The sequence below is a fragment of the Angustibacter peucedani genome (genome assembly GCF_054779595.1).
Genome location: NZ_BAAGXY010000084.1, coordinates 1 through 41114, shown reverse-complemented (window position 1 = coordinate 41114; position 41114 = coordinate 1). Strand labels below are relative to the sequence as shown.

Genomic DNA, 41114 nt, shown 5'->3' with positions numbered 1-41114 from the left:
GTCGGCGGGGTGCGCGTGGGCCACGAGGGGGTGCTGAAGGGGCCGGCGTCGTTGCACCGCAAGGTCGGCGGCGAGCTGGCCGACGCACGCACCGCGCTGGCCGACCGCTCCCCGGCCCGGGTGGCCGGCCGGGTCAACGACACCGTGCGGTACACGGTGGTGCTGGACGACGAGGCGTACGTGCGCGGCACGGTGCGCACGGTGCAGGCGCTGCGGGACGAGGGCTTCGAGCTGGCGGCCGCCAAGAGCACCTGGGGTGGACCGCGGTACCAGGGCGTGAACCTCACCCTGCGCGACCCCGCGACGGGCCGGCTGCTCGAGGTGCAGGTGCACACCCCCGGCAGCTGGCACGCGACCGTGCGCACGCACCACGACTACGAGCTGTACCGCGACGCCGGGATCCACCCTGCGCTCAAGGCACACCTCGAGCGGGTGATCGGCGCGGAGTACGACCGGGTGCCGCGGCCGGCCGGCGTGCAGGCCCTGCGCGACGCCCTCGACGCCGTCGGCACCGACGTCCGGCCGGTCTCGTCGGCCGGCACGCTGCCGCACGACGCCTGGGCGCTCGCGCGGCACGGCGTCCCGCACGCGGCGCTGGTCGCGGCCGGGGCACGGGGCGACGGGCAGCAGGTCGGAGGGCAGCAGGGCGGAGAGCAGCAGGCTGCGCGACGGTGAGACGATCACGGCGGCGCGGGCCCCGCCCGCCTGACCGGGTGCGTCCCGGTCGCACGGTCCCGAGCGAGAGGAACGGTCGATGGGTGCACTGGACGGTCGCGTGGCGCTGGTCACGGGTGGAGCGCGCGGCATCGGAGCCGCGACGGCCCGCCGGCTGGCTGCTGACGGCGCCACGGTCGCCCTGCTCGACCTCGACGAGGCCAGCGCCGCGGCCACGGCGGCCGCGATCTCGCCGGACGCGATCGGCGTGGGCGCCGACGTCACCGACGCCGCCGCGGTCGAGCAGGCCGTGGGCCGGGTGGTCGAGCAGCTCGGCGGGCTGCACGTCCTAGTCAACAACGCCGGCGTGACGCGCGACAACCTGCTGTTCAAGCTGACCGAGGACGACTGGGACACCGTGATGGCGGTGCACCTCAAGGGTGCGTTCAACGCGAGCAAGGCGGCGCAGGCGCACTTCGTGCCGCAGAAGTACGGCCGGATCATCAACCTCTCGAGCGTCTCGGCGCTCGGCAACCGCGGCCAGGCCAACTACAGCGCCGCGAAGATGGGTCTGCAGGGCTTCACGCGCACCCTCGCCATCGAGCTCGGGCCGTACGGCGTCACCGTGAACGCGGTGGCCCCCGGCTTCGTCGTGACGGAGATGACCGACGCCACGGCGCAGCGGTTGGGCATCACGCCCGAGCAGCTGCAGGCGGCCAGCGCGGAGGCCACGCCGGTGCGACGGGTCGGCCAGCCCGACGACATCGCCAACGCCATCGCGTTCTTCGCGAGCGAGGCGTCGGGCTTCGTCACCGGGCAGACGCTGTACGTCGACGGCGGCGCCAAGCTCTAGCCGGCTGCCGGCCAGTCACGGCCTCGGGGGTCAGGGGCGCAGCGTGCCGTCGTCCGTCATGCCCCGGCGACGCAGCTCGGCCACCAGCTCGGTGCCGTTCGGCGCGCGCAGCCAGGGGACGTCGGAGCCGGCGCGGTCCGGGCCGCGCTCCTCGGCCCGCTGGCCGGGCAGCGGGGTCGGCGTGCCGTGCGTCAGCACCTGCTCGGTCAGTCCCAGCTGCCGGATCGCGACGAGCCGCACCCGGTCGGGCCGGGCCCAGACGAGCTCGTCGTACAGCGCGGGGTCGTGCTGGCCGTCGTCCCCGACCAAGACCCAGCTCAGCTGCGGCAGCTCGTCCATCAACCGGCGCAGGGTGCGGCGCTTGTGGTCCTGGCCCGAGCGGAACCAGCCCTCGGGAGTGGGACCCCAGTCGGTGAGCAGCAGGGGGCCGTCGGGGAAGCCGCGCCGGCGCAGAAACCGTTGCAGCGCGGGGGCCAGGTTCCAGGCGCCGGTCGAGACGTAGACGACGAACGCGTCCGGCGCCGAGCGGGTCAGCGTGCGGTAGAGCTCGGCCATGCCGGGCACCGGGCGCCGCGACTCCTCGTGCCGCACGAAGGTGTTCCAGAAGGCCAGGAACGGTCGTGGCAGCGCGGTGACGAGCACGGTGTCGTCGACGTCCGACACGACGCCGAGCCGCTCGTCCGCGCCGACGACGCGCAGCGGTGCCTCGGCCACGGCCGAGCCGCTGATCCGCATCTCGGCCGTGTGCCAGCCGGGCGTGAGGTCGGCCGGCACGAGCAGGTCGACGTAGCCGCCGCGCCCGCACTCCACGACGTGCCGCTGACCGCCGACGTCGACGGTCACCGGCACGCCACCGAGCTTGGCGCTGACGAAGTGCCGCCAACCGCGCACGGCGACGTCGGCGCGCTCACCCGTGCCGGGCGGCGAGAGCAGGACCCGGCCGAGGACGCGGACCCAGCCGTCGGTGCCGTACCCGGTGTACGGGATCACCCGAGGACGCCAGCCGCGGCGGTGCAGCAGCCGGGACAGCGCGCGGTTGAGCGCGTCCTCCGTGCGGGCCGCGCGGTGCATGACGTCGTGCGCGCCGCTCCGCTCGGTGGTCACGACGCCACCCTACGGGCGGACCGGGGGTCAGGCCGCCTGCAGGCGGTCCAGCTCCGCGTCGTACTCGCGGGCGAGGCGGGCGACCAGGTCGAGGTCGTCGACCTCGACGGCCTGGTTCACGCGCTCGATGTAGATGATCTCGAGGGCGGTGCGTGCAGTGCTCATGGTGAGAGCCCTTCTGGGTGGGGACCCCGACGACTGCTCGGACGTCGTCGTCTCACCGGCGCGCAGGTTCGCGCTCGTGCACAGCCACTGGTGGCCCACCACCAGTGTAGGCGGGGCGCGGGGACGAGCTGATCATGACAACGCTGTCGGCCGCGTGAGGGCCGTCACGCCGCGCGACGGGGTCAGATCCCCTGCCAGCCGGGCTTCCCGCGCCAGACCTGCTCGTAGTAGTCGCGGTGGCGCAGGCCGCTCGCGGCAGCCGGGTCGAGCAGCACGGTGACGTGCGGGTGCAGCTGCAGCACCGACGCCGGGCAGCTGGCGCTGACCGGTCCCTCCACCGCGTCGGCGACCGCCTGCGCCTTGCCCTCGCCGGTGGCGAGCAGGACCAGGTGGCGCGCCTCCCCGATCGTGCCCAGCCCCTGGGTGATGACGTGGTGCGGGACGTCGTCCGGCGCGTCGAAGAACCGGGCGTTGTCGGAGCGGGTGCGCGCGGTGAGGGTCTTGACCCGGGTGCGCGACGCCAGCGACGAGCCGGGCTCGTTGAACGCCAGGTGCCCGTCGCTGCCGATGCCGAGCAGCTGGAGGTCGACGCCGCCCGCGTCGGCGATGGCGCGCTCGTAAGCCGCGCACGCCCGCGGGACGTCGGACGCCGCGCCGTCGGGTGCCTGCACCTGGCCCGGGTCGAGGTCGACGCGGCTCACGAGCTCGCGGTGGATGACCTCGCGGTAGGACTGCGGGTGCCCCGGCGGCAGCCCCACGTACTCGTCGAGGGTGAAGGCGCGAGCCGCGGCGAGCGACAGCGTTCCCGCGGCGCAGCGGTCGGCGAGCTCGTCGTAGACCGGCAGCGGGCTCGAGCCCGTGGCCAGGCCGAGCACCGTGGACCCGTTGCGCTGCAGCAGGTCCGCGATCGCGTCGGCGACCAGCGCGGCCCGGTGATGCTCGTCCGGGAGGACGACGACCTCCATGTCCTGCCTCTCCTCAGCCGTCCAGCTCGACGCCGTCGCGCAGCACCCGGACGACGTCGAGGGCGTCGTCCAGGACGACGACGTCCGCCGGGTCGCCGGGTCGCAGCCGGCCGAGACCGGCCGCGGCGGCACCCAGCAGTCTGGCCGGTCGCGTCGTGGCGGCGGCCACCGCGTCCGCCACGGCCGCCCCGCAGCGCACGGCCTCGCGGACGCCGCCGGCCATCGAGCCGACGCTGCCGGCGATGGTGCCGTCGGGGTCGCGGGCCACGCCGTCCCGGACGACGACGCTGCTGTCGCCGAGGGCGTACCGGCCGTCGCCACGACCGGCGGCCGCCATGGCGTCGGTGACCAGCACCCAGCGGTCGCCGGCGGCGGCGAGCGCGAGCCGCACGGTGTCGTCGGCGAGGTGCACGCCGTCGCAGATCAGCTGCACGTGCACCTCGGGCCGGGTCAGCGCCACGGCGGCGAGACCCGGCGACCGGGCGCTGAGCGGCGTCATGGCGTTGAACAGGTGCGTGGCGGTGCGGGCTCCGGCGTCCACCGCCGCGTGAGCCTCGACGGCACGAGAGGCGCTGTGCCCCAACGAGACCAGCAGCCCGCGCTCGACGGCCCACGAGACGAGGTCCAGCGCGCCGGGCAGCTCGGGCGCCAGGGTCAGGCCGACCACCGGACCGCCGGCGACCAGCTCGGCCAGCCCGTCGACGTCCGGCAGACGGAGGTGCTCGGGCGCGTGCACTCCGGCCCGCTCCGGGGAGAGGTACGGCCCCTCGAGCGCGGCCCCGAGCAGCCGCGCCGCCCCGGGGGCCGGCGCGGTGCGCGCCTGCTCGGCGACCTCCAGCGCGCGCAGGGTCGTCTTGGCGGGCGAGGTCACGAGGTTGGCGACGTACGCGGCGACGCCGGCCCGGGCGAGCGCGCGCCCGGCCTCCAGCCAGCCGTCGAGGTCGGCGTCGAGGAGGTCGACTCCCCCGTAGCCGTTGACCTGCAGGTCGACGAAGCCGGGGACGGCGAGCCCGCCGCGTCCCGGCGGGAGCCCGACCTCGACCACCCGGCCGTCGGCCACGCGGACGTCGCCGGGCACGTGGACGTCGTCGACGAGCGCCGCGGCGACGCCGAGGGTTCGCGAGCCGGACCCGGTCACGAAGCGGCCGAACCAGCAGCGTCGCGGGACTCCTGGGCGTCGCGCGCCAGCAGCGCGGCCCCCACGGCCGCCACCGGCGAACCGGGTGGAAGCAGCTCGACCCGGTGCGGCAGGTCGAGCGCCGCGAGGAACCGCGAGCCCTGCTGCGCGGACTGCAGCTCGCGGTGGACGGCCGAGAGCAGCGGTTGTCCGACCTCGGTGACGCCACCGGCCAGCACGACGGTCTCGACGTCCCAGGTCAGCACGAGCAGCCGGACGGCGTCCGCGACGCCGCGCGCGAAGTCGGCGACCACCTCGGCCGCCTTCTCGTCGCCGTCCGCGGCGGCCTGCCACGCAGTCGGCGTGCCGTCGACCAGCGGCCACGCCGCGGCCAGGGCGGCGCCGGACGCGAGGGTCTCGAGGCAGCCGCGCTGCCCGCACGGGCACCAGGCACCGGCCGGGTCGACGGGGACGTGACCGATCTCGCCGGCCGCCCCGCGCGCCCCCCGGTGCAGGTGGCCGCCGACGACGAGGCCGGCCGCGAGCCCGGTGCCGATGCTGAGCAGCGCGAGGTCGCCCGGGGTGCCGCGCAGCCGCCACGCGCCGAGGGCCGCGGCGTTGACGTCGTTCTCGACCACCGCGGGGGCACCCAGCGCGGCAGCCAGGTGCGCGGCCAGGTCGACCGGGTCGGCCCCCAGCTCGAGGTTCACGGCGTGCGACACCGCACCGCTGCCGGGCTGCACCAGGCCGGGCACCCCGACACCGGTGGCCACCAGGTCCGACGGCGTCGCCCCGGCCTTCGCCAGCGCCTGCCGCACCGCGTCGGTCGCCGACCCCACCACGCCCTCGGGACCGCGCCGGGTGCGCACCCGGGCCCGCCCCAGGACGCTGCGGTCGCCGTCCAGCACGACCGCGAGCACCTTGGAGCCGCCGATGTCGACGCCCGCGACGAGGTCACGGGTCACCGGGGGTCCCCCTCGCCGGCGAGCAGGTCGTCCAGCGCACGGCCCGAGACCGCCGAGGCCCCCCAGGTGCGCACCGTCACGACGTCGCTGCCCTCGCTGCCGTCGCTGCTGTCGCTGCCGTCGCTGGGGCCGGGCCAGCCGAGGTCGACGACCACGGCGTCCGGACGGCGGGCTCGCAGCTGCCGCACCGCGTCGCGCACCCACGCGTGGCGGTGGACGTCGCGCGCCAGCACCACGAGCGGCGCGTCGTCGAGGTCGTCCCACGGCCGGTCGCCGTCGTGCACGTCGACCGCACGTCGTCCGGCGAGCACCCGCCCGTCCGGCGGCAGGCCCCACGGCGCACGGCCGACGGCCTCGTTGCTGGCCGTGACGAGCCGGAGCACCTGGGCGCCGCCGGGGACCGGCAGACTGCCGGACCCCGCGATGAGGTCGAGGGCACGTGCCGCAGCGGTCGCGCTCGCGGCGGCATCGCTCGCGGCGTCGCCGAGCCCCCCGGAGCCGGCCGTGGACGCCGCCTCGCGCAGGCGGGAGAGCTGCGCGCCCGTGCGGTCGACGCGGTCAGCGGCCTCGGCCAACCGGTCCAGGGCCAGCGACCCGTCGGCCACGGCTCGCTCGACGGCGTCGACGACGTCCAGCACGCCCTGCTCGGTGAACTGCGAGCCCAGGCAGAGCAGGTCGACCCCGGCGTCGAGGGCCAGCACCGCAGCGGCGGGGATGCCACGGCCCTCGCTGGCGCCGCGCATGTCGAGGGCGTCGCTGACGAGCAGCCCCTCGAACCCGACGTCCTCGCGCAGCAACCGGGTCGCGGCGCGGCTGAGCGTCGCGGGTCGTGCCGGGTCGAGCGCGCGGACGACGACGTGCGAGGTCATCACCGCCACCGCAGCGGCGCGGACGCCGGCCACGAAGGGCACCAGCTCGCGCTCGCGCAGCACCTCGAGCGGCGGGTTCACGGTCGGCAGGGCCAGGTGCGAGTCGACCGTGGTGTCGCCGTGCCCCGGGAAGTGCTTCAGGCAGGCACCGGCACCGGCCTCCTGCACGCCGCGCACCCAGGCGTCGACGTGCCGGGCGACCTGCTGCGGCTCGGCGCCGAAGCTGCGCACGCCGATCACCGGGTTGTCGGGCGTGGTGTTGACGTCGGCCACTGGGCCGAGGTCGAGGTCGACGCCGTGCGCGATCAGCTGGCGGCCCACGTCGCGGGCCACGGCGCGCGTGAGCTCGAGGTCGTCGGCCCGGCCGAGCACGGCGTGGCCGGCGTGAGGGCTGCCAGTGCGGTAGTGGAGGCGGGTGACGTCGCCGCCCTCCTCGTCCAGCGAGGTGATGGCGGCCGGCCGCGCGGCGTGGACGGCGGCGTTGAGCGCGGCGATCTGCTCGAGCTCGAGCACGTTGCTGCCGTAGAGGCAGATCCCGCCGAGGCCGTCGTCGAGCAGCCCGGCCGCCCACGCGGGCAGCTCCGGGCCCCCGAACGAGGCCAGCAGCACGCGCAGCGCGAGCTCGCGGACGTCGGCCATGTCAGCCCTTCACCGCACCGGAGACCAGGCCGGACGACATCCGGCCCTGGACGAACACGAAGAAGACGATGACGGGGATGGTCATCAGCGTCGACCCGGCCATGATGGCGCCCCAGTCGGTGCCGCTGTTGACCTGGCGGAACGAGCGCAGCCACACCGGCAGGGTGAGGTGGTCGGGACGGTTCATCAGCACCAGCGCCATGACGAACTCGTTCCAGGCCTGGATGAAGGCGAAGACGCCGGTGGCCACCAGGCCCGGCCCGATCAGCGGCAGCGTCACCGAGCGGAACGACCGCAGCCGGCTGCAGCCGTCGATCATCGCGGCCTCCTCCAGCTCGACGGGGATGCCGGCGACGAACCCGCGCAGCGTCCAGATCGTGAAGGGCAGGACGGACGCGACGTACACCGCGGTCAGGCCCAGCACGGTGTTGGTGAGGTGCCAGCCGTCGAGCAGCCGGAACATCGAGATGATCAGCGCCTCGCCGGGGAGCATCTGCACCACGAGGATCACGAGCACGAACGCACGCCGGCCGACGAAGGTGAAGCGCGTGACGGCCAGGGCGGCGAGCAGCGCGACGAGCAGGGCGACCACGACCGTCGCGACCGTGACGACGAGGCTGACCCGCAGCGCGTCGACGAACGGGAACTGGCTGTCGCCCTGCAGCACCGTGCGGTAGTTGCCGACCGTCGGGTGCACGGGCGCGAACGTCGGGTCGACGTTGCGGATCAGGTCGTTGGGCAGGAACGAGGTGCTGACCATCCAGTAGACGGGGAACACCGACGCGACGATCACGACCAGCCCGGCAGCCGTGAGGGCCAGCCGCTGCAGCCGGCCGGGCTTGCGGCGTCCGGCCCGACGGCGGGTGCGGGCGACCGGGACCGCGGCGGGAGCCGGGACGGCGGCCGCCCCGGGCACGGCGGTGGAGGCGGTCACAGCGCGTCCTGCCGCACGACCTGGCGCACGTAGACGAACGACGTGGCGAGCATGATGACGACGAGGATCACGGCGATGGCGCTCCCGGTGTCGAAGCGGCCCTGCGCCACGCCGACCTGGTAGATGTACACCCCGATCGTGCTCGTCTTCGAGGTGATCCCGCCGGCGTCCTGCAGGGCGAAGATCTGGGTGAAGACGCGCAGGTCCCAGATCACCTGCAGGACGGTGAGGATCAGGACGACGGGGCGCAGCAGCGGGTAGGTGATGCGCCGGAACCGTTGCGCCGCAGAGGCTCCGTCGAGCTGGGCGGCCTCCATCAGCTCCTCCGGCACCTGGGTCAGCGCGGCGTACAGGGTGAAGGCCACGAACGGCACCGACTGCCACGTGATGACGACGGTGGCGACCGCGAAGAACGACAGCGGCTGGATCAGCCACGAGTGGCCGGTCATGTCCATGCCGGCGGCGCTGAGCAGCCAGTTCACGACGCCGTACTGGGTGTCGAACATCCACCCCCAGATGACGATCGCGGTGAGCGCCGGCATGGCCCAGGCGAGCAGCAGCGCCACGGTGACACCGAAGCGCATGACCCGTCCGAGCCGGGTCAGCAGCAGCGCCACCAGCATGCCGAGCACCATGGTGAGGGCGACGTTGACGCCGCAGAACGCGGCGCTGCGGGCCAGGACGACCCAGAACTGCCGGTCGGTCAGGACTCGCGTGTAGTTGTCGAGGCCGACGAACTCCGGCGGGGCGCCGAAGACCTGCGCCCGGCCGTACTTCTGGGTCGACATCACCAGCAGCCGCCACAGCGGGTAGCCGGTGAGCACCACCAGCACCGCGACCGCGGGGACCAGCAGCAGGTGGGGCAGGGACGGACGACGTCGGCGCAGCGTGACGGCGATCCCGCTCATCCCTTGCTCCCTCCTGCGGTGGATGGTCGTTCCTCGGTCGGGTGCTGGTGGTGCTTCGTGCGGACCGGCGTCAGCGGTTGAGCGCGGCGGTGATCTTGGTGTCAGCCGCGGTGGCCAGCTGCTGCACGTCGCCGCCCTTGGCGATCTGGACGAACAGGTCCTCCAGGATCTTGTCGGACTCGACGTTGGCCCAGCCCGGTGCGGCCGGCGTCAGCTTGGTGTTGCTGGCCGCCTGCGAGATGGCCTTGGCCACGTCGTCGTTGCCCAGCGAGCTGAACAGCGACGTCTTGGCCGGGATGAGGCCGGCCGCGGCCATCTTGGTCTGGTACCCGTCGCTCAGGATCACCTTGAGCAGGTTGTAGGCCAGGTCGGGGTGCTTGGACTTCGCGGCGATCGCGATGTTGGACCCACCGAGGAAGACCGGGGCGGTCTGGCCGGCCGTGGTGCCCGGCAGCGCGAACACGCCGAGGTCCTTCTCCGCCTTGGGGCAGCCGCCCTTGTCCTTGGGGGCAAGGATCGAGCCCTTGACCCAACCCGGCGCGCTGAGCATGCCGATCTGGTTGGCGCAGTATGGAACCTGCGGGTCGGTCTCGTTGCCGTCCTTGGCCGCGCCGGACGCGTTCTGCATGACCTGCTGCACCATCTTCAGGCCGGCCACGGACTCGGGCGTGCTCAGCGAGCCCTGCCACTTGCCGTCCTTCTCGACGGCGAGGTCGCCGCCCGAGGCCCAGATGTAGGGCAGCGCGTTGCGCCAGTCCTGGCCGGGGAAGTAGATGCCGCTGAAGCGGCCGTTCCCGTTGGCCTGGCGCAGCTTGGCGCCGTCCGAGACGTACTCCGCGAGCGTGGTCGGCGGCTTCAGGCCGGCCTTGGCGAGCAGGTCCTTGCGGTAGAAGACCAGGCGGGAGCCGGCGTAGTACGGCGCGGCGTACAGCTTGCCGTCGTAGGTGCCGGCGTCGACGAAGCCCTTGAGCAGGTCGTCCCCGCCGAGCTCGGCCTTCTTGTCGCTGATGTCCTTGAACGCGCCCGCCGAGGTGAAGGCCACGGCCTGCGTGTTGCCGACCTCGACGACGTCCGGGCTGTCGTTGCCCGAGAGCGAGGTGGTGAGCTTGTCGACGAGCCCGTCCCAGACCTGCTCCTCGATGACGAGCTCGGCCTTCGGGTTCTCCTTCTCGAACTGCGCCTTGGCGTAGTCGCGGACCTCCTGGGGGGTGTCCGTGCCGACGAGCCACAGCCGGATCTTCGTCTTCGCGCCCGCGTTCGCGTTCGTGTCGGACGACGACCCCGAGTTGCCGCCGCAGGCGGTCAGGGCCACAGCGGCAGCCAGAACGACTGCCGCAGAACGGATGTGCTTCACGTGGATCCTCCTGCGATGGTCGAGGCGCTCGACGGACGACGGGCGCCTTTCACTGCTGACGAACCTCGGGCTCGGGTCAGGACACCCCGAGCTGGCCGGACAGGACGAGGACCGCGGCACCGGTGAGGACGACGTCCTCGCCGAGCGCGGGCAGACGGAGGTCGACGTCCTCGCCGACCACGGGCATGCACCGCCGACGCAGGACGTCGAGGGCGGTGTCGAGCAGGGGGCCGCCGAGCAGGTCGGCCGGTCCGGAGAGCACGACCTCGCGGAGGTCGAGCGCGCTGATGATGGGGGCGATGGCGGTGCCGAGGTGGCGTCCGGCCTTGGCCAGCGCCCGCCGGGTGGCGGCGGGGTCGAGGCCGTCGACGCGGTGGCGCAGCGCCGCCGCCGACAGCACGGTCTCGAGGCAACCGGTGCGACCGCAGGCGCAGTCGTCGCCGCGCTCGTCGACGGTGAGGTGTCCGATCTCGCCGGCGGCCAGGTGCTGGCCCTGCAGCAGCGCGCCCTCGAGGAGCAGGCCCGCGCCGACGCCCTTGCCGACGCGCACCAACATCAGCCCGTGCTCGCCGGCGTCGCCGAACGTGTACTCCCCCATGGCCGCTGTGTTCGCGTCGTTGGCGACGTGCACCGGCAGACCGAGGCGCTCGCCGAGCACCAGGGCCAGCGGGACCGCCGTCCAGCCGAGGTTCGGCGCCTGCAGGACCACGCCGTCGGCGTCGACCAGGCCGGGCGTCGCGATCCCGACGCCGAGGACCTTGCGGTCGGTGAGCGCGATCAGCTGCTCGCACAGCTCGCCGACGAGGTCGACGGCGGCGGCACCGGTGCGGCCCTCGAGCGCGACGTCGAGCCGCTGCAGGATGCTGCCCTGCAGGTCGAGCACCGCGCCGTGCAGGCGGCTCTCGTCGGAGAGGTCGACGGCCACGACGTGGTGCGCCTCGTGCCGGACGCCGACCAGGGTAGCGGGCTTGCCCACCCGGGTGCCGGGACGGGCCCCGCGCTCGGCCAGCAGGCCGTCGTCGATGAGCTCGCCCACCAGGTCGCTGATCGTGACCCGGGTCAGACCGGTCTCACGGGCGAGGTCGGCGCGCGAGGACGGGCCGGACCGGAAGAGCTGCTGCAGCACCAGCGAACGGTTGTGCCGCCGGGCGTGCTCGGGCAGGACCTTGCCCGTGGGGCGCAGGCTCCGCCGCAGCCCGGAGGGTGCGCTGGGGATCGTCACGCGGGTTAGTAAAGAGTTCTCACAAACGTTGTGTCAAGGGTTCTAACAAATTCGTCGCCTGCAGGTGCGTCGGCGTGTCCGGCGGCGTCGCGTCGGTCTCGCGGTCACATGCGGACGAGACCCTCGAAGCGGACGACGGCCGCGCCCTGCTCGTCGGAGGCGGCCAGGTCGACCTCGGCCAGCAGGCCCCAGTCGTGGTCGCCGGCCGGGTCGTCCAGCACCTGCCGCACCTGCCAGGTGCCGCTCCCCTGCGTGATCTGGAGCAGCCGAGGACCCCGCGCATCGGGGCCGGTGCCGACGTCCGCGTGCTCGGCGAAGTACGCGTCTCCCGCCTCGGCCCATCGCTCGGCGTCCCACCCGGCGTCGGCGTCGAGCTCGGCCAGGTCGTGCCAGCGTCGCAGCGCGAGCAGCTCCACGCGCCGGAACATGGCGTTGCGCACCAGCACCGTGAACGCCCGCACGTTGCGGGTGAGCGGCGGCGGCGCGGCGTCGACCTGCTGCTCGGCCTGCGGCTGCTGCGGGTCCACGAGCTGCTCCCACTCGTCGAGCAGGCTGCTGTCGGTCTGCCGCACGATCTCGCCCAGCCACTCCGTGAGGTCGGTGAGCTCCTCGGTGCGGGAGCCCTCGGGAACGGTGCGGCGCAACGCCTTGAACGCGTCGGCGAGGTAGCGCAGCACCAACCCCTCGGACCGCGACAGCCCGTAGAAGGCCACGAGCTCGCCGAAGCCCAGCGCCCGCTCGTGCATGTCGCGCGCCACCGACTTGGGCGACAGCTCGTGGTCGGCGACCCAGGGGTGGCCGGCGCGGTAGGTCTCGTAGGCGTGCTCCAGCAGCTCGGCCAGCGGCTTGGGCCAGGTGACCTCGTCGAGCAGCTCGATCCGCTCGTCGTACTCGACCCCGTCGGCCTTCATCTGCGCGACGGCCTCTCCCCTGGCCTTGAACTGCTGCGCGAGCAGCACTTGGCGCGGGTCGTCGAGCGTGGCCTCCAGCACCGAGAGGACGTCGAGGGCGTGCGTCGGCGCAGCGGGGTCGAGCAGGTCGAGCGCGGCGAGGGCGAAGGTCGACAGCGGCTGGTTGAGCGCGAAGTCGCGCTGCAGGTCGACGGTGAGGCGGGCGCGTCGTCCGGTCTCGTCCGGGACCTCGAGCTGCTCGACCACGCCCGCCGCCAGCAGGGCCCGGTAGATCGCGACCGCGCGACGGACGTGCCGCACCTGTGCTCGCGGGTCCTCGTGGTTGTCGAGCAGCAGGTGTCGGAAGTGCTCGAGCGTGTCGCCCGGCCGTCCGATCACGTCGAGCACCATCGAGTGGCTCACCCGGAAGCGGCTGCGCAGCGGCTCGGGCTCGGCGGCCACCAGCCGCTCGAACGTCTCGCCGGACCAGGTCACCTGGCCCTCGGGCGGCTTCTTGCGCTGCACCTTGCGGCGCTTCTTCGGGTCGTCGCCGGCCTTGGCGAGGGCGCGTTCGTTCTCGATCACGTGCTCCGGCGCCTGGACGACGACGTACCCGCTGGTGTCGTAGCCCGCTCGCCCGGCACGGCCCGCGATCTGGTGGAACTCGCGCGCGTTGAGGCGCCGCTGGCGGTGGCCGTCGTACTTCGTCAGCCCGGTCAGCAGGACGGTGCGGATCGGCACGTTGATGCCGACGCCGAGGGTGTCGGTGCCGCAGATGACCTTCAGCAGACCGGCCTGCGCGAGCTGCTCGACCAGACGGCGGTAGCGCGGCAGCATGCCGGCGTGGTGCACGCCGATCCCGTGCCGCACCAGGCGGGACAGGGTCTTGCCGAAGCCGGACGTGAAGCGGAAAGCCCCGATCTGGGCCGCGATGGCGTCCTTCTGCTCGCGCGTCGCCACGTTGGTGCTCATCAGGGCCTGGGCCCGCTCGAGCGCCGCGGCCTGGGTGAAGTGGACGACGTACACCGGGCTCTGGTGGGTGCTCAGCAGCTCGTCGAGCGTCTCGTGCAGCGGGGTCAGCACGTAGCTGTGGCTCAGCGGGACCGGCCGCTCGGTGCCCGCCACCACGGCCGTCGGGCGCCCCGTGCGGCGGGTCAGGTCGTCGCGGAAGAAGGAGACGTCGCCGAGCGTCGCGGACATCAGCACGAACTGCGCCTGCGGCAGCTCGACGAGCGGGACCTGCCAGGCCCAGCCGCGCTGCGGGTCGCCGTAGAAGTGGAACTCGTCCATGACGACCTGGCCGACGTCGGCGGCGGCGCCTTCGCGCAGCGCCAGGTTCGCCAGGACCTCGGCGGTGCACGCCATGATCGGTGCGTCCGGGTTCACGGCCGCGTCCCCGGTGACCATCCCCACCTGGGCGCTGCCGAACTGCTGGCAGAGCGCGAAGAACTTCTCGCTCACCAGGGCCTTGATCGGCGCGGTGTAGTAGCTGCGTCGTCCGGTGGCGAGCGCGGCGAAGTGCGCCCCGGTGGCGACGAGGGACTTCCCGGACCCGGTGGGTGTGGACAGCACCACGTGGTTGCCGCTGAGGATCTCGATGAGCGCCTCGTCCTGCGCCGGGTACAGGTCGAGGCCCTGTTCCGACGTCCACGCGGTGAAGGCGTCGTAGAGGGCGTCGGCGTCCGCGGGGTCGGGGACGAGGTCGGTGAGCAGCATGGAGCCACCATGGTGCCGGGTCGTCGGGCCGCGCGTGCCGCCGGGACGGATTACTGCTGCTGACGTGCCCGCCAGCGACGGACCAGGTGCTCGACCGCTCGCGCTGCCCTCGTCCTCGCCGTCTGCCAGTTCTCGGTCGGGCCGGCGCCTGCCGAAGCACCCGGTGCGCGCGCTCCGTCCCACCGGACGACGCCGTCCACCACGCGACCGCGCTGGCCGGTGGCGTGGACGTAGCGGTGGTGAAGGCCGCACACCAGAGCGCCGTTGCGTTCGGAGGTCGGGCCGCCGTCCGCGAAGGACTCCATGTGGTGGACGTGGCACCACGCCGCGGGGGCCGTGCAGCGCGACCAGGTGCAATGCCGGTCGCGGGCGACGATCGCAGCTCGGATCCGGGGCGGGAAGGCGTACTGGGTGTCGCCGACGTCCAGCGGGCCGCCGTGCTCGTCGACCATGACGGGCACGAGCTCCGCGGTGCAGACCAGCTCCGCGAGGCGCGAGGACGACAGTGCGGTGCCGTCGTCCAGCCGGGCCGGCTCGAGTCCTGCCACCGGCTGGCCGGTCAGGGCTGCCTCCAACGTCTCGCGCGCCACCGTGGTGACGACGCGGAACGGTGAACCGTGGGTGGTCGGCAGCAAGCTCGGGGTGGCGAGGGCAGTACCGGCCAGTGCTTCCAGCGCGTCGTGCCGTCGTTGGCTAGCGGTGCGGTGGTCGGCGGTGCCGTCGGTCGCGGGGCGTGGGGCCGACCAGGCGTCGAGCGCGGAGCGGACGGCCGCACCCGCTTCGGGGGTCAGGAGCCCTGTGACGTGCACCATCCGCGACGGCAGCGTGGCAAGGGTGAACGAGCGGGCGTGGTCGCGAGCCACCTCGTCGCGCGCCAGGCGGTCGTCGGCGTCGGGGTCGAGCCGGCAGCGCAGGGACGTCGCCACACGTTGCATGCGCACGGGGTCGGTGGTCGTGGCCTCGACGAGCAGCAGCTGTTCGACCTCGGCGACCGCTTGCTCGTCGACCGTCCCCGCCGGCGCTCGCGGCGGGAGCAACGACGCCACGGTGTCGCTGATGACGTCGGCCTGCTCGAGCGAGATGTCGCCGGCCGCGACGGCCGCTCGCGTGGCCCTCGTGTCGGCCGCGAGCGGAGAGGTGTGCAGGTCGCGGGCGCGACGTTCGAGTCGACGAGCCGCGTGGTCGGCCATGCCCGGCACCAGGCTCGTGAGCCAGTGAGCCGAGCGGCGGTGGCCCAAGGAGCTCGGCAGTCCGCGGGTGGACGCCTCGGCCACCGCCGTCAGTTGGACGGCCGCCAGCCGGCGCAGCTGGTGCTCGACCCTCACCACGAGCTCGGCGACGTCGTCCGACGACCAGCCCCAGGCGGGGACGGCGGCCAGCGCGTCGATCGCGGCGTCGACCGCGGCAAGCGCATTCGCGACCAGTCCCCCTCCTACCCCCGGCGTCGCGCTTGTCGTCGTCATGCGTCAAATCTATGGTCAGCCACTGACAGCCGTTGCAGCAGAACGGTTCCTGTGGATGGTCTGACACGGCTATCCACCCGTGGACCATCGATGAGGCCTTTGTCCACAGGCGCCTGGGAGCTCTGGACGCGACCCGTGACATTTCCGCTAGATTCGGGCACATGATCTTGGGGCGGATCTCTCTCATCACGGCTGCCACGGCAGCATCACTTGCGCTGCTGACGGCGTGCCAGGGCGACGACGGGGCGACAGCTCCGCCGTCTCCGGTCACGCCGACCGTCGTCGGGACCGCGACGGGCACGGCGAGCAGCCCGACATCGGGCGCTCCCTCTCCTACGGCGTCGACCGGCGAGGTGCCGGCCGCGGCTCGGGCCAACACCGCCGCCGGCGCCGAAGCCTTCGCCCGCTACTACTTCGATCGCATGAACCAAGCCCTGGTAGAACCTGAGACCACAGACCTCGCCGGACTCTCGGCTAAGACGTGCTCCTCTTGCGCCAACCTGGAGCGAAACATCGCTCTGTTTCGGCAGGACGGCGAGCACCTGTCTGCCGAGCCCTACCTGGTGACTGACTTCGTTGAGTTGCCGGAGTCGACCACTGCTCATCGCGCATTCCAGTTTGCACTGCGGCAGCGCAAGACCTACGTACTCGACCGGGCAGGGCGTCGAGGTCGCGTGCAGCCAGAGGAACGTCATCTTGCTGAAGTCCTGCTCGACCGGACGGATGCCGGCTGGGTCACGGCCGACCTGGCCCTCGCCGCGCTGTCGGGCGAAGGTTCATGAGCAAGTCAGCACTCCGTCGAGTTGTCGGAGTCTGGATGGTGGCGGTGATGCTGCTGTCCCTGGCGGTCTGCCCCGCTTCTGCGAGATCGGGGCGGCACCGAGGCAACAGCAGCGTCGGAGCTGCGCTACACCAGGGCGGCATTCGCATTGGAGCCCGACGGGCCGATCACAAGGCAGGAGGACGACACAGGCACGCGGCAGCCAACGCGGCGCACAACGACATTGAGAGCACCCTCACGCCCGCCTGCCGCAACAACGCACCCGGGGAGGCAGCCGTGGACGCATCGTGCGCTCAATCTGTCGACACGTGCGCAGCGAGCGGCCGAGGTGTCGGGTTTCTCAGTTGGGTGTGGCAGCGGAACGGGGCCGGACGCCCTTGGGTTCGCGTCGGGAGCGTCTGCACAGCCGAGCGCCCCCGTGGTAAAGGACCGACCGTGACGTTGGGGATGGTGCAGGAGGCGTTCCGGCACCTCGACTTCGCCCGCCCGCCGTCCGCATCCAACCTGAGGGCGACGTCACGCTGGTCAACCTCCCGACCTATTACCGCGTCCAGTGGCCGGCCGCTGGCGTCCAACCGACCGAGGTCGCGACCGTGACGATCCTCGGCCTGCAGGTCCGCATCCGGCCGAGCGCCCAGTCCTACACCTACGCCTTCGGCGACGGCACCCGCACCGCACCTACCACCGACGCCGGCGGCACGTATCCCACCGGCAGGATCGTCCACACCTACCGCGACACGACCACCGCCCCCGCGAGCGTGACCGCCCGCTACACCGCGGAGTTCAGCGTTCAGGGCGGTCCGTGGCAGCCGGTCGACGACAGCCTCGACGTGACAGGGCCGCCCACCCGGCTCGACGTCCGCGAGGCCCACGCCCGCCTGGAGGCCGGTACCGCACGCTGACCACCCGCACCCCACGAACGCGCACCCATCCCCCGGACGGCGCACTCAAGCAACCGCCCCGACCCGCCGAGACAACCAGCGGGTGGACCGCCGCGCGGCGGCCGAGAGGGGTTTCTGGTGACCGAGGCGTCGCACGCGTCCGTGCCAACCGTCAGCCGACGCACCGCACTCGTGCTGCCCGCCGCCGGGGCGGCAGGGGTCGTCCTGGCCAGCGCCGCGACCGGCATCGCCACCGCCGCGAGCGCCGCCGCCGCCGCGGCAGCACCGCCCACCACGGGCGCCGCGTTCACGACGAACACCCAGTCCTGGCACCTCGCCCGCCGCGCCACGAGCGGCGCGACGTCCGCGCTCGTCTCCGAGATCGCCCGCCTGGGCGCCACGAAGTGGCTGGACTACCAGCTCAACCCCAGCCGGCTGAGCGACAGCACCTACGACAAGGTCGCCGCCCGCTTCGGATCGCAGTCCACCCCCGTCTGGGCCGTCAAGGACGCGATCGACACCGGCAAGATCGAGGGTTGGGAGCGCAAGTTCGGCGTCCAGTGCGAGCACGTCGCCCGCCTCCTGTGGTCCCGGCGGCAGCTGCAGGCGCTCATGACCGACTTCTGGGCCAACCACCTCAACGTCGCCGTGCTCTCCGACGACGTCGACGCCTCCCGCGCGCACTACCAGTACGTGCTGCGCACCCGCGCGCTCGGCAAGTTCAGCGACCTGCTCGCGATGGCCAGCCAGCACCCCGCGATGCTCACCTACCTCGACAACCGCTCGAGCCGCGCCACGCACCCCAACGAGAACCAGGGCCGCGAGCTGCTCGAGCTGCACACCCTCGGCGTCGGCAACTACACCGAGACCGACGTCCTGAACTCCACCCGGGTCCTCACCGGCCTGAGCGTCAACAACGAGTCGGGCGAGTTCGAGTACAAGCCCTGGTACCACTGGACCGGCTCGGTCAAGGTGCTCGGCTGGAAGCACACCAACGCCTCGCGCACCGACGGCCTGACCGTCGCCCGCTCCTACCTCGCCTACCTGGCCAAGCACCCGGCCACGGCCAAGCGCATCTGCACCAAGCTGGCGCAGTACTTCGTGAACGACACCCCGCCGTCCGCGCTCGTCTCGCGCATGGTGAGCACCTACCTCGCCGGCGGGACGGCGATCGCCCCCGTCCTGCGCGTCATGTTCACCAGCCCCGAGTTCCGGGCCAGCTTCGGCGCCGTCACCCGCCGTCCGCTGGAGTCGACCCTGGCCACGGTCCGCGCTCTCGGCCTCGGCCCGGACGCCAGCGGCTACGAAGGAGTCAAGGCGATCGTCTACGCGATCGGCGACGCCGGGCAGAGCCCGATGAACTGGCCGACGCCCGACGGCTACCCGCAGGCGGCGGCAGCGTGGGGCTCGACGTCCGCCACCCTGCAGCGCTGGAACTTCACCCGCTCCCTCGTCAGCGGCTGGTGGCCGACCACGCTGACCCGTTCGGCGACGCTCCTGCAGCAGGTGCACCCCGCTGCCCTGCCGGCCACGCACGGCCAGCTGGTGGACGACGTCGCGCGCCGGCTGTTCGGCCGCACCCTCGGCAGCGCCGGCAACGCCGCGGTGCTCACCTTCCTCGGCGTCACCGCCAGCACGCCGCTCACCAGCAGCTCGGCCGCCGTCACCTGGCGCCTCGGCGAGTGGGTCTCGCTGCTGCTCGACTCCCCCTTCCACGTCTACCGGTGACGAGGCCAGCGATGACGACCACCCCGACCGCGCCCGGCGCGGCCCTCGACCCCGCCACCTGCAGCGGCTGCGCCGACGACCGGCGCGCCCGCGGCCTCACCCGGCGCAGCCTGCTGACCGGCGTGCTGGGCGCCGGCGCGGCCCTGGCGGTGAGCGAGAACGTCACCGTGCGCTACGCCGACGCCGCGACGCCTCCCGGCACCGACACCCTCGTCGTGATGTTCCTGCGCGGTGGCTTCGACGGGCTCAGCGCCGTCGTCCCGGTCACCGACACCGCCTACTACTCGGCCCGCCCCACCATCGGCATCCCGCAGGCCAGCACTCTCGCCCTCGACAGCCGCTTCGGCCTGCACCCCGCCCTCGGCGCGCTGAAGCCGTTCTGGGACGCCGGCTCGCTGGCCTTCGTCCACGCCGCCGGCCTCACCGCGCCGAACCGCTCGCACTTCTCGGCCATGGAGGAGATCGAGCGCGCCGCACCCGGCTCGTCCGTCCGCACCGGCTGGCTCGACCGCACCCTGGGCCTGGACACGCAGACCTCCACCGACGCGCCCTTCAACGGCGTCACCATCGGTGGCCGCGCCCCGCGGTCGACCGCCGGCCCCCAGCCCGAGGTCACCATGCGCTCGCTGCAGTCGTTCGCGCTGTCCGGCGCGGGTGACGCGGCGGCGCGCCAGCGCTGGTCGACCGCGCTCGGCGCCCTGCACGCCGGCACCACGAGCACCGTGGGCGACCCCGCCCGGGCCACGCTCGCGGCGCTCGACCAGGCCGCGATCATCTCCGGCGCGGGCTACACGCCCGCCAACGGCGCGACCTACCCCGACACCGACCTCGGCAAGGCCCTCAAGGACGCCGCGCGCCTCATCAAGTCCTCGCAGCGCGTCGCGGTGCTCACCGTCGACGAGGGTGACTGGGACATGCACGCCGGGCTGGGCTCGGTCGGCCGCGGCTGGATGCGCGACAAGCTCACCGAGCTGGGCGGGTCGTTGGCCGCCTTCGCGACCGACCTGGGCAGCGCGATGGACGGCGTCACGCTCGTCACGATGAGCGAGTTCGGTCGCCGCACCGGCGAGAACGCCTCGAACGGCGTCGACCACGGCTGGGGCAACGTGATGTTCGTGCTGGGCGGCGGCGTCCAGGGCGGCCAGGTGCACGGCACCTGGCCGGGTCTCGACCCGAGCAACCTGTTCCAGGGCGACCTGCGGGCGACCACGGACTACCGTGCGGTGCTCGCCGACGTCCTGGTCAACCGCTGCGGTGCCAGCCTGGCCGAGGCGCGCGGCGTCTTCCCGGGCTGGACCGGCACCCCGCTCGGCGTCACGACCGCCCGCGCCTGACCCCGCGCGAACCCCTGGCCCGAGCGGGCTCAGGTGTCGCGGAAGCAGCGCCCCTGGCCGGCGAGCGACAGCCCCTGCACGTCCCCCGCTCCCAGCGACAGCTGGCCGACGTTGTCGGTGTACATCAGCTGCCCAGCGTCGGGCACGTGCGCCAGCCCGACGACGTGACCGAGCTCGTGCAGCACGATCGCGGACGCCGACCCCGTCCGGCCGCGGTCCTCCAACCGCTGGGCGACGTCACCGCGCAGCACGACCTGCCCGGTCACGTAGCGCTCCCCCTGCGGGGTCGTGATGGCGATGCTCCCGCCGAGGCCGGCGACCCGTCCTTCGAGGCCCGGGTACCCGCCCTCGCCGGCGAAAGCCACGAGCACCGGCGCCCACCGGTTGCCGTACTGCGCCCGCTGCAGCGGCTCGCGCTGCTGGCTCGGTCGCTCCGTGGTCGTGCCGTCCTCCACCAGCACCAGGCCGGTCTGCGCGCTGATCACCTCGGCGGCGTCGCGCACGAGCTTCTCGGCGTTCGGCGGACCGCCCGCAGGGTTCACCACGTAGTGCAGCGGGCGGCACGGGTCGTAGCGCACCGGCTCGCCGCGCGCGTCGCGCTGCACCCAGGCGTACGGTCCGGTCAGCGCCGTCTGCACGGCCGGGCCGACGCGGACGTACCGCGCGTCGTCCGGCAGGGGCGGGTACGCGGCCGACCGGCTCGCCTGGTCGAGCCCGCGGCTGAGCGGGTTGTCGAAGCCGCCGACCACCAGGCTCAGCACCAAGGCACCGGTGACGGCCACGACGAGCAGCACCACGTCGCGGCGCGACAGCGCAGCGGGCACCGCCCGCCGCACCGGCGTCGGGTACGCCGGCGGGACCCCTGGGCCGTAGGACGTCGGGAGGCCGAAGGCCGGCGGTGGCTCGTAGGGCGTCGTCGGGCCGGGGACCGCCGGCTGCTCCCACGGCGGGGGCGGTGCCGCGGTCGCCCGCGGCCAGCCGTCGGGCGTGCTCACGCGACGGGCAGGGCCTCGTTGACGACGACCGCGATCTGCTTCAGGACCTGCTCGGCCTCGTCGTGGGCCACCTGGCAGGTGCCGGCCGCGTGGTGCCCGCCGCCGCCGTGCTGCAGCATGATCGCGCCGATGTCGACCGGCGAGGTGCGGTCGAGGATCGACTTGCCCACGGCCAGCACGGTGTTCTGCTGGTTGCGGCCCCAGATCACGTGGGCCGAGACGCGGCACTGCGGGAACAGCGCGTAGACCATGAACCGGTTGCCGGCGTGGATGACCTCCTCGTCGCGCAGGTCCACGACCACCAGGTCGCCGACCACGGTCGAGGTGCGCAGCAGCTGCTCGACGAACAGCTCGTGCTGCTCGCGGAACAGCTCGACCCGCTCGGCGACGTCCGGCGTCGCGAGGATGGTGTCGACGCCGTCGTGGTGCAGCACCTCGTCGATCAGCTGCATCATCAGCTGGTAGTTCGAGATGCGGAAGTCGCGGAAGCGTCCCAGGCCGGTGCGGCTGTCCATCAGGAAGTTCAGCAGCGTCCAGCCCTGCGGCTCGAGGATGTCGTGCAGCTCGTACTGCGCCGAGTCGGCCTGGTCGACCGCACGCATCAGCTCGTCGCTGATCTGCGGGAAGGCCTCGGCGCCGCCGTAGAAGTCGTAGACCACGCGGGCCGCGGACGGCGCGTCGGCGTCGATGACGTGGTTCGCCGAGACGCCGGCGTTGCGCAGGGTCTCGCTGTGGTGGTGGTCGAACACGATGTGCGCGGCCGGCGCGTACGGCAGGTTCGTCAGGATGTCGCGGTCGGTGACCTCGACGACGCCGTCCTGCACGTCCTTGGGGTGCACGAACGTGATGTCGTCGATCAGGTCGAGCGACTTCAGCAGCACCGCGCACACCAACCCGTCGAAGTCGCTGCGCGTCACCAGCCGGTACTTCTGCCCGCTCATGTCCCTGTCCTCCGCCTCGTGGTGCAGGACGCTCGCCCCGCCCTCTTCCTGTCGGCGTCGCCGGCGCGCCTGTCGATCCTCCGAACGGGTGACGGTGCGCCGGTCGCGCCGACGCGCGCGGCGCGGCAAGGTGGGACGACAGCCGCTCCCAGCGCAGGAGGTCACCATGAGCTCGAGCGACCAGCAGGTGCCGGACGACGTCCCCGAGCGGTGACGGCGGCCCCGCCGGGAGCAGGTTGGCCACCGGGCGTGCGGGCGCGGCGCCTCGTCGTGGGCGCGCTGCTCGTCGACGACCTCGCTCGGCCGCGCCGCCTGCTCGCCGCCCGGCGCACCGCGCCGCCCTCGCTCGCCGGCGGCTGGGAGCTGGCGGGGGGCAAGGTCGAGCCGGACGAGCCCGCGGTCGACGCGCTGCACCGCGAGCTGCGCGAGGAGCTCGCGGTCGACGTCCGGGTCGGCGCCGAGCTGCCCGGGCCGGACGACGGACACTGGCCGATCTCGGCGACGCTCGAGATGCGCGTGTGGTGGGCCGAGCTGACCGCCGGCGAACCGGCGCCCGACGCGGCCCACGACGCCGTGCGCTGGCTCGACGACGGCGAGTGGCTGGACGTCGCGTGGCTTCCGGCCGACGTGCCGGTGGTGCGCGCCGCCCTGGACGCCCGCGGCTAGCGCTGCACCGAGGCGTCGTCCGGCGGCGTGCTCGGGATGCCGAACAGCGGGAAGACCCGGTCGGTGTCGAGGAACATCGTGAACTCGGCCACCCCGCCGTCGCCCAGGCGCAGCACCTGCAGCGACCAGGGCTCGAACGCGCCGCCCGGCCCGCTCGGCCGGTACTGCGCGAAGGCCGGCATGCCGTTCGCGGTGGTCTTGAGCAGCTTGGAGCCCTTGCACGGCGCCCCCGGACCGGCCCAGAACTGCAGGATGTCGTCGCGCCCCTGCAGCCACATCGCGTACGGCGGCATCGACTGGGTCGCGTCCTCCTTGATCAGCGCCGTGAGCGCGGTCATGTCGTAGCGCTCGAAGGCGTCGACGTACCGCGCCAGCAGCTCTTCGTCGGCCTCGCTCAACGGCGGCAGCGGGGCGGCCGTGTCCTCGTCGGCCTGGCGCTCGGCCAGCGTGGCCCGCGCGCGCTGCAGCGCGCTGTTGACCGAGGCGACGGTGGTGTCGAGCAGCTCGGCGACCTCGCTGGCCTGCCAGGCGAGCACCTCGCGCAGCACCAGCACGGCCCGCTGGCGCGGCGGCAGGGCCTGCAGCGCGGCCACGAAGGCGAGCCGGACGCTGTCGCGCGCGACCGCGAGCTCGGCCGGGTCGCCCTCGAGGGGCAGCACGCGGTCGTCGGGCACGGGCGTGATCCAGGTGGCCTCGGACAGCACCTCGCCGGCCGGGCTGTCGCCGGGGCGGGCCGGGCCGAGGTCCATCGGGCGGGCCCGGCGCTGGCGGCCGTGCAGCATGTCGAAGCACACGTTGGTGGCGATGCGGTACAGCCACGACCGCAGGCTCGAGCGGCCCTCGAACCGGTCGAGCGCCTTCCACGCGCGCACCATGGTGTCCTGCACCGCGTCGTCGGCCTCGAACGCCGATCCCAGCATCCGGTAGCAGTACCCGGTGAGCTCGACCCGGTACTGCTCGAGCTCGTCGGCCGCGTCCGTGCCGCGGCGCTCGGCCACGAGGTCCGTCATGGCTGCCATCCCTCCCGGCCGGGCCTGCCCGGCGTCCACCCGCCTGTCCAAGCCACCCTAGGCGGACCCGCCGACATCCGGCAGGGGTCAGCAGCGACCGGGGTCCAGCTCCTGCGCGGCCCAGCCGGCGAGCTCGTCCAGGATCGGTACCAGCCGCTCGCCGGCCGGCGTCAGCCCGTACCGGACGCCGGGCGGGCGCGAGTCCGTGACCGAGCGCTCGACCAAGCCGGCCGCGGCCAGCTCGCTGAGCCGGTCCGAGAGCACGGAGTCCGTGATGGTGCCGATGGCGCGCCGGACGTCGGCGAAGCCCCCCGGCCCCCCGGCCAGCACGCCGAGGATGATCCCGTTCCACCGCTTGCCGAGCAGGCCGAAGGCCAGCGACAGCGACGCGTCGCACTGCGGCGCCGCGTGCTCGGGCTCGCGACGCCCCGGCCGGTCGACCGGCTCCACCTGCTGGGCCACGCCGCCATGGTACGCGAGACTTGCATCCTCCGGGTTGCTAGTGTTTTCCTAGCGACTAGCACCAGACGTGCTGCTCGGTTCTCGCCGCCACCACCTCCCGGAGGATCCCATGTCCCTGTTCCGCCTCGACGCCAGCATCCGGGTCGACGGGTCCCACAGCCGGCAGATCGCGGACGTCGTCGAGCGGGAGTGGAGCGCGGCCCACCCCGGCTCCCCCGTGGTCCGCCGCCACGTCGGCACCGACCCCGTGCCGGCCACGGCGTGGGCGCACGGTGTCGCCGCCTCGCAGACCCCGCCCGACCAGCGCTCGCCCCAGCAGCGGGCCGCCGTGGCGCTGGCTGCCGGCCTCGTCGACGAGCTCGCGGACGCCGACGCCCTGCTGCTCGCCGTGCCGCTGTACAACTTCGGCGTCTCCCAGCACTTCAAGTCCTGGGTCGACCTGGCCATCACCGACCCGCGGCTGGCCGCAGGAGCCGAGCCCGTCGTGGCCGGCAAGCCCGCGGTGCTCGTCACGGTGCGCGGGGGTGGCTACTCCGCCGGGACACCGCGCGAGGGCTGGGACCACGCCACCGGCTGGATGCGTCGGATCCTGGCCGACGTCTGGCAGCTGGACCTGCGCGTCGTCGAGGCCGAGCTCACGCTGGCCGAGACGGTGCCGGCCATGGAGTCGCTGCGCGGGTTGGCGGCCGAGCTGCGCGAGCGGGCCGAGGCCGACGCCCGCCGGCACGGGCGCGAGCTGGGCGGACGCCGAGCGGCCTGAGCCGCGAGCCACCGTCGCGCCGGCGCGACGCTCAGCCCGTCGCGCCCGCAGCGGCGGCGGCCTTCGCGGCGGCCTTCTTGCGCTGCTTGTACTCGCGCACCTTGACCAGCGCGTCCGGTCCGGTCACGTCCGCGACCGAGCGGAAGCCCTTGAGCCCGTAGTCACCGGCGGCCGCCCGCCAGCCGGTGGGCTTGACGTCGACCTGCTTGGCCAGCAGGGCCACCATGATGCGCGCCGTCTGGTCGCCGAACCCGGGCAGCGCCTTGAGCCGGCGGTGCAGCTCGGCCCCCGTGCGCGCCGTGCTCCACAGCCGCGTCACGTCGCCGTCGTACTGCTCGTGGACGATGCGGGCCAGCTCCTGCACCTGGGCCGACTTGGCACCCGGGAACCGGTGGATCGCCGGAGGTGTGGTGCACAGCGCCCTGAACTCGTCCGGGTCGGCCGCCGCGAGGTCCGCGGGGTCGAGCGAGCCGAACCGGCTCAGGATCTTCCAGCCGCCGCGGAAGGCGTGCTCGATCGGGTACTGCTGGTCCAGCTGCATGCCGATGAGCAGCGCGATCGGGTGCTCGTCCAGCACCGCGTCCGCGCCGGCGTCGTTCGTGATCTGGAAGGCCATGCCGCCATCCTGCCCCACCGGCCGTCCGGCCGTCAGCGCCGCGGCAGCCAGTCGACGACGTCCCGGACGACGCGGTCCCAGAGCCCCCACTCGTGCTCGCCCGGTCGCAGGTCGGTCGTGACGTCGACGCCGCGCTCGGCGGCCAGCGCGAGGAACCGCTCGTTCTCGGGCAGCAGGTGGTCCTCGGTGCCGCACCCGACGTAGAGCCGCGGCAGCGCGGCCCGCCCGGCGGCGTCCAGCCCGCGCAGCAGGGCCAGCAGGTCGTCGTCCGATCCCTCGACCCGCCGCCCGTCGAAGACGGTGCTCTCGATGTCGGCGTAGAGGTCGCCGGTGCCCTGGCGTGCCGCCAGGTCGAGCGCGCCGCTCAGGCTGGCCGCGGCCGCGACGTCCTGCGGACGGCGAAGGGCCCACTTCATCGCGCCGTACCCGCCCATCGACAGGCCGGCGACGAAGGTGTCCTCGCGGCGCGACGAGAGCCGGAAGAACGACCGCATCACCTGCGGCAGCTCCTCGCTGACGTGCGTCCACCACCGGCCGCCGTGCGCCGCGTCGGTGTAGAAGCTGCGCCCCACCTGCGGCATCACGACGGCGAGCCCGGCGGCGCTGGTGAAGCGCTCGACGCTGGTGTAGCGCGTCCACGCCGTGGCGTCGTCGCTCAGCCCGTGCAGCAGGTACAGGGTCGGGAAGCCCTGCGCCGCAACAGGTTCTTCACCACCGGCAGCACCGTCGTCCGGGCTGTCGACCCCGATCTGCGCGGTCGTCGCCTGCGGCAGCAGCACGAGGGTCGAGGTGCCCATCTCGAGCACCTCGCTGAACCAGTCCACCCGGACGAGCGCCACTGCCGCCTCAGCTCTCGTCGGTGCGGTCGTCGGCGCGGTCGTAGGCGCGGTAGGCGGCGGCGAGGTCCTCGTCGCCGTGACCCGCCTCCACGACCCGCCGCTGCTGGCCGCGCAGCGCGTCGATCACCGCGGTGTCGAGCCCGGCGTCGCGCGCCGCGGCGGCGATCAGGTCCGCGTCCTTGAGCCCGCCGTCGATGCCGAACGACGGCGTGAAGTCGCGCGCGATCATCGCCCGGCCCTTCAGCTGCACGTACGGCGCGTCCATCGCGCCGCCGCCGACCGCCTCGAGGAACAGCGCGGGGTCGAGGCCCAGCTCGCGGGTCAGCGCCACCGACTGCGCGATGCCGCCGACCAGCGTGATGACGAAGGCGTTGGCCGCGAGCTTGAGCCGCGAGCCCTCCCCTGCCGCACCCAGCCAGAGCGTGCGGGAGGCCACCGCGTCGAGCACCGGCGCCAGCCGCTCGCGCGCCGCGTCGTCACCCCCGGAGGCCAGCACCACGAGCGCGCCCTGCTCGGCCGGCTGCTTGGTGCCCAGCACCGGGGCGTCGACGTGCACGACCCCCAGCTCGTCGGCGACGGCCTGCAGCCGTGCGGCGCCCTCGAGGCCGACCGTGCTGGTCTGCAGCACCACCGTGCCGGGGGCCAGGGCGTCGCCGGCCTCGCGCAGCACGGCCTCGACCGACGCCGCGTCCCACAGCATGGTGACGACCACGTCGGCAGCCCGCACCGCCTCGGCGACGGTGCCGCACACGGTGCAGCCGTCGTCCGCCAGGGGCGCGGCGCGCTCGGGCGAGCGGTTCCACACGCGGGTCGCCAAGCCCGCTCGCGCGAGGTTGCGGGCCATGCCCGCGCCCATCGTGCCGGTGCCGAGCAGGGCCACGGTCGGGGTGTCAGCCATGCCCCCGTTCCTACCCCGTGCTGCCGCTCACCGCTCGACGAGGCCCCGGGCGAACGCCGCCTGGCCCAGGTGCTCCAGGTCGTCCTCGACCACGCTGACCAGCCGCACGGCCAGCGTCACCGGCGGGTCCCACCGCTCGTCGACGACCCGGTCGAGAGCTTCGTCGTCCAGCCCCGCGACGTAGGCGAGAGAGGCGTCCGCGACCTCGTCGAGGTAGCCGGTCAGCAGCGACGGGTCGTCGACCCGGGCCTGCTGCACCTGCGCGTCGTCGTGCCCGTAGCCGGTCTCGGCGGCGTCGAACGGCAGGTCGAACCGGCCGACCCAGCCCCGCGCCGTCCAGACCTGCTCGGTGCCGGCCACCTCCGCCACGTGGTCGTCCTGCACCCGGGCCAGGTGCCACACCAACCAGGTGATCGAGTTGGCCCGGCCGTCCAGCCGGGCGTTCAGCTGGTCGGGTGACAGGCCCTCGACCACGCCACGACCGCGGTCGCGGATCCGGGTGAACGCGTCGGTCAGCAGGTCTCGTGAGGTCGCCATGCCCCCGTGCTACCACCTGCCGGCACCCACCGCCTAGCGTGGCGGGCATGCGGATCGCGATCGCGGGAGCCCACGGCAAGATCGGCCTGCGCCTCGGACGGCTGCTCGCGCAGCGCGACGACGAGGTCGTCGGGCTGGTGCGCAACCCCGCGCACGGCGACGACCTGCGCGCCGCAGGCGTCGAGCCGGCCGTCGTCGACCTCGAGCAGGCCTCCGCCGACGAGGTCGGGGTCGCCGTCGAGGGCTGCGACGCCGTGGTGTTCGCCGCCGGCGCCGGCCCGGGCAGCGGGGTCGCGCGCAAGGACTCCGTCGACCGCGCGGCCGCGATCCTGCTCGCGGACGCCGCCGAGCGCGCCGGCGTCCCGCGCTACGTGCTGGTGTCCTCGACCGGCGTCGAGCGCGTGCGGGACGGCGAGACGCCCGACGGCGTCGACGAGGTGTTCGTCGCGTACCTGCGGGCCAAGCTCGCGGCCGAGGACGACCTCCGCGGGCGCGACCTGGCCTGGACGGTGCTGCGCCCCGGCCCGCTCACCGACGACCCCGGCACCGGACGCGTGGCGCTCGCCGCTCCCCCGGTGGCCCGGGCCGAGATCACCCGGGACGACGTCGCCGCCGTCGTGGTGCAGCTGCTCGACCAGCCCGCCACCGCCGGCCAGGTGCTCGAGCTGATGGGCGGGGACGTGCCGGTGGCCGAGGCCGTCGCCGCGCTGGTCTGAGCGCGGTCCAGCCGCGCTCTGGTCTGACCACGCACAGGTCCAGCCACGCCGTGGCGCCCGGCCGGAGGAGAGTCGGCCGGGCACCACGTCCGTGCCCCCTACGGCGTGCGCAGGTACGGCCTCAGGTGCAGCGAGACCGCCCTCAGCGAGCCGGTGTCGAACGCCGCGGTGTCGACGACGGTGAACGTCCAGGTGCCGTCCGCGACGGTGCCCTTCAGCGGTGACAGCGGTTGTGCCGGCCCGTAGGACCCGGTGAACGGCACGTTCGCCGTGCTCTGGATGCTCGTCGCCGCGCTGTCGGTCAGCACCGTCTGGCAGAAGTTGTTGCCGCTGCCGCCGACGCCGTCGAACAGCACGACCTGCTGCCCGCCCGGAGCCGTCAGCGTGGCGACGAGGTCACCGTCGAAGGTGTGGTCGATCCCCACCGTCGTCGCGCCGTCCGCCGTCGAGCACGTCGTGCCGTCGACCGAGAACGACAGGTCGGCGATGCGGCCCAGGTCGGTCGCCGTGAACGACACCGAGGCGCCGACGTCGCTGGCGTCGGGGATCGGGATCGCCGGCCCGGTGTACGCCAGGTCGGTGACGACGTCCGAGGGCTGGCCGGTCTGCACCGTCAGCGTCCCGGACTGCGGCGAGAGCGCGCCGACGAAGCTGACCCGCGCGGTCAGCTGCACGGGCACGCCCGGGTCGTAGTCGGCGGCCAGCTTCACCGTGAACGGCGCCGTCGACTTCGTCGCACCCACCGCGACCGAACCCACGGAGCGGTTGGCGGGTGTGATGGTGACGCCCGGAGTCGTCGTGGTGAGCCGCACGCTCACCGACTGGGCGTTGGCGTCGCCCTCGTTGGTGACCGGGACGACGACGCTCGCGCTCTCGCCCGGTTCGAGGTACTGGTCGCCGTCGCCGGCCGGGGTGACGGTCGGCTGACCGGCCCGCACCAGCGGCTGCGGCGTGGCGCCCAGCCGGTTGACCAGGCGGTTGGCCATGACGATGCCCACGCCGGTGTCTCGGTCGCGGCCCGCGGCCTCGATGTCGATCGCCGTGGCGCCGATGGCCTCGCGCACCTCGGCCGGCGTGATGCCGGGGTTCCCGCTCAGCGCCAGCGCGGCGATGGCCGCCGCGTGCGGCGCGGACGCCGACGTCCCGTAGAAGCGCTCGAAGTCCGGCACCGACGTCTGCACGCCGTCAGCGGCCGCGAGGTCCGGCTTCAGCCGCAGCTCGCCGCCCGTCGAGGTGAAGTTGCCCGGGGTGATGGGACGGCCGTCGGGCGTGAAGAACACGCGGCGCGGACCGTCCGAGGTGAAGGTCTCCGACTGCTGCGTGCGCGTGTACAGGCCCGGGTACGGCCCGGTCGGGTTCGGGACGCCGGGCGCGATCTCGCGCGGGAACGCCACCGCCGCCGGAACCGCCGCCACGCTGTACGCCGCCGGGACCGCGCTGTGGCCGCGCGTCACGCCCGGGGTGTTGTAGGCCTTCAGCCCGTTGCCGTCGGCGAAGCGCCCGCGGAACGGGGTGACCTGGAAGTACCGGTTGGCACCCTTGAACTTCACGACCGCGAGACCCGCGGTGCCGTCCGGGACGTAGAAGCCCTCGAACGGGTCGTCGTCGCCGTCCTGGGTGTCGTTCGAGAAGGCCAGCACGTTGCCGGTGGCGTCGACGGCGTACAGGTCGTAGTCGTCCTTGCTCTTGCCCGAGGGGTCGGCCCACTGCAGGATCGCCGGCACGCCGGCCGAGTCGTCGCTCACCGGGTCGAGCACCTGGACGCCCGGACCAGGGTCGAAGTCGTGCGCCTTGCCGGCGAACTTGCCGATGGTGCGGCCCGAGGGCACGTAGTCGCCCTCGTAGTTGCCGGCCGTGAGGTCGTCGACGTTCTGCTCGTTGCCGGCCGAGCTGAAGTACAGCGCGCCGTCGTCCGTGACGTCGATGACGGCCTGCGCGACCGGGCCGTCCTGGAACGGCGACTCGGCGAAGTAGACGACGTCGTCGACGATGATGTCGGCGCCGGCGGCTCGCAGGTCGCGGATGTTCTGCGCGAACTGCGCCGCCGTCGGGTTCGCGGTGGCGAACACGATGTCGGCGGTCGGCGCGACGTCGTGGACGATCTCCATCATCGCGGTGCCCTCGTCACCGTCACCGGCCTGGCCGGGCAGCACGCGGGTGTCGGCCGGCAGGTCGCCGGAGGCGATCGAGGCGGCGAGCGAGTCGACGCCGTCCGAGAGCACGCCCACGGTCACGCCCGCGCCGGCCACCTTGCGGCTCGCGCGCACGGCGGCGGCGCCGTGGGTGGTGTCGCCCTCGCTGACGACGCTGCCCTGGCTGGCGGCCGCGGTGGCCGCCTGCTTCGCGCCGGAAGTCGCGATCCCGTTGCGCTGCAGCGCCTTCAGCCGTGCAGCCAGGCGAGCCGCGGTGTCGGCCTTGGACCGCTGAGGTGCCGGGTCCATCGTCGCCGTCGTCGACCCGAAGGGGACGCCGACGTGCGAGACGCCCGGCAGCGTCGCGAGGGCCTGGGCCTGCGCGAGCGGCGCGTTCACCAGCACCGTCCCGCCGGCGTGGTTGCGCACCGTGGCGCCGGACGCCGTGATGCGCCGCAGGAGGTCTGAGGTGACCTTCCCCTGCAGCTCGACGTCCGTGCGGCCGCTCTTGTCGACCGCGACGCCGGGGTCGACCTTCCCGACACCGCCCGCGAGGGTGCGGCCGGCCCGCAGGTCGGCCGCGGCGAGCAGCCGGCTGTCGACCTTCTTCTGGGTGGCCGTGCGCGCGAGCTTGGCCCGCGCCAGGGCGTCGATCTGCGCCGCGGTGTTCTTCGGCAACTCCCCGCGCAGGACGACGGAAGGCCCCTTCGGCGCGGCACCGGCGGCCGGAGCGAGCGCGGTCGGCACGGCGACGACGGCCGCGGACAGGGAGACGAGGAGGGTGGTGCGCAACCGGGACGACCGCATGACGGGTCCGTTCGTTCAGGGGCCCCGACACGGGTCGCACGTCACGGCACCGCACCCCAGAGCCGTTGGTGGCGCGAACGTACGCCTTTGCCCGAAAGACGGACAAGGGCCCTCCGGTGACGGTTCGTCCATGATTTGGCAAAGCGCACGCCATGCGGTCGCGTGTCCGGCATGTCCGACATCTCCGCCGATCCCGTTGTGCCGCAACAGGTATGGGTTCGGCAAAGTGCGTGACGCACCCGGCGCGGCGGGAGTAACGTCGTCGCGCATCCGCCGGGCACGCCCGGCGCCAAGAGCCCCGCCCGGCACGGACCGCGGACGGGGACCGTGCAGAGCGGGCTCCTCAGCGGCCCGGTCCGCGACAGCAGCGCGACGCCTCCTTCCACCTCGGTGGACCGGACGTCGTGCGCCCTGCTCGAGCGAGGACAGAACATGGCTGAACGAGCACCACTGGACCTGGCCGCGCTGCGCTCAGCGCTGGCCGAGAGCCCCGAGGCGACCTGGCAGACGTCCATGACGTCCATGACGGCGCTGACCGAGACCGAGCGCCGGCTGCGGCTCGGCGTCCCGCCCACACCCGGGCTGGACCCGGCGCACCTGGAGGACGACAAGGAGGCCCACCGGGCGGCCGCGATCGGCGCCCGCGCGGACGCCGTCGGGGCACCGGCGGCCTTCGACCTGCGCAACGTCGGCGGGGCCAACTACGTGACGGCGATCCGCGACCAGGCGAGCTGCGGCTCGTGCGTCGCGTTCGGCACCGCCGCGGCGCTGGAGGGCGTCGCCCGGTACGGACGGCGCACGCCGGGGCTGCAGGTCGACTTCTCCGAGGCCCACCTGTTCTACGTGTACGGACGCGCCGCAGGGGCGACGTGCGGCACGGGCTGGTGGCCCGACCAGGCCTACAACGCGGCCCGCGACAGCGGCGTCACGTTCGAGGACTACTACCCGTACACCGCGGGCGACCAGGACGGGAACGCGCGGATCAACGCCGACTGGCGCAACCGGCTGGCCAAGGTCACGACCTGGCAGATGCTCAGCGGGAACGCGGCGGCGATGAAGGAGTACATCTCGACGTACGGGGCGATCAGCGCGTGCCTCGACGTCTACCAGGACTTCTTCAGCTACGGCAGCGGCGTCTACCGGCACGTCACCGGCTCGTACGCCGGCGGCCACTGCGTGGCGCTGGTGGGCTACTCCGACGCCGACCGGTGCTGGATCGCGAAGAACTCGTGGGGCCTGGGCTGGGGCGACGGCGGCTTCGTCCGGATCGGCTACGGCGAGTGCCGGATCGAGAGCTACCAGGTCTGCGGGGCGCAGGGCGTGAACCTGCGGTGGTGGAACCCCGACCAGCAGATCAGCGGTCTGTGGAGCAACGAGGCCGACGGCAACGTGTGGGCGTACGGCGCCGACCGCGGCTGGCTCAAGCTCGACAGCGGCACCGTCTCGACGAACGCGGCCATGCTGGCCGAGCTCGCGGCGTCCAAGGCAGCCGGCAAGAAGGTCGGGCTGTTCGAGGACAACGGGTCCGTCCAGCAGATTTACGCGTGGTGAGGGAGGACGACATGGCACGGACGACGAAGACCGTCAGCGACACCCCGCAGCTGGTGCCCTCGCAGCCGGCGGCCGACGCGGCGATGGCCGGGACGGCCACCGACAGCAGCGGGCTGAGCATGCCCACGCTGTCGCCGGACGCGGTGATCGACCTGACCACCTCGGCCGGCAGCGGCGAGCAGTGGCCGGTGCTCACCCCGCCGGGCACGGCCGGGGCGACCGCCACGGTCAGCGGCGTGACCGGCACGTGGACGTCGGGTGTGATGTGCGACGCCACGTGGTCGATCAACGAGACGCGCAACGCGTGGTTCCACGTCACGGGTGGCGCCTGGAAGAAGCTGTTCAACGGCACCGACGGCGCGTTCATGGCGCTGTGCACCCTGGCGGCGCAGGCCAAGCAGACCGGGCACCAGATGAACATCCGCGAGGAGGCGGACGGGATGGTGCACGAGATCTACCTGTGGTGACGCGCTCTACCCGCTGACGGTCAGCACGACCTCGGCGGTCTCGGCGGCGGCGGGCTCCCACGCCCGCCGCCGCTCGAGCGTGACGTGGTGCTCCCCCGGCTCGCTCGCGCGCAACGTGATGACCCGCTGGCCACCGGCGCCCGCCGCGTCGTTGCTCGGCGGCAGGAACTCGCTGGCCACGACCTCGACGCCCGCGGGGGGCTCGGCCGGTTGCCACTGGTAGCCCGTCGTCCCGTTCTCGTCGAGGCGGACGACGACGTCCTCCCCCACGCCGGCCTCGACCGCTCCCGCACCCTCGATCTCGACGCTCATGACCTGCTCCTCCTGGCGTGGCGCGACGGCGGTGCCGCCACCGGTGCTGCCGTCATCGTGCTCCCTCGAGCAGCCACCTGGCGAGGCTGCCACTCACCTGGGCCGCGTCAACGCCTGCAGCGGGACGGCCGACAGGACCCGCGCCCACCAGGGCGCCTGCGGCGGCGGGGTGGTCGCGGCGACCGGCCGCGGGCGGGCCCAGAAGCGCCGCCCCGGGCGCACGCCGAGCGCGCCGCCCTTCATGCTCACCCAGCCCCCCGGCCCCATCGTGACCACCGCCCTGGGACCCGGCGGGCGCCGGACCACGCGGTCGGTGACCAGGACGGCCCCCACGACCGCGCCGACGACGACCTCCGCCGTGGTCAGCAGGCGGGTCAGGTCGAGCTCGTGCGCCTGCTGCCGCAGCATTTGGGCCGGCGGCGTGCGGCACGTCGTCTGCCCGCGCGTCGTGACGGCGTCGGGACGGTGGTCGGTGGTCGTGTTCGCCATGGCGCCAGGGTGCTGCGGCCGCGGTCGTCGGGTCAGTGCCGAAGGTCCCTGGCAGACCGGACCAACCCTCGCCAGGCTGCAGCGCAGGACGTCACCCGGCGGGAGGTGCACGGTGCAGGCGATCGTGGTGCACGAGAGCTTCTTCGGCTGCACGCGCGCCGTCGCGGACGCCGTCGCGCAGGGCCTGCGGTCCGCCGACCCCACGGCCGTCGTGCAGGTGGTGACGGCGGACGACGCCCCGGCCGACCTGCGCGACCTCGACCTGCTGGTGGTGGGCAGCCCCACCCACGGCGGCCGCCCCAGCTCGGTCGTCAGCCGCTGGCTCCAGGCGCAGTTCTGGGGGGACCCGGTCGCCCCGGCGCGACGGCACCGTCCGCACGGGCGGCCGGTCACCCGGCGCTCGCTGGGCGCGTGGCTGGCGGGGCCGCTCAGAGCGCGCGAAGGGCTGCGCGCCGCCGCGTTCGACACCCGGCTGCCGGTGGCGCCGACCGGTGGGGCGGCGGAAGAGGTCGCCCGGCGACTGCGCCGGCGCGGGTTCGTGGTGGACGTCGAGCCCCAGGGCTTCGTCGTCCGTGGCGTGCGCGGTCCGGTGGCCGACGGCGAGCTGGAGCGTGCGGCCGCGTGGGGCGCTGCCCTCAGTCGCGACCGCGCTCGAGCAGCATGTCGCGACGACGGGTGAGGTAGGCGCGCTCGGCCGTGTTGCCCGCGAGCTCGACGGCCCGGTCGTACGCCGCCCGCGCCTCCTGCCCGCGACCCAGGCGGCGCAGCAGCTCGGCCCGCGTCGCGTGCAGGGCGTGGTAGCCGTCGAGCGGCTCGGCCAGCCGGTCGACGTCGGCCAGGGCGATCTGCGGGCCGTCGAGCTCGGCGACGGCGACCGCCCGGTTGAGGGCGACCACGGGCGAGGGGTCGAGGCGCACCAGCTGGTCGTAGAGCGCGACCACCTGGGCCCAGTCGGTGTCGCGCACGTCGGGCGCCGCCGTGTGCACCGCGCCCACGGCGGCCAGCAGCTGGTAGCGGCCGGGTCGCTGACCGCTCTCGACCCGCTCGCGCACCAGCTGCTGCCCCTCGGCCACCAGGGCGCGGTCCCACGCGCCACGGTCCTGGTCGGCGAGGGTGACCAGCTCGCCGTCCGCCGAGACCCGGGCGGCGCTGCGCGCCTCGGTGAGCAGCATCAGCGCCAGCAGCCCGACCACCTCGCCGTCGTCCGGCAGCAGGTGGTGCACCAGCCGGGTGAGCCGGATCGCCTCGGCGGTGAGGTCGCGCCGCACCGGGTCGGTGCCCTCACCGGTCGCCAGGTAGCCCTCGTTGAACACCAGGTACAGCACCGCCAGCACGCCCTGCACCCGCACCGGCAGGTCGGCCGACGCGGGCACGCGGTACGGGATCCCCGCGGCGGCGATCTTGGCCTTGGCCCGGGTGATCCGCTGCCCCATGGTGGCCTCCTGCACGAGGAAGGCCCGGGCGATCTCGGCGACGGTCAGGCCGCCGACCAGACGCAGGGTCAGGGCGACCCGGGCGGGCAGGCCGAGCGCCGGATGGCAGCAGGTGAACAGCAGCCGCAGCCGCTCGTCCTCGACGGCGCCGAGCGGCTCGGGAGGGTCGTCGTCGCGCAGCACCTGGGCCTGCGCCTGCTTGTGGTCGCGCAGGCTCTCGCGGCGCAGCCGGTCGATGGCCTTGCGCTGCGCGGTGGTGGTCAGCCAGGCGCCGGGGTTGCGGGGCACCCCGTCGGTCGGCCAGCGCTCGACCGCCGCGGCGAACGCCTCCGCCGCGGCGTCCTCGGCGACGTCCAGGTCGCCGAACCGCCGGGCCAGGCCGGCGACCACCCGGGCCCACTCCTGCTGGTGGGCCCGCGTCACCGCGTCGTCCACGTCGTCGCTCACCGGGACAGCATCGCCGACCGGCGCACGGGACCGGGACCGGCGCGAGCCCGCGCCGTCGACCGGTGAGGTCGACGACGCGGGCTCGGCGTCGTGCGGTGCAGCGGCGTCAGCTGCAGCCGGAGGTGCTGCCGCAGCCCTCGCAGACGTAGCAGGAGCCGGCGGGACGCATCTTCGTGCCGCAGGTCATGCACATCGGCGCGTCAGCCGCCTTGCCCTGGAACTTCTCGAGCAGCTCGGCCGAGGAGTGGACGTCGCCGGCGATGACCTTGGCGGACGCCGCACCCGCACCCGACGTGACCTCGGCCGGCTCGACCGGGGCCTTGGGGGCCGGCTTGACCGGGACGCCCTGCGACAGCGAGACGAGCTCGGCCGCGTCGGTGTCGTCCTCGCCGTCCTGGCCCGCGGCGCCGTCCTCGAGCGGGGCGTACGACCCGGTCTCGAGCTGGCGCTGGCGCTCCTCGGCGGTGTGGATCCCCATGAACGAGCGGGTGTCGAAGTCCAGGTAGTCCAGCGCCAGGCGGCGGAAGACGTAGTCCATGATCGACTGCGCCATCCGGACGTCGGGGTCGTCGGTCAGCCCGGCCGGCTCGAACCGCAGGTTGGTGAACTTCTCGACGAAGGTCTCCAGCGGCACGCCGTACTGCAGGCCGATCGAGACGGCGATCGAGAACGCGTCCATGACGCCGGCCAGGGTCGAGCCCTGCTTGCCGAACTTCAGGAACAGCTCGCCCAGCCCGTCGTCCGGGTAGGACCCGGCGGTCAGGTAGCCCTCGGCCCCGCCGACCGCGAACGAGATGGTCTGCGACGGACGGCGCTTGGGCAGGCGCTTGCGCACCGGGCGGTACTCGACGACCTTCTCGACGGCGGCCTCGGCCGCGGCCGAGGTGTCGGCGGTCTTGGCCTTGGCGTCCGACAGCGGCTGGCCGACCTTGCAGTTGTCGCGGTACACCGCGAGGGCCTTCAGGCCGAGCTTCCAGCCCTGCAGGTAGACGTCCTCGATCTCCTCGACCGTGGCCGTCTCGGGCAGGTTGACGGTCTTGGAGATCGCGCCGGACAGGAACGGCTGGGCCGCCGCCATCATCCGCACGTGGCCCATCGGCTTGATGGACCGCGCACCCATGGCGCAGTCGAAGACCTCGTAGTGCTCGGGCTTGAGGCCCGGCGCGTCGACGACGTGGCCGTTCTCGGCGATGAACTCGACGATGGCCTCGACGGTCTCCTCGGTGTAGCCGAGCTTCTTGAGCGCCCGCGGGATCGTCAGGTTGACGATCTGCATCGAGCCGCCGCCGACGAGCTTCTTGAACTTGACCAGCGAGAAGTCCGGCTCGATGCCGGTGGTGTCGCAGTCCATCATGAAGCCGATGGTGCCGGTGGGGGCCAGCACCGACGCCTGGGCGTTGCGGTAGCCGTGCTTCTCACCGAGCTTGACGACGTCGTCCCACGCCTTGGTGGCCAGCCGCTGCACGTCCTTGTCCATCGTGTGCAGCGTGCGGATGGCGTCGTTGGCGGACGCGTGCTTGCGCATGACCCGCTGGTGGGCGTCGGCGTTGCGGGCGTAGCCCTCGTAGGGGCCGACGACCGCGGCCAGCTCGGCCGAGCGCTTGTAGGCGGTGCCGGTCATCAGCGAGGTGATCGAGCCGGCCAGGGCGCGGCCGCCGTCGCTGTCGTAGGCCAGGCCGCTCGCCATGAGCAGCGCGCCGAGGTTGGCGTAGCCGATGCCCAGCTGGCGGTACTTGCGGGTGGTGTCGCCGATCGGCTCGGTCGGGAAGTCGGCGAAGCAGATCGAGATGTCCATCGCGGTGATGACCAGCTCGACGACCTTGGCGAAGGTCGCGCCGTCGAACGAGCCGTCGTCCTGCAGGAACTTCAGCAGGTTGAGGCTGGCCAGGTTGCACGAGGAGTTGTCGAGGGACATGTACTCCGAGCACGGGTTGGACGCGGTGATGCGGCCGGTCTCGGGGTTGGTGTGCCAGTCGTTGATCGTGTCGTCGTACTGGATGCCCGGGTCGGCGCAGGCCCACGCGGCCTGGGCGATCTTGGTGAACAGGCCCGCGGCGTCGACGGTGTCGATGACCTCGTGGTTGGTGCGGGCGCGCAGCCCGAACTGCTCCTTGGCCTCGACGGCGCGCATGAACTCGTCGGTGACGCGCACCGAGTTGTTGGCGTTCTGGTACTGCACGCTGGTGATGTCGTGACCGCCGAGGTCCATGTCGAACCCGGCGTCGCGCAGGACGCGGATCTTGTCCTCCTCGCGCGCCTTGGTCTCGACGAACTCCTCGATGTCGGGGTGGTCGACGTCCAGCACGACCATCTTGGCCGCGCGGCGGGTGGCGCCGCCGGACTTGATGGTGCCGGCGCTGGCGTCGGCACCTCGCATGAACGACACCGGGCCGGACGCCGTGCCGCCGGACGAGCGCAGCAGCTCCTTGCTGGAGCGGATGCGCGAGAGGTTGAGCCCCGCGCCGGAGCCGCCCTTGAAGATCAGGCCCTCCTCCCGGTACCAGTTCAGGATCGAGTCCATCGAGTCGTCGACGGCGAGGATGAAGCAGGCGCTGACCTGCTGCGGCGACGAGGTGCCGACGTTGAACCAGACCGGCGAGTTGAAGCTGAAGACCTGGTGCAGCAGCGTCCAGGTGAGCTCGTGCTCGAACAGCTCGGCGTCCTCGTCGGTGGCGAAGTAGCCGTGCTCCTTGCCCGCCTTGACGTAGGTCAGGACCACGCGGTCGATCAGCTGGCGAAGGCTCTGCTCGCGCTGGTCGGTGCCGACGGCGCCGCGGAAGTACTTCGTCGTGACGATCGTGGAGGCGTTGACCGACCAGAAGTCGGGGAACTCGACGCCCCGCTGCTCGAAGATCGTCTCGCCGGTCTTCCAGTTCTGCTGGACGACGTCGCGACGCTCCCAGGTCACCTCGTCGTACGGGTGCACGCCCGGGGTGGTGAAGATGCGCTGCACGCCGACGCCCTTGGCGCCCTTGCGGCGGGCTGCGGTGGCCCGCGCTCCGCTCGTGGTCTCCGTCATGTGTCCTCGTCCCCTCGCCTGTTCTGGTTCAACGCCGCCCTGCGGCGGGATATGTCTGCTGGATGGTCGGTCTGCGTGTGTGGTGGTGCTGTGACGGGTGGTGCTGCTGCGACTCGTGCGGTGCCGTTCGGGGCGAGTCCCCCCGGAGAAGATCGAGTGGTGACCGCCGGTGGCGTCGGCTTCCCCTCCGCCGCCACCGGCGGTGCCTAGGGGGTGCCGCCCGGACCGTCGGCCGTGACCGGCTCGACGCCGGTGGGCTCGCGCTCGGCGCGCAGCAGCGTGATGGCCGACTCGAAGTCCTCGAGGGAGTCGAACGCCTGGTAGACGCTGGCGAACCGCAGGTAGGCCACCTCGTCGAGCTCGCGCAGCGGGCCGAGGATGGCCAGGCCGACCTCGTGCGCCTCGATCTCGGCGCACCCGGTGGCCCGCACCGCCTCCTCGACGCGCTGGGCGATCAGCGCCAGGTCGTCCTCGCCCACCGGCCGGCCCTGGCACGCCTTGCGCACGCCGGAGAGCACCTTGGCGCGGCTGAACGGCTCGGTGACGCCGGAGCGCTTGACCACCGCCAGGCTCGCGGTCTCGACCGTGGTGAAGCGACGGCCGCAGTCCGGGCACTGCCGGCGGCGGCGGATCGACTGGCCGTCGTCCGCCGCGCGCGAGTCGACCACCCGCGAGTCGGTGTGACGGCAGAACGGGCAGTGCATGTCACCCTCCTTCGCAGGTGCTGGGGGCTCGTGGTCGGAGCCCGTCGTCCGGACCTAGCGTCACACCGACCACCGACAGCCCCCCGCGGTGTCTGTCGTCGCCCGTTCTGCCCCTCGGACCGTGCTCCGCTGTGGACGGGGCTGTGGATCGGTTGGGGAGAACCTGTGGGTGACGAACCACAACGTGTGGACAAGTCACATCGGTGTAACTACTAGATGTTGGGGTAGACGCTAGACGCGAGCGGACGGCTTGGCAACCACTTCCCGCGGATTGGTCGCGTGTCGTGCGCAGATGCGGCGTGTCGTCCCACCCGTCACACCGGCCCCAGGCGCGGCCGGGTCCCCAGGACGCGCACGACCCCGTCCGGCCGGAGCCGGACGGGGTCGCCCAGGAGGTCTCGCACGGCGCGTCGCGCGCCCAGGGGGTCGGGTCAGGTGGTCTGGTCAGGACGCCGGGACGGCGAGCCGCTGGCCGGCGTGCACCGCCGAGGTCTGCAGCGCGTTCAGCTCGAGGATGCGGGCCACGGTGTCGCGACGGTCGTCGTCGGGCGCGACCTCGCCGGCGATGGCCCACAGGGTCGCGCCGGGGGTGACGGTGACGTAGCGCACCGGGACCGGCTCGGCCCGGGTGCCGGCCGCGCCGACCCCGCCGATGAACAGCGAGGCGACGACGGCGACGGCCGCCAGCAAGCCGGTGACGGCGAGCCGACCGCGCCGGGTCAGGCGCAGCGGACCGGCGGGGTGCGCCGTGGCGCGGGCGGGCGGTGCGCG

At 73.5% G+C, this 41114-nt stretch carries 39 protein-coding genes and 1 pseudogene; 13 read left to right on the top strand and 27 right to left on the bottom strand.

Annotated features, from left to right (window positions below):
- Both ACYVJ4_RS14935 and fabG read left to right on the top strand, forming a co-directional pair.
- Positions 1 to 675, top strand: a pseudogene (locus tag ACYVJ4_RS14935) (hypothetical protein); the annotation flags it as partial.
- A 79-nt stretch (positions 676 to 754) separates the two neighbouring features.
- The gene (fabG, locus tag ACYVJ4_RS14930) at positions 755 to 1507 is read left to right on the top strand and encodes a 3-oxoacyl-ACP reductase FabG (RefSeq protein WP_460460932.1); all 753 of its coding nucleotides are present in this window, start codon (positions 755 to 757) and stop codon (positions 1505 to 1507) included.
- 30 nt (positions 1508 to 1537) lie between these two features.
- On the opposite strand, the gene ACYVJ4_RS14925 is transcribed toward fabG, so the two are convergent.
- From ACYVJ4_RS14925 to ACYVJ4_RS14870, 12 genes are all read right to left on the bottom strand, one after another.
- The gene (locus ACYVJ4_RS14925) at positions 1538 to 2611 is read right to left on the bottom strand and encodes an App1 family protein (RefSeq protein ID WP_460460931.1); all 1074 of its coding nucleotides are present in this window, start codon (positions 2609 to 2611) and stop codon (positions 1538 to 1540) included.
- 27 nt (positions 2612 to 2638) lie between these two features.
- Positions 2639 to 2776 carry a hypothetical protein gene (locus tag ACYVJ4_RS14920; protein ID WP_460460930.1) on the bottom strand — a complete coding sequence of 46 codons (138 nt, stop codon included), beginning with the start codon at positions 2774 to 2776 and terminating at the stop codon, positions 2639 to 2641.
- Between the two features lie 182 nt (positions 2777 to 2958).
- A complete protein-coding gene (gene nagB / locus ACYVJ4_RS14915) occupies positions 2959 to 3741 on the bottom strand; it encodes a glucosamine-6-phosphate deaminase (protein WP_460460929.1) in 783 nt (260 codons plus the stop codon).
- 13 nt (positions 3742 to 3754) lie between these two features.
- Entirely contained in the window at positions 3755 to 4879 is a 1125-nt protein-coding gene (locus tag ACYVJ4_RS14910) for an N-acetylglucosamine-6-phosphate deacetylase (RefSeq protein WP_460460928.1), read from the bottom strand.
- On the bottom strand, positions 4876 to 5823 hold the full coding sequence (locus ACYVJ4_RS14905) for an ROK family protein (protein ID WP_460460927.1): 948 nt from the start codon (positions 5821 to 5823) through the stop codon (positions 4876 to 4878). Before ACYVJ4_RS14905 ends, ACYVJ4_RS14910 begins: the two co-directional genes overlap by 4 nt.
- A complete protein-coding gene (locus ACYVJ4_RS14900) occupies positions 5820 to 7331 on the bottom strand; it encodes a glycoside hydrolase family 3 N-terminal domain-containing protein (protein ID WP_460460926.1) in 1512 nt (503 codons plus the stop codon). The genes ACYVJ4_RS14905 and ACYVJ4_RS14900 overlap by 4 nt, the downstream gene beginning before the upstream one ends.
- 1 nt (position 7332) lies before the next feature.
- The gene (locus tag ACYVJ4_RS14895) at positions 7333 to 8265 is read right to left on the bottom strand and encodes a carbohydrate ABC transporter permease (protein WP_460460925.1); all 933 of its coding nucleotides are present in this window, start codon (positions 8263 to 8265) and stop codon (positions 7333 to 7335) included.
- On the bottom strand, positions 8262 to 9173 hold the full coding sequence (locus ACYVJ4_RS14890; RefSeq protein ID WP_460460924.1) for a carbohydrate ABC transporter permease: 912 nt from the start codon (positions 9171 to 9173) through the stop codon (positions 8262 to 8264). Before ACYVJ4_RS14890 ends, ACYVJ4_RS14895 begins: the two co-directional genes overlap by 4 nt.
- 70 nt (positions 9174 to 9243) lie before the next feature.
- Positions 9244 to 10485: an extracellular solute-binding protein gene (locus ACYVJ4_RS14885; protein WP_460460923.1), complete on the bottom strand. Its 1242-nt coding sequence runs from the start codon at positions 10483 to 10485 to the stop codon at positions 9244 to 9246.
- Between the two features lie 118 nt (positions 10486 to 10603).
- Complete coding sequence (locus ACYVJ4_RS14880) at positions 10604 to 11749, bottom strand: ROK family transcriptional regulator (RefSeq protein WP_460460922.1); 1146 nt, start codon at positions 11747 to 11749, stop codon at positions 10604 to 10606.
- Positions 11750 to 11853: 104 nt separating this feature from the next.
- Complete coding sequence (locus ACYVJ4_RS14875) at positions 11854 to 14355, bottom strand: DEAD/DEAH box helicase (protein WP_460460921.1); 2502 nt, start codon at positions 14353 to 14355, stop codon at positions 11854 to 11856.
- A gap of 50 nt (positions 14356 to 14405) precedes the next feature.
- Positions 14406 to 15818, bottom strand: coding sequence for an HNH endonuclease signature motif containing protein (locus ACYVJ4_RS14870; RefSeq protein ID WP_460460920.1), 1413 nt, complete (start codon positions 15816 to 15818; stop codon positions 14406 to 14408).
- Positions 15819 to 15979: 161 nt separating this feature from the next.
- Here ACYVJ4_RS14870 and ACYVJ4_RS14865 point away from each other — a divergent pair, with 161 nt between their 5' ends.
- From ACYVJ4_RS14865 to ACYVJ4_RS14850, 4 genes are all read left to right on the top strand, one after another.
- Positions 15980 to 16600 carry a DUF6318 family protein gene (locus ACYVJ4_RS14865; RefSeq protein ID WP_460460919.1) on the top strand — a complete coding sequence of 207 codons (621 nt, stop codon included), beginning with the start codon at positions 15980 to 15982 and terminating at the stop codon, positions 16598 to 16600.
- A gap of 592 nt (positions 16601 to 17192) precedes the next feature.
- Positions 17193 to 17501, top strand: a complete 309-nt coding sequence (locus ACYVJ4_RS14860; RefSeq protein WP_460460918.1) for a hypothetical protein — start codon at positions 17193 to 17195, stop codon at positions 17499 to 17501.
- A gap of 117 nt (positions 17502 to 17618) precedes the next feature.
- A complete protein-coding gene (locus ACYVJ4_RS14855; protein WP_460460917.1) occupies positions 17619 to 19208 on the top strand; it encodes a DUF1800 domain-containing protein in 1590 nt (529 codons plus the stop codon).
- 11 nt (positions 19209 to 19219) lie between these two features.
- On the top strand, positions 19220 to 20542 hold the full coding sequence (locus ACYVJ4_RS14850) for a DUF1501 domain-containing protein (RefSeq protein ID WP_460460916.1): 1323 nt from the start codon (positions 19220 to 19222) through the stop codon (positions 20540 to 20542).
- Positions 20543 to 20571: 29 nt separating this feature from the next.
- On the opposite strand, the gene ACYVJ4_RS14845 is transcribed toward ACYVJ4_RS14850, so the two are convergent.
- Both ACYVJ4_RS14845 and ACYVJ4_RS14840 read right to left on the bottom strand, forming a co-directional pair.
- Positions 20572 to 21537: a hypothetical protein gene (locus tag ACYVJ4_RS14845; RefSeq protein ID WP_460460915.1), complete on the bottom strand. Its 966-nt coding sequence runs from the start codon at positions 21535 to 21537 to the stop codon at positions 20572 to 20574.
- Entirely contained in the window at positions 21534 to 22478 is a 945-nt protein-coding gene (locus ACYVJ4_RS14840; RefSeq protein ID WP_460460914.1) for an exopolyphosphatase, read from the bottom strand. The genes ACYVJ4_RS14845 and ACYVJ4_RS14840 overlap by 4 nt, the downstream gene beginning before the upstream one ends.
- 88 nt (positions 22479 to 22566) lie before the next feature.
- Between ACYVJ4_RS14840 and ACYVJ4_RS14835 the strand changes: the two genes are divergently transcribed.
- Together ACYVJ4_RS14835 and ACYVJ4_RS14830 are read left to right on the top strand one after the other, a co-directional pair.
- Complete coding sequence (locus tag ACYVJ4_RS14835) at positions 22567 to 22692, top strand: hypothetical protein (RefSeq protein ID WP_460460913.1); 126 nt, start codon at positions 22567 to 22569, stop codon at positions 22690 to 22692.
- A 35-nt stretch (positions 22693 to 22727) separates the two neighbouring features.
- On the top strand, positions 22728 to 23144 hold the full coding sequence (locus tag ACYVJ4_RS14830; protein ID WP_460460912.1) for an NUDIX domain-containing protein: 417 nt from the start codon (positions 22728 to 22730) through the stop codon (positions 23142 to 23144).
- Here the strand turns inward: ACYVJ4_RS14830 and ACYVJ4_RS14825 are convergent.
- Together ACYVJ4_RS14825 and ACYVJ4_RS14820 are read right to left on the bottom strand one after the other, a co-directional pair.
- Positions 23141 to 24154, bottom strand: coding sequence for a sigma-70 family RNA polymerase sigma factor (locus tag ACYVJ4_RS14825; protein ID WP_460460911.1), 1014 nt, complete (start codon positions 24152 to 24154; stop codon positions 23141 to 23143). The genes ACYVJ4_RS14830 and ACYVJ4_RS14825 overlap by 4 nt on opposite strands.
- 87 nt (positions 24155 to 24241) lie before the next feature.
- The gene (locus ACYVJ4_RS14820) at positions 24242 to 24616 is read right to left on the bottom strand and encodes a winged helix-turn-helix transcriptional regulator (protein ID WP_460460910.1); all 375 of its coding nucleotides are present in this window, start codon (positions 24614 to 24616) and stop codon (positions 24242 to 24244) included.
- 109 nt (positions 24617 to 24725) lie between these two features.
- On the opposite strand from ACYVJ4_RS14820, the gene ACYVJ4_RS14815 reads away from it, so the two are divergent.
- The gene (locus ACYVJ4_RS14815) at positions 24726 to 25376 is read left to right on the top strand and encodes an FMN-dependent NADH-azoreductase (RefSeq protein WP_460460909.1); all 651 of its coding nucleotides are present in this window, start codon (positions 24726 to 24728) and stop codon (positions 25374 to 25376) included.
- A gap of 31 nt (positions 25377 to 25407) precedes the next feature.
- Here ACYVJ4_RS14815 and ACYVJ4_RS14810 read toward each other — a convergent pair whose 3' ends face one another.
- Genes ACYVJ4_RS14810 through ACYVJ4_RS14795 form a run of 4 tightly spaced genes read right to left on the bottom strand, consistent with a single transcriptional unit; the run spans position 25408 to position 28266 of the window.
- Positions 25408 to 25992 (bottom strand): HhH-GPD-type base excision DNA repair protein, encoded by a 585-nt coding sequence (locus ACYVJ4_RS14810; RefSeq protein WP_460460908.1) that lies wholly within the window; start codon positions 25990 to 25992, stop codon positions 25408 to 25410.
- A gap of 32 nt (positions 25993 to 26024) precedes the next feature.
- Positions 26025 to 26831 carry an alpha/beta hydrolase gene (locus ACYVJ4_RS14805; RefSeq protein WP_460460907.1) on the bottom strand — a complete coding sequence of 269 codons (807 nt, stop codon included), beginning with the start codon at positions 26829 to 26831 and terminating at the stop codon, positions 26025 to 26027.
- Between the two features lie 7 nt (positions 26832 to 26838).
- A complete protein-coding gene (locus ACYVJ4_RS14800) occupies positions 26839 to 27729 on the bottom strand; it encodes an NAD(P)-dependent oxidoreductase (protein WP_460460906.1) in 891 nt (296 codons plus the stop codon).
- A gap of 27 nt (positions 27730 to 27756) precedes the next feature.
- The gene (locus tag ACYVJ4_RS14795) at positions 27757 to 28266 is read right to left on the bottom strand and encodes a mycothiol transferase (RefSeq protein ID WP_460460905.1); all 510 of its coding nucleotides are present in this window, start codon (positions 28264 to 28266) and stop codon (positions 27757 to 27759) included.
- Between the two features lie 47 nt (positions 28267 to 28313).
- On the opposite strand from ACYVJ4_RS14795, the gene ACYVJ4_RS14790 reads away from it, so the two are divergent.
- The gene (locus tag ACYVJ4_RS14790) at positions 28314 to 28982 is read left to right on the top strand and encodes an SDR family oxidoreductase (protein WP_460460904.1); all 669 of its coding nucleotides are present in this window, start codon (positions 28314 to 28316) and stop codon (positions 28980 to 28982) included.
- 98 nt (positions 28983 to 29080) lie between these two features.
- Here the strand turns inward: ACYVJ4_RS14790 and ACYVJ4_RS14785 are convergent, their stop codons facing one another.
- Positions 29081 to 31921: a S8 family serine peptidase gene (locus tag ACYVJ4_RS14785; RefSeq protein WP_460460903.1), complete on the bottom strand. Its 2841-nt coding sequence runs from the start codon at positions 31919 to 31921 to the stop codon at positions 29081 to 29083.
- 432 nt (positions 31922 to 32353) lie between these two features.
- Here ACYVJ4_RS14785 and ACYVJ4_RS14780 point away from each other — a divergent pair, with 432 nt between their 5' ends.
- Both ACYVJ4_RS14780 and ACYVJ4_RS14775 read left to right on the top strand, forming a co-directional pair.
- The gene (locus ACYVJ4_RS14780) at positions 32354 to 33472 is read left to right on the top strand and encodes a C1 family peptidase (protein ID WP_460460902.1); all 1119 of its coding nucleotides are present in this window, start codon (positions 32354 to 32356) and stop codon (positions 33470 to 33472) included.
- Between the two features lie 11 nt (positions 33473 to 33483).
- The gene (locus ACYVJ4_RS14775; protein ID WP_460460901.1) at positions 33484 to 33939 is read left to right on the top strand and encodes a hypothetical protein; all 456 of its coding nucleotides are present in this window, start codon (positions 33484 to 33486) and stop codon (positions 33937 to 33939) included.
- A 6-nt stretch (positions 33940 to 33945) separates the two neighbouring features.
- Here ACYVJ4_RS14775 and ACYVJ4_RS14770 read toward each other — a convergent pair whose 3' ends face one another.
- Positions 33946 to 34251: a protease inhibitor I42 family protein gene (locus ACYVJ4_RS14770; RefSeq protein WP_460460900.1), complete on the bottom strand. Its 306-nt coding sequence runs from the start codon at positions 34249 to 34251 to the stop codon at positions 33946 to 33948.
- A gap of 93 nt (positions 34252 to 34344) precedes the next feature.
- On the bottom strand, positions 34345 to 34740 hold the full coding sequence (locus ACYVJ4_RS14765) for a hypothetical protein (RefSeq protein ID WP_460460899.1): 396 nt from the start codon (positions 34738 to 34740) through the stop codon (positions 34345 to 34347).
- Positions 34741 to 34852: 112 nt separating this feature from the next.
- Between ACYVJ4_RS14765 and ACYVJ4_RS14760 the strand changes: the two genes are divergently transcribed.
- Positions 34853 to 35419: a flavodoxin family protein gene (locus ACYVJ4_RS14760; RefSeq protein WP_460460898.1), complete on the top strand. Its 567-nt coding sequence runs from the start codon at positions 34853 to 34855 to the stop codon at positions 35417 to 35419.
- Here the strand turns inward: ACYVJ4_RS14760 and ACYVJ4_RS14755 are convergent.
- The 4 genes from ACYVJ4_RS14755 to ACYVJ4_RS14740 form a co-directional block, all read right to left on the bottom strand.
- Positions 35376 to 36620: an RNA polymerase sigma factor gene (locus ACYVJ4_RS14755; RefSeq protein ID WP_460460897.1), complete on the bottom strand. Its 1245-nt coding sequence runs from the start codon at positions 36618 to 36620 to the stop codon at positions 35376 to 35378. The two genes, ACYVJ4_RS14760 and ACYVJ4_RS14755, sit on opposite strands and share 44 nt — an antisense overlap.
- 106 nt (positions 36621 to 36726) lie before the next feature.
- Complete coding sequence (locus tag ACYVJ4_RS14750; RefSeq protein WP_460460896.1) at positions 36727 to 39639, bottom strand: vitamin B12-dependent ribonucleotide reductase; 2913 nt, start codon at positions 39637 to 39639, stop codon at positions 36727 to 36729.
- 206 nt (positions 39640 to 39845) lie between these two features.
- The gene (nrdR, locus tag ACYVJ4_RS14745) at positions 39846 to 40343 is read right to left on the bottom strand and encodes a transcriptional regulator NrdR (RefSeq protein ID WP_460460895.1); all 498 of its coding nucleotides are present in this window, start codon (positions 40341 to 40343) and stop codon (positions 39846 to 39848) included.
- A 444-nt stretch (positions 40344 to 40787) separates the two neighbouring features.
- Positions 40788 to 41114, bottom strand: a 327-nt coding sequence (locus ACYVJ4_RS14740) for a LysM peptidoglycan-binding domain-containing protein (protein WP_460460894.1), incomplete at its 5' end; no start/stop codon positions are given.

What these genes read in the sequence shown, in the direction of transcription:
- ACYVJ4_RS14875 (WP_460460921.1), bottom strand. Translation starts at nt 14,355, where the DNA reads ATGCTGCTCACCGACCTCGTCCCCGACCCCGCGGACGCCGACGCCCTC.
- ACYVJ4_RS14815 (WP_460460909.1), top strand. Translation starts at nt 24,726, where the DNA reads ATGTCCCTGTTCCGCCTCGACGCCAGCATCCGGGTCGACGGGTCCCAC.
- nrdR (WP_460460895.1), bottom strand. Translation starts at nt 40,343, where the DNA reads ATGCACTGCCCGTTCTGCCGTCACACCGACTCGCGGGTGGTCGACTCG.
- ACYVJ4_RS14900 (WP_460460926.1), bottom strand. Translation starts at nt 7,331, where the DNA reads ATGGCCGACGTCCGCGAGCTCGCGCTGCGCGTGCTGCTGGCCTCGTTC.
- ACYVJ4_RS14770 (WP_460460900.1), bottom strand. Translation starts at nt 34,251, where the DNA reads ATGAGCGTCGAGATCGAGGGTGCGGGAGCGGTCGAGGCCGGCGTGGGG.
- ACYVJ4_RS14865 (WP_460460919.1), top strand. Translation starts at nt 15,980, where the DNA reads ATGATCTTGGGGCGGATCTCTCTCATCACGGCTGCCACGGCAGCATCA.
- ACYVJ4_RS14785 (WP_460460903.1), bottom strand. Translation starts at nt 31,921, where the DNA reads ATGCGGTCGTCCCGGTTGCGCACCACCCTCCTCGTCTCCCTGTCCGCG.
- ACYVJ4_RS14825 (WP_460460911.1), bottom strand. Translation starts at nt 24,154, where the DNA reads ATGACGGACCTCGTGGCCGAGCGCCGCGGCACGGACGCGGCCGACGAG.
- ACYVJ4_RS14890 (WP_460460924.1), bottom strand. Translation starts at nt 9,173, where the DNA reads ATGAGCGGGATCGCCGTCACGCTGCGCCGACGTCGTCCGTCCCTGCCC.
- ACYVJ4_RS14810 (WP_460460908.1), bottom strand. Translation starts at nt 25,992, where the DNA reads ATGGCCTTCCAGATCACGAACGACGCCGGCGCGGACGCGGTGCTGGAC.
- nagB (WP_460460929.1), bottom strand. Translation starts at nt 3,741, where the DNA reads ATGGAGGTCGTCGTCCTCCCGGACGAGCATCACCGGGCCGCGCTGGTC.
- ACYVJ4_RS14775 (WP_460460901.1), top strand. Translation starts at nt 33,484, where the DNA reads ATGGCACGGACGACGAAGACCGTCAGCGACACCCCGCAGCTGGTGCCC.
- fabG (WP_460460932.1), top strand. Translation starts at nt 755, where the DNA reads ATGGGTGCACTGGACGGTCGCGTGGCGCTGGTCACGGGTGGAGCGCGC.
- ACYVJ4_RS14795 (WP_460460905.1), bottom strand. Translation starts at nt 28,266, where the DNA reads ATGGCGACCTCACGAGACCTGCTGACCGACGCGTTCACCCGGATCCGC.
- ACYVJ4_RS14850 (WP_460460916.1), top strand. Translation starts at nt 19,220, where the DNA reads ATGACGACCACCCCGACCGCGCCCGGCGCGGCCCTCGACCCCGCCACC.
- ACYVJ4_RS14800 (WP_460460906.1), bottom strand. Translation starts at nt 27,729, where the DNA reads ATGGCTGACACCCCGACCGTGGCCCTGCTCGGCACCGGCACGATGGGC.
- ACYVJ4_RS14920 (WP_460460930.1), bottom strand. Translation starts at nt 2,776, where the DNA reads ATGAGCACTGCACGCACCGCCCTCGAGATCATCTACATCGAGCGCGTG.
- ACYVJ4_RS14750 (WP_460460896.1), bottom strand. Translation starts at nt 39,639, where the DNA reads ATGACGGAGACCACGAGCGGAGCGCGGGCCACCGCAGCCCGCCGCAAG.
- ACYVJ4_RS14870 (WP_460460920.1), bottom strand. Translation starts at nt 15,818, where the DNA reads ATGACGACGACAAGCGCGACGCCGGGGGTAGGAGGGGGACTGGTCGCG.
- ACYVJ4_RS14765 (WP_460460899.1), bottom strand. Translation starts at nt 34,740, where the DNA reads ATGGCGAACACGACCACCGACCACCGTCCCGACGCCGTCACGACGCGC.
- ACYVJ4_RS14780 (WP_460460902.1), top strand. Translation starts at nt 32,354, where the DNA reads ATGGCTGAACGAGCACCACTGGACCTGGCCGCGCTGCGCTCAGCGCTG.
- ACYVJ4_RS14790 (WP_460460904.1), top strand. Translation starts at nt 28,314, where the DNA reads ATGCGGATCGCGATCGCGGGAGCCCACGGCAAGATCGGCCTGCGCCTC.
- ACYVJ4_RS14840 (WP_460460914.1), bottom strand. Translation starts at nt 22,478, where the DNA reads ATGAGCGGGCAGAAGTACCGGCTGGTGACGCGCAGCGACTTCGACGGG.